Origin of the sequence: Pseudomonas sp. RA_105y_Pfl2_P56, assembly GCF_963970845.1 — a bacterium.
In the GTDB taxonomy this organism is placed as follows: Bacteria; Pseudomonadota; Gammaproteobacteria; order Pseudomonadales; family Pseudomonadaceae; genus Aquipseudomonas; species Aquipseudomonas baetica_A.
On sequence record NZ_CAXAPL010000016.1, the window covers coordinates 56,735 to 112,253 of the forward strand.

Here is a 55,519-nt window from a genome sequence, read left to right on the forward strand (position 1 = left end):
GGAAGCCGTGTTGTTCGTGACCCAGTTGGCCATCGACTACCGCATGCAGTTCAAGCGTGACGTAGTGATCGATCTGGTCTGCTACCGTCGTCGCGGCCACAACGAGGCCGACGAGCCAAGCGGCACCCAGCCTCTGATGTATCAGCAGATCACCAAACAGCGTACCACTCGTGAGCTGTACGCCGATCGTCTGACTCAGGACGGTACTCTTGATGCAGAGCGTGTTCAGGCGAAGGTCGACGAATACCGCAACGCGCTGGACAACGGTCTGCACGTAGTGAAATCGCTGGTCAAAGAGCCGAACAAAGAGTTGTTCGTGGACTGGCGTCCGTATCTGGGCCACGCCTGGACTGCACGTCACGACACCCGTTTCGATCTGAAAACCCTGCAGGAACTGTCCGCCAAGCTGCTGGAAATTCCGGAAGGCTTCGTGGTTCAGCGTCAGGTTGCGAAGATCTACGAAGACCGTCAGAAGATGCAAGCCGGCGGCCTGCCAATCAACTGGGGTTACGCCGAAACCATGGCGTACGCGACCCTGGCGTTTGAAGGTCACCCGATTCGCATGACCGGTCAGGACATCGGCCGCGGTACGTTCTCGCACCGTCACGCTGTTCTGCACAATCAGAAAGACGCGGGCACCTACATTCCGCTGCAGAACCTGTACGACGGTCAGCCACGCTTTGACCTGTACGACTCTTTCCTGTCGGAAGAAGCGGTGCTGGCCTTCGAATACGGTTACTCGACCACCACGCCAAACGCGCTGGTGATCTGGGAAGCCCAGTTCGGCGACTTCGCCAACGGTGCGCAGGTTGTTATCGACCAGTTCATCACCAGCGGCGAGCACAAGTGGGGCCGTCTCTGCGGTCTGACCATGTTGCTGCCACACGGTTATGAAGGTCAGGGCCCTGAGCACAGTTCGGCACGTCTTGAGCGTTACCTGCAGCTATGCGCCGAGCACAACATTCAGGTGTGCGTACCGACCACTCCGGCGCAGATCTACCACTTGCTGCGTCGTCAGGTGATCCGCCCGCTGCGCAAACCACTGGTAGTTTTGACTCCGAAGTCGCTGCTGCGCCACAAGCTGGCCATCTCGACGCTGGAAGACCTGGCCGAAGGTTCGTTCCAGACCGTGATCCCGGAAATCGATGCTCAAGATCCGAAAAAGGTCGAGCGCATTGTTCTGTGTAGCGGCAAGGTCTACTACGACCTGCTGGAAAAACGCCGTGCCGAAGGCCGTGACGATATCGCCGTCGTGCGTATCGAGCAGCTGTACCCATTCCCTGAGGACGACTTGAACGAAGTTCTGGCTCCGTACACCAACCTCAAACATATCGTTTGGTGTCAGGAAGAGCCGATGAACCAGGGTGCCTGGTACTGCAGCCAGCACCACATGCGCCGCATCGTTAGCAATCACAACAAGTCTCTCGTACTTGAGTACGCGGGCCGTGATGCTTCTGCTGCACCTGCTTGTGGTTATGCATCGATGCACGCCGAGCAGCAGGAAAAACTGCTGCAAGACGCGTTTACCGTTTAACGCCTTCGCGCACCTGAAACCGAATTTAAGGAACTACAGATAATGGCTATCGAGATCAAAGCCCCCACTTTCCCGGAATCGGTTGCCGATGGCACCGTTGCCACCTGGCACAAACAACCGGGCGACGCTGTCAAGCGCGACGACCTGATCGTTGACATCGAAACCGACAAAGTCGTACTGGAAGTGCTGGCTACTGCTGATGGCGTGCTGGGCGCAATCGTCAAGAACGAAGGCGACACCGTTCTGTCCGACGAAGTCCTGGGCTCCATCGAAGCGGGCGGCGCTGCGGCCGCTGCTCCAGCCGCCGCTGCTGCTCCGGCCGCTGCTGCCGTTGCCCCGGCTGCCGCCGAAGGCGAAGACGATCCTGTTGCTGCTCCGGCTGCTCGCAAGCTGGCTGAAGAAAACGGCATCAACATCGCTTCCGTTGCCGGCACCGGCAAGGGCGGTCGTGTGACCAAGGAAGACGTGGTTGCTGCTGTTGCTGCCAAGAAAGCCGCTCCGGCTGCCGCGCCTGCCAAGGCTGCTGCTCCTTCGGCCGCCGCTCCTGTGTTCGCCGCTGGCGACCGCATCGAGAAGCGCGTACCGATGACCCGCGTTCGCGCCACTGTGGCCAAGCGTCTGGTTGAAGCTCAATCGAACATGGCAATGCTGACCACTTTCAACGAAGTCGACATGACCGAAGTCATGGCGCTGCGTTCCAAGTACAAGGATCTGTTCGAGAAGTCCCACAACGGCGTACGCCTGGGCTTCATGTCTTTCTTCGTGAAGGCGGCCACCGAAGCACTGAAGCGCTTCCCGGCTGTGAACGCGTCGATCGACGGCGGCGACATCGTTTATCACGGCTACGCTGACATCGGCGTTGCCGTTTCCAGCGACCGCGGCCTGGTTGTACCGGTCCTGCGTAACGCCGAGCTGATGAGCCTGGCTGAAATCGAAGGTGGTATCGCCACTTTCGGCAAGAAGGCCCGTGACGGCAAACTGTCGATGGACGAGATGACCGGTGGTACCTTCACCATCACCAACGGTGGTACCTTCGGCTCGATGATGTCGACTCCGATCGTCAACCCGCCGCAGGCAGCTATTCTGGGCATGCACAACATCATCCAGCGTCCTATGGCCATCAATGGTCAGGTCGTTATCCGTCCGATGATGTACCTGGCATTGTCCTACGATCACCGTCTGATCGATGGCAAAGAAGCTGTGACCTTCCTGGTGACCATCAAGAACCTGCTGGAAGATCCGGCTCGTCTGTTGCTGGATATCTGATAGAAGCAGCTGCAAGCTTCGAGCAGCAAGCCGCAAGAAAGGGCGGCTTGGCTTGAAGCTTGTGGCTTGAAGCTTTTCGCTAAAGAGGATTTTTTGAATGTCGCAGAAATTTGACGTAGTAGTGATTGGTGCTGGCCCTGGTGGCTATGTGGCTGCCATCAAGGCCGCACAACTGGGTCTGAGCACTGCCTGCATCGAGAAGTACACCGACGCCGAAGGCAAGCAAGCCCTGGGCGGTACCTGCCTGAACGTCGGCTGCATTCCTTCCAAGGCGCTGCTGGACAGCTCCTGGAAATACAAGGAAGCGAAAGAAAGCTTCAACGTTCACGGTATCTCGACCGGCGAAGTCAAAATGGACGTCGCTGCGATGGTTGGCCGCAAGGCTGGCATCGTCAAGAACCTGACCGGCGGCGTTGCCACTCTGTTCAAGGCCAATGGCGTTACTTCGATCCAGGGCCACGGCAAGCTGTTGGCTGGCAAGAAAGTCGAAGTCACCAAGCCGGACGGTTCGGTTGAAGTCATCGAAGCTGAAAACGTCATTCTGGCGCCAGGTTCGCGTCCGATCGACATTCCACCGGCTCCGGTTGATCAGAACGTCATCGTCGATTCGACAGGTGCGCTGGAATTCCAATCCGTGCCTAAGCGTCTGGGCGTGATCGGCGCTGGCGTGATCGGTCTGGAACTGGGTTCGGTATGGTCGCGTCTGGGTGCAGAAGTGACTGTCCTGGAAGCCCTGGACACCTTCCTGATGGCAGCGGACACCGCGGTTTCCAAGGAAGCGCTGAAAACCCTGACCAAGCAGGGTCTGGACATCAAACTGGGTGCTCGCGTGACCGGTTCGAAAGTGAACGGCGACGAAGTCGTTGTTAACTACACCGATGCCAACGGCGAACAGACCATCACTTTCGACAAGCTGATCGTAGCCGTTGGTCGCCGTCCGGTGACCACTGATCTGCTGGCTGCCGACAGCGGCGTGACCCTGGACGAGCGCGGTTTCGTGCACGTTGATGATCAATGTGCGACCACCGTACCGGGCGTTTTCGCCATCGGCGACGTGGTTCGCGGCATGATGCTGGCTCACAAAGCCTCGGAAGAGGGCATCATGGTTGTCGAGCGCATCAAAGGTCACAAGGCTCAGATCAACTATGACCTGATCCCTTCGGTTATTTATACTCACCCGGAAATCGCGTGGGTTGGCAAAACCGAGCAGGCATTGAAAGCTGAAGGCGTTGAAGTTAACGTTGGCACCTTCCCGTTCGCCGCTTCCGGCCGTGCCATGGCCGCCAACGATACCGGTGGTTTCGTCAAGGTCATCGCCGATGCCAAGACTGACCGCGTATTGGGCGTGCACGTGATTGGCCCGAGCGCTGCAGAGCTGGTTCAGCAGGGCGCGATCGGTATGGAGTTCGGCACCAGTGCTGAAGACCTGGGCATGATGGTTTTCTCCCATCCGACCCTGTCTGAAGCCTTGCACGAAGCTGCTCTGGCTGTGAATGGCGGCGCCATCCACATTGCCAACCGCAAGAAGCGTTAACAGACAATAAGAAACCACGGCGGTAACGGCCCGTCGTGAGCCTTGCGAGCAAGTCTCACCGCGGAATGTCCGCTGGACGCAGTCTTGCGTAGCTCAGCTACGCAAGCAGCAGTCACAGGTGGCGCGGCACTCATCAAGAGCGCAGCGCCGAATGCGCAGTACCTAACGAAGACGGTAAAAAGCATGAATCTTCACGAGTATCAGGGTAAGCAGCTGTTCGCTGAATACGGCCTGCCAGTTTCCACTGGTTACGCAGTAGACACCCCGGAAGCAGCAGCAGAAGCTTGCGACAAAATCGGCGGCAACGAGTGGGTTGTCAAAGCCCAGGTTCACGCCGGTGGTCGCGGTAAAGCGGGCGGCGTTAAGCTGGTTCGCAGCAAAGAAGACGCCAAAGCCTTCGCACAGCAGTGGCTGGGCAAGCGTCTGGTGACTTACCAGACTGACGCCAATGGCCAGCCAGTCACCAAGATCCTGGTTGAATCGTGCACTGATATCGCTAAAGAGCTGTACCTGGGCGCTGTCGTTGACCGTTCGAGCCGTCGCATCGTGTTCATGGCTTCCACCGAAGGTGGCGTGGACATCGAGAAAATCGCTCACGACACTCCAGAAAAAATTCTGAAAGCCACTATCGATCCACTGGTTGGCGCTCAGCCATTCCAGGGGCGCGAGCTGGCATTCCAGTTGGGTCTGGAAGGCAAGCAGGTTGCTCAGTTCGCCAAGATCTTCGTAGGTCTGGCCAAACTGTTCAAGGATCACGACCTGGCTCTGCTGGAAGTGAACCCGCTGGTGATCAAGGCTGACGGCGATCTGCACTGCCTGGACGCCAAGATCAACATCGACGCCAACGCCATGTACCGTCAGCCTAAGCTGAAGACTTTCCACGATCCGTCGCAAGACGATCCGCGCGAAGCGCACGCCGCCAAGTTCGAACTGAACTACGTAGCACTGGAAGGCAACATCGGCTGCATGGTCAACGGTGCCGGTCTGGCCATGGGTACCATGGACATCGTCAACCTGCATGGCGGCAAGCCAGCCAACTTCCTCGACGTAGGTGGTGGCGCTACCAAAGAACGCGTGACCGAAGCGTTCAAGATCATCCTGTCCGACACTAACGTCGCTGCAGTGCTGGTCAACATCTTCGGCGGCATCGTTCGCTGCGACATGATTGCCGAAGGCATCATCGGCGCTGTGAAAGAAGTCGGCGTGAAAATCCCGGTTGTTGTTCGCCTTGAAGGCAACAACGCTGAGCTGGGCGCTAAAGTACTGGCAGAAAGCGGTTTGAACATCATCGCTGCTACCAGCCTGACCGACGCTGCTCAACAAGTTGTCAAAGCTGCGGAGGGCAAATAATGAGCGTCCTGATCAATAAAGACACCAAAGTTATCTGCCAGGGTATTACCGGTTCGCAAGGTAGTTTCCACACCCAGCAAGCCATCGAATACGGCACCAAGATGGTTGGTGGCGTAACTCCGGGCAAAGGCGGCACCGAGCACCTGGGTCTGCCAGTGTTCAACACCGTTAAAGACGCCGTAGCTGCCACTGGCGCTACCGCCAGCGTGATCTACGTTCCGGCTCCTTTCTGCAAAGATTCGATCCTGGAAGCTGCTTTCGGCGGTATCAAGCTGATCGTCTGCATCACCGAAGGCATTCCTACCCTGGACATGCTGGACGCTAAAGTTAAGTGCGACGAACTGGGCGTAGTCCTGATCGGCCCTAACTGCCCAGGCGTGATCACCCCAGGCGAATGCAAGATCGGCATCATGCCAGGTCACATTCACTTGCCAGGCAAGGTCGGTATCGTTTCCCGTTCCGGCACCCTGACCTACGAAGCTGTGAAGCAGACCACTGACGCCGGTTTCGGTCAGTCGACTTGCGTCGGCATCGGTGGTGACCCGATCCCGGGTTCGAACTTCATCGACATCCTGAAGCTGTTCCAGGAAGACCCGAAGACCGAAGCGATCGTGATGATCGGTGAGATCGGCGGTTCGGCTGAAGAAGAAGCGGCTGCCTACATCAAGGCACACGTGACCAAGCCGGTTGTTTCCTACATCGCTGGTGTGACTGCTCCTCCGGGCAAGCGCATGGGCCATGCTGGCGCAATCATCTCTGGCGGCAAAGGCACTGCAGACGAGAAATTCGCTGCTCTGCAAGACGCAGGCGTTAAAACCGTGCGTTCGCTGGCAGACATCGGCAAGGCCCTGGCCGAGCTGACTGGTTGGGCTGTCAAGTAAGCCTCGCGCTTAGCTGACGCTTCACCAAACAAAGGCCACCTCCGGGTGGCCTTTGTCGATTCTGGCATTTGAGTCGATGGTGGCTATTTATAGGCATCCACCCAATTACATGCAAAAACGCGACGCGGAAACGTCGCGTATCGGATAGTTCGCCCTCAAACAGTGCGTTTGTAAGCCAAATTCGTTAGGCTAGCCGCCATTTTTGCGTCTGCCGCCCACAAGGCATGCAACGCGCTATACGGGTCAGTCCCATACGGATCGACAGCATTTCCCTAATCCCACAGGGCAATCCCCCTCTAAATTCCGATTCAGTAGTGTGGTATTTCCTTAATGAAAGTTTTGAAAGGTCAGGACATCCTGGCACTTGGTTTTATGACATTTGCCCTGTTCGTTGGGGCTGGCAATATCATTTTTCCGCCGATCGTCGGCTTGCAGGCCGGACCTCACGTCTGGATGGCGGCACTGGGCTTCCTGATCACGGCGGTCGGTTTGCCGGTGGTCACCGTCATTGCGCTGGCCAAGGTCGGCGGCGCAATGGACACGTTGAGCAGCCCGATCGGCAAGATTGCCGGCGGTGTGCTGGCGGCCGCTTGCTACCTGGCGGTCGGTCCATTGTTCGCCACACCGCGGACCGCGACCGTGTCGTTCGAAGTGGGTCTGGCGCCACTGACTGGCGAGAGCCCGCTGGCGCTGTTCCTCTACAGTTCCGTGTACTTCCTGCTGGTGTTCTTCATCTCGCTGTATCCGGGCCGTCTGCTCGACACCGTAGGTCGCTTCCTCGCGCCGTTGAAGATCATTGCACTGGCGGTACTGGGCATCGCTGCATTCGCCTTGCCCGCGGGAGATATCGGTAGCGGTACTCCGGAATATGTGGCTGCACCGTTCTCCCAGGGTTTCATCAATGGTTACCTGACCATGGATACCCTCGGTGCGCTGGTGTTCGGCATCGTCATCGTTAACGCGATCCGCTCCCGTGGTGTCGAGTCGCCTGCGCTGATCACCCGTTATGCGATCATCGCCGGACTCATTGCCGGTGTCGGTCTGGCGCTGGTGTATATCAGCCTGTTCCGTCTTGGTTCCGGCAGCCACGAAGTAGCCGTTGGTGCCACCAATGGCGCTGCGGTACTGCACGCTTATGTGCAACACACCTTTGGCTCCCTGGGCAGCGGTTTCCTTGCGGTGCTGATCTCGTTGGCGTGTCTGGTGACGGCCGTGGGCCTGACCTGCGCGTGTGCCGAATACTTCAGCCGAGTGCTGCCACTGTCCTACAAGACGCTGGTGATCATTCTGGCGGCGTTCTCGCTGCTGGTGTCCAACCTGGGCCTGACCAAATTGATCGCCTTCTCCATTCCGGTGCTGACCGCGATCTACCCGCCATGCATCGTTTTGGTAGCGCTGAGCTTCTGCAAAGATTTCTGGCATGAGCACGGCCGTATCATCGGCCCAGTGATGCTGGTGTCCTTCGTGTTTGGCTGCATCGACGCTCTGAAAGGCGCCGGTCTGGCCGACTGGCTGCCATCGCAACTGTCGCATCTGCCACTGAGTGAACAGGGCCTGGCGTGGCTGGTGCCGTGTGTGATGACCCTGGTGGTTGCAGTGATCTGCGATCGCGTGCTGGGCAAGCGTAGTGAAGCCATTGCCTGACGTTTCCTGACCCGCCACAAGCGGGTCTTGGGCGATTAAACAGAAATGCCCCGTATCAATCGATACGGGGCATTTTTTATGAACATCAGGCAGTGTCTTTTTTCCTGAGCTAACGTCGAACGATTACATCGATTCTGGTGGGAGCGAGCAAACCCGCTCCCCCCGATAAAGTGCTCATATTTGACAAGGAATTGCATGTCGTTCATCCAAGCTAACCTGATCCATTTGCTCGCCGCACTCTGGTTTGTCATCTGCTGGGGCGGTTACACCCGATACGCCAGTTGGAAGGCTCGCGACACCGCTTGCCTGGCCAGCGTGCTGCACCTGTATCGTGAAGACTGGATGCGCCGCATGTTGCTGCGCGACAACCGCATCGCGGACGCTAGCGTGATCGGCAATCTGGAGCGCAACGCCTCGTTCTTCGCCTCCAGTACCCTGATTATTCTCGCCGGTATTCTCACCGTGCTTGGTGCTTCCGAGCGGGCGGTGTCGTTGCTGGCGGATATTCCGATGGTGCAGCAGGCGTCGCAAGGCATGTCAGAGATCAAGTTGCTGTGTCTGGCCCTGGTGTTCGTCTATGCGTTCTTCACGTTCAGTTGGTGCATGCGTCAGTACAACTTTGCGGCGATTCTGGTGGGCTCGGCGCCCATGATCGGTGAGCGACAAGTCTCGGAGCAGGAGCGCAAGGCCTTCGCTTTGCGGGCGGCGCGGGTGATTTCGATGGCGGCCAACCAGTTCAACTTTGGCCTGCGCTCCTATTACTTCGGCATGAGCATGCTGGCGTGGTTCGTCAGCCCCTGGCTGTTCATGATGATGAGCGCCGGGGTCGTGGTGGTGTTATACCGCCGCGAATTTCATTCCGACGTCCTCGATGTAATGGTGTATACCCCTACAGAGGCGCCCATCCCCGAGGCGAACAAGGAAGCTGCTTGATGAGTATTCCATTCTGGTGTGTGTTTATCAGTGCGCTGTTGATTTACATCGCGCGTATGCCGGTGGCCAAGGCCATGAAAGAGCAGGGTGGTTACAACAATCACCTGCCGCGCCAACAGCAGGCGCAGCTCACCGGTTACGGCGCCAGGGCGCTGGCGGCTCACCAGAACAGTATTGAAGCGTTCATGTTGTTTTCGGTAGGCGTGCTGATGGCGCATACCACGCAAACGGCGGGGTGGTTGATCGATACATTGGCAATCATTTTTGTAATAGCCCGGATCATCTACCTGTGGTTTTACCTGGCTGACCTGCCGCGACTGCGCAGCCTGGTCTGGGGAATCGGTTTATTGTGTTCGTTGTTATTGATGATTAGTCCGACTTTTAGAACGGTGTTGCTTTAACAGCGCATTACCGAAAAGTAACAGGCAAAAGAAAACCCGCACTTGGCGGGTTTTCTTTTTCTGCATCAAGAGGCGATTTATTGCGTCTTGGCAGCTTCGTCTTTCGCAGCTTCGTTCGATTCCGCCTGATCTTTGGCGGCTTCGGCGTTTTCTTTTGCTGCGTCGTTCACTTTATCCTGAGCTTTGCTCATGTCTTGTTGAGCTTGTTCAGCATGTTCTTTGGCATCTTGAGCTTTGTCCTCGGATTTTTTATCGCAGGCAGCGAGACCGAGGGACGCGGTCAACATCAAGGCAATAGCTAAAGTCTTACGCATGGGGTGTTTCTCCTTATGGAAAATAACTACTGGCCTTAAGAGCTCACGCCTGAGGGTTAAGTTCCTCATTTGTTTCAGATATATAAGTTTGTTTTGCTGCGGAACTTTTGCTGTGTTTCCTACTACTGGCAAATGGATTTAACGAGAGTAATTATCAAATGGCTGACCACCCCGTTTTTGAGCGTGCGACACGATTTCTGTCGGCGTTGCGTCACTGTCAGGTTCTTGGTTTGCAGGTGCACAGCGCCTCTACCGAAGGGCTCACGGTTATCCTGCCGTACAGCCCGAAAATCGTGGGCAATCCGCAAACCGGGGTGATTCATGGCGGGGCAATCACCTCGTTGATGGACACGGCCTGCGGGATGTCCACTTTGTGTGTACTACCGGAGTTCGAGGTTTGCCCGACTCTTGATCTGCGCATCGACTACATGCACGCCGCTGAACCCGGCAAAGATGTTTATGGCTTCGCTCAGTGCTACCGGGTAACGACCGATGTGATCTTCGCTCGCGGCTTTGCTTATCAGGATGATCCCGGACAGCCGATCGCCCATGTCGTTGGCACGTTCATGCGTATGGGGAAGGGGCTCAGGGGCACCAAAGGTTTCGGCGGTGCGATCAAGGGGGAAGGTCAATGAGTGATGAATTGAAGGATCAACTGCAACAGGCCCACGAACAGGGTGACTACGCGCCGCTGCTGAAGTTGATCCCCTACGCCGGGCTGATCGGCATCGAATGCTCACGGGTCGGTGATGAGTTGCTTTTCAAGCTCCCGGCGAACAAGGACAACATTGGTAACCCTTTATTGCCGGCGATCCACGGCGGCGTTATTGCCGGGTTCATGGAGCTGGCCGCTGCCCTGCATTTATTGATTTTTACCGGTGCGCCGGGCGTGCCGAAGATCATCGACTTTTCCCTCGATTACCTGCGAGCCGGGCAATTTCGCGACACTTGGGCCAAGTGCGAGGTCTGCCGGCAGGGGCGGCGAGTCGCTAATGTCGCGGTCACAGCATGGCAAAGCACCGAAAATGAACCGATTGCCACTGCCCGTGCGCACTTCAAAATCGATGACCCCTTGAAATCCTGAACACTGCCCCAAACTCTGATGACAACCCGCCGCAGACCATTCGGGTCGCGGCCAATGCCATCTGATTGGAGTTTGATGACCATGAGTGTGGAAACTCAAAAGGAAACCCTGGGCTTCCAGACCGAGGTGAAGCAACTGCTGCACCTCATGATCCATTCGCTGTATTCCAACAAGGAAATCTTCCTTCGCGAATTGATCTCGAACGCCTCTGACGCTGTAGACAAGCTACGCTTCGAAGCCTTGGCCAAGCCTGAGTTGCTCGAAGGTGGCGCAGACCTGAAAATCCGTGTGAGCTTCGACAAAGACGCCAAAACCGTCACCCTCGAAGACAACGGTATCGGCATGAACCGTGACGATGTGATCACCCACCTGGGCACCATCGCCAAGTCGGGCACTGCCGATTTCATGAAAAACCTCTCGGGCGATCAGAAGAAGGATTCTCACCTGATCGGTCAGTTCGGCGTCGGTTTCTACTCGGCCTTCATCGTTGCAGACCAGGTTGACGTGTACAGCCGTCGCGCCGGCACACCTGCCAGCGAAGGCGTGCACTGGTCGTCGAAAGGCGAGGGTGAGTTCGAAGTTGCCACGATCGAAAAACCTGAGCGCGGCACTCGCATTGTCCTGCACCTGAAAGCGGCGGAAGACGAGTTCGCCGATGGTTGGCGTCTGCGCAACATCATCAAGAAGTACTCCGATCACATTGCCCTGCCGATCGAACTGCCGAAAGAAGTCACCGCAGCCGAAGGCGAAGAGCCGCCAGCCGTTGAGTGGGAAACCGTCAACCGCGCCAGTGCCCTGTGGACCCGTCCTCGCACCGAAGTGAAGGATGAGGAATACCAGGAGTTCTACAAGCACATCGCCCATGACTTTGAAAACCCGTTGGCCTGGAGCCACAACAAAGTCGAAGGCAAGCTCGAATACAGCTCGCTGCTGTACGTGCCGGCCCGCGCACCGTTCGACCTGTACCAGCGTGAGGCGCCGAAAGGCCTGAAGCTGTACGTGCAGCGTGTGTTCGTGATGGATCAGGCCGAGTCGTTCCTGCCGTTGTACCTGCGCTTCATCAAGGGTGTGGTCGACTCCAACGATCTGTCGCTGAACGTGTCGCGGGAAATCCTGCAGAAAGACCCGATCATCGACTCGATGAAGTCGGCGCTGACCAAGCGCGTACTCGACATGCTGGAAAAACTGGCGAAGAACGAGCCTGAGCAATACAAAGGCTTCTGGAAAAACTTCGGTCAGGTCATGAAAGAAGGCCCGGCCGAGGATTTCGCCAACAAGGAAAAAATCGCCGGGCTGCTGCGTTTCGCATCGACCCATGACGAAGACGGCGAGCAAGTTGTCGGTCTGGCTGACTACCTGGCGCGCGCCAAGGAAGGTCAGGACAAGATCTATTACCTCACCGGCGAAACCTACGCGCAGGTCAAGAACAGCCCGCACCTGGAAGTCTTCCGCAAGAAAGGCATCGAAGTGCTGCTGCTGACCGACCGTATCGACGAGTGGCTGATGAGCTACCTCAGCGATTTCGACGGCAAGACGTTTGTCGACGTGGCACGCGGTGATCTCGATCTGGGCAACCTGGACTCGGAAGAGGACAAGAAGGCCGCAGAAGAAGTCGCCAAGTCCAAAGAAGGTCTGGTCGAGCGTCTGAAAACCGCGCTGGGCGATTCCGTTGCCGAGGTTCGCGTGTCTCATCGTCTGACCGATTCGCCAGCCATTCTGGCCATCGGTGAACAGGACCTGGGCTTGCAAATGCGCCAGATCCTCGAAGCCAGCGGGCAGAAAGTGCCGGAATCAAAGCCGATCTTCGAATTCAACCCGAGCCACCCGCTGATCGAGAAACTCGACGGCGAGCAGAACGAAGGACGTTTTGGCGACCTGTCGCACATCCTCTTCGATCAGGCCGCTTTGGCGGCTGGCGAAAGCTTGAAAGACCCGGCCGCGTACGTGACCCGTCTGAACAAGCTGCTGGTTGAACTGTCGGTTTAATCACGTTGCAAAAAAAACCCGCTTCGGCGGGTTTTTTCATTCTGGTGTTTAACAAATCAGGAGTCAGAAATGAGCCAAGTCACTGTACGTTCCGTGGTCTATCAGATTGATGGCCAGCCTTTTGAAGGCCGGTTAGCCTTCGATGCCGATCATAAGGGCGCGCGTCCGGGTCTGTTGATGGCGCCGAACTGGATGGGCGTCAGTGCCGGCGCCGAAGAGGTCGCCAAATCGGTCGCAGCCAAAGGCTACGTGGTGTTGATCGCTGACGTTTACGGTCAGGCGGTGCGTCCGCAGAACGCCGATCAGGCTGGTGCGGCGATGATGCCGCTGAAAAATGATCGGGCCTTGCTGCGCAAGCGCATGCAAGCGGCGTTCGAGCAGTTGCACACGCAGGGTGAAGCCGCGGTCGATATTTCCAGGCTGGCGGTGTTCGGCTTCTGTTTTGGCGGTTGTTGTGCGCTGGATCTGGCGCGTACCGGTGCGCCGGTGAAGGCAGTGGTGTCGTTCCACGGTACGCTGGATTCGCCAAACCCGGCGGAGGCGAAGAACATCAAGGGCTCGGTGCTGGTGTTGCATGGTGCTTCCGACCCCTTGGTGCCGAAAGAGCAATTGCCGGCTTTCGAAGATGAGATGAACGCGGCGAGCGTGGACTGGCAATTGCTGAGCTACGGCGGTGCAGTGCACTCGTTTACCGATCCGCACGCCAATGTGCCGGGCAAGATGATGTACGACGCGAAGACCGCTGCGCGCGCCTTCAAGTCGATGCATGACTTATTGGATGAAGTGTTCAGGGGCTGATTCAGGCGGCGCCTGTTCTGGCCTCTTTTCCCGCATTGGAACGCGTTCCAGTGCGGGAACAGGCTTGCTCGCGAAGAGGGTTAATCAGCGACACAAGATTCAGGGCAATTCAATCCGCTCACTTTCCCCGGGCACTGTCGGCCAATCCCCGGCCGCCCATTTGCGCCGTGCCTCATCAATGGCTGCCGGATCGCTCGCGACAAAATTCCAGTTGATCCGCCGAGGTCCGTCCAGCGGGGCGCCGCCGAACACCACAGCATGACAATCAGTCTCGGCAAACAAGCTCATCTCTTCCCCGGGCGGGAGCACGACCAATAGATGGGGGTCGATCGTTTCGCCATTCAATTGCGCATCACCACTCAACACATACACCGCCCGTTCTTGATGCTCGGTCGGGATCAGCAGTGTGGTTGCCGTTTGCATTTTCACTTCGGCGTACAGCGTAGGAGAAAGCACCGGTACCGGCGATTCAAGACAAAAGCCTGACCCGGCAATCATCCGAATCTGCACGCCGAGGTTATCGCTGACGGGGAGCGTCGCCGCCGGGTGATGGCTGTAATGCCCAGGGCCTTGCTCATGATCCTTGGGCGAGGCCAGCCAGATCTGCAAACCGTGCATGGTGAAGCTTTGCTTCCACAACGGCTCAGGTGTGCGCTCGACGTGAGCGATGGCGCTGCCAGCGGTCATCCAGCTGACATCGCCAGCGCTGACCACCTGATCGGAGCCGAGGCTGTCCTTGTGCTGGATTTGCCCTTCAAACAGATAGGTCAGGGTCGACAGGCCGATGTGCGGATGCTGTCGGATGTTCATGCCTTTGCCCGTCGGATAAATCGTCTCGAGCATGTGATCAAAAAACACGAAAGGCCCGACGCTGCGGCATTTGGCTGACGGCAGTGGGCGCAGAATCGGCTGGCCTTCGACGTCTTCGGCGCGCGCGCGGATGATCAGAGGTTGCGTGTCCATGGTGCATTCCAGGCTGAGCGGGTGATGTGCAGAGCATAACCCGCCGCAGCGCGCGTGTTGATTATTGGCTGTCGAAGCCTTGTGGCGCGTGGGTTTCGATCGTCACGTCGGTGGTGGTCATCAGCTTGTGGATTGGGCAGCGGTCGGCAACGCGCAGCAGTTCTTCACGCTGGGCGTCAGTCAATACGCCTTTGAGGGTGAGTGTGACGTGCAAGACGTATTTGCCTTTTTGTTCTTCGCTGTTGTCGCGTTTGACGTCGACACCTACGCCCGTCAGCGGGATGTCTTTCTTCTTTGCGTACATCTTCAGGGTTATTGCCTTGCAGGCCCCCAGAGCCGCGTCAAAGTAATCATGCGGCTCGGGGGCCGAGCCTTCGCCACCGGCAGATTTCGGTGCGTCGGCAAACAGTTCGTGGTCATCGATCCTTGCGGTGTGACGAAAGCCTTCAGCGGAGACGGTATTGACGGTAACGGTCATGGGAACCTCACTGGCAGTAGGAAAAGTCGTTCGATCAAAAAAGACCTTGCAGTTATAGAGCATTCCTACCGGCACGCGTTCCACTTTCCTGCGGGATGAACCCTTGTCGTCAGGACGGGGTCTAGGTTATGCCTACTTGTTGGAGATTAATTGTGTCCCTGTATCGTTTGAGTCTTGCCTGCCTTCTGGCCTTTGCCAGTTCGGCCAGTGCCCGCGAATACACCTACAGCGACGCGCACCTGCACTACGTGGATTTTTTCCAGGAAACGGCTGGCATGTCGAAACTGCTGACAGCCATGAAGGACAACTTCGTCGAGCATGTGATGATTTCCGGTATTCCCGTGGCCAAAAAGTGGCACGAAGACGAACCCAAACGCCCGCGTTATTACGCCGGCGATGATGCCGATGCGTATTGGTACAGCGCCACCGACGTGATCGTTGCAGATGCGGTGCAAAAACTAACGCCTGAACAACGCCCCTTTTTCCATCCCTTTCTTTCAGGTTTCAACCCCAACGACAAAAACTCTGCTGCGCACATCCAGCGCATGCTCGATCTGTACCCGGGGCTATGGCAGGGCATCGGCGAGGTGTTCACCCGCCATGACGATCTGACGGCGCTGACGTCTGGTGACACGCCACGCGCCAATAACGAAGCGATGACCAGGATCTATCATCTGGCGGCGGAAAACGATCTGCCGGTGATGCTGCACTCCAACATCACCTCCAAACGTGAGAAAAATCCGCTTTATCTGAGGGAAATCGAAGAGCCGCTGCGTAATCATCCGCACACCCGATTTATCTGGGCGCACGCGGGGACAAGCGCCGAGATTCATCGGCATCAGACACAGTTGAAATTCCTGCTTGCGACCCTGACGCGGATGCTTGAGGCCTATCCGAATCTCTACATCGATCTGTCCTGGACCATGCTCACTCCGTATCTGCTGGATGCGCAGGGGAAGCCTCGCCCGGTATGGCTGGCACTGGTAGAGCGTTATCCGGAGCGCTTCATGCTCGGTTCGGACGTGGTCGGGCGATTCAACAGGCTCGGTCAGGAAATGCACAGCTTCAAACCGTTTCTCGATGCGCTACCGGAAGACGTCGCCCATAAAGTCGCAAAGGACAACTTCCTGGCGATCTTGCCACGAACGGAGCTCAAATCCGCTAAAACCACGCTGAATCGATAATGCCGCGTGTTCGGAGTATTAAGGCGTTTTGATATCACGTTTTGGTCTTACGCAAATTTCCGCCCGGCCGATACCTTCTAGAGCAACCAGCTGCAGGGTTGATGCAGCGCTTTTGGAAGGAACCAGAGCAATGAGTATCCGTAGTCTCAATATTGCCCCGCGCGCCGGATTGGGTTTTGGCCTGTTGGCCCTCATGGTGTTTGCCCTGGGGGCGTTCGCCTTGCTGCAAATGTCCAACATGCGTGCCCAGTCTGATGAGGTCGATAAAAACTGGTTGCCGAGCGTGATGGTCGTCGGCGAGATGAGTCAGGACATGCTTCGCCTGCGGGCGTTGACCATGCGCCTGTTGATCGACCGTGATCGGCAGGCGCTTGAGCAGAATGTAGCCAAACTCAATGAGTTGCGCGGCGTGCTCAGTGAAGCTCAGCAACGATATGACGTGCTGATCGTGCTGCCCCAGGAGCGTCAGTTGTTTGATCGTTTCAAAGTTGCCGAGCACAAGTACCTGGAGTTTCAGGCGCAGGTGATGCAGTTGTCCGCACAGAGTCGGGTAGAGGAAGCGGCGGCGATTCTCAACACTCAGATGAGCCCGTTGGCCGATGACATCACGGTCACCCTGCGTGAACTGGTCGAACTGAACAAGCACAACGCCAATCTTGCTACCGAAGCTGCACGGTTAGTGTTCATCAATTCGCGGGTGTGGGTCGGTGTGATGATCGCCGTCACGGCGTTGATCACCATAGGCCTGGCGTTGTTACTGACCCGCAGCATCGTGATGCCGTTGGCGCAGTCGTTGGGCGTGGCGCAAGTGGTGGCCGGAGGTGATCTGACTGGAGAGATCGACATTGCAGGCAAGGACGAGCCGGCGCGACTCCTGCAAGCGCTGCAAAGCATGCAGCACAATCTGCGTGACACGATTCGGCATATCTCCGAGTCATCCACCCAGTTGGCTTCGGCGTCGGAAGAACTCAGTTGTGTCACGGAAGACGCAACGCGCGGACTGCATCAGCAGAGTCTCGAAATCGAGCAGGCGGCCACGGCGGTCAATCAGATGACGGCAGCGGTGGAGGAGGTGGCCAGCAACGCGGTGGCGACGTCCGAAGCCTCGCGCGAATCCGATCGTATTGCCCAGCATGGTCGTGAACAGGTGCGCCAGACCGTGACGTCGATTGAGTGTCTCGCCCAGGACGTTACCAATAATGCGAGTCAGGTAGAGGATTTGGCGCAGAAGGTTCATGGCATCAGCAAGGTACTGGATGTCATTCGTTCAATTGCCGAGCAGACCAATCTACTGGCCCTTAACGCTGCGATAGAGGCGGCGCGGGCCGGCGATGCCGGGCGTGGGTTTGCAGTGGTGGCCGATGAAGTGCGGGCGTTGGCCCATCGTACCCAGCAGTCGACGCAGGAAATCGAGCAGATGATTGGCGGTATTCAGCAGGGCACCGATTCGGCGGTCAATTCGATGCAGCAGAGCAATGGGCGAGCGGGTTCAACACTGGAGTTGGCCAAAGCTGCGGGAGTGGCGTTGGAGGAAATTGCGTCGGCGTTTACGCTGATCAACGAGCGCAATCTGGTGATCGCCAGCGCTTCGGAAGAGCAGGCCGCGGTAGCGCGGGAGGTGGATCGCAATCTGATGAACATCCGCGATCTGGCGATGCAGTCGTCGGCGGGGGCTAATCAAACCAGTGCAGCGAGTCAGGAGTTATCGCGGTTGGCGGTGGATCTGAACACCATGGTGGCCAAATTCTCGGTATGACTCGATAGCCGATCGCAACGGTGAACCCGCTCACAGTGGTTGTGTGTTGTTGCGCAAATTGCAGGCATGAAAAAGCCCCGCTTTGCGGGGCTCCTCAATATCGCGCTGGATCAGCTGCCTTTGACAACCTTGCCGTTGACCGTGCCGTCCTGGAGCATGATGTTGTACTCCTTGCCGTCGGTTTCAACCTGTTGCAGGCGAACCAGCAGATAGTCCCAATCCTTGGCGAACCACAGGACGGTGATGCGCTTGCTTTGTGTCGGGTCGCGCACGCGCTCGACTTTGATCGAATCGATCTTGCCAGCCTTGGTGTCGACCTTTTCCGATCCCAGCACGCGGAAGTCATAGGTGTCGACTTCGCCATCATCGACCACTTGGTAGCTCATGGTCTTTTTGCCGGCAGCTACGTCATGTTGCAGCGCCAGCTGATAAGTGGATTTGTCGACCATGCCACGGTTGAGCGGGATCTTCACCGCGTCGCCACGGTCAGTGCCGGTAACCATTTTGCTGTTCCAGTCGAAATCCAGGTCAGCCTTCTTGGCTTTGCCCAGGCCGCCCCGTTCGAAGTGGTAGGACTGCGGCAGCAAGGTGTCCTTGTCCAGGGTCAGGGTGCTTTTTTCACTCAGGCTGGCAATCATCATCGATGCCTTGAAGCTGAGCGTCCAGACGCCGTTGGCATCCTTGGTCAGGCTGCGTTCGGCGGTGCCGCTCATGGGCAACTGTTTCCAGTCGGCGGTATAGCTGGCGGAGAACGGTTGAAGGTCTGCTGCCTGCGCGAAAGGCAGGGCGAGCAGAGCGCAAGCGAAGAGCAGGGCGCGACGCATAATATCTCCTAGTTTCGAATCAAGTGGCCGCTGGCCGCGAGTAGCTGGCTATCCAGTAAAGCACCTTGTTCTCCGAGCGTCAGCCTGCCTTCGGCAAACCAGCGTACCGCCATCGGATAGATCAGGTGCTCCTGAACGTGAACCCGTTGCGCCAGACTCTGCGGCGTGTCGTGCAACTCTACCGGTAATACTGCCTGTACGACCAGTGGTCCGCCATCGAGTTCCTCGGTGACGAAGTGTACGGAGCAGCCGTGCTCGGTGTCGCCGGCTTCCAGCGCGCGCTGATGAGTGTGTAACCCTTTGTATTTGGGCAGCAGCGACGGATGGATATTGAGCAGGCGACCCTGATAGTGGCGAACGAAATCAGCGCTGAGAATGCGCATGAAACCGGCCAGTACCACGAGTTTGGGATTGAATTCGTCAATCAGTTTGATCAGGGCAGCATCGAAGGCCTCGCGACCTTCGAATGCCTTGTGATCCAGCGAGCGGGTGGCGATACCCGCGTCACTGGCGCGTTGCAGGCCGTAAGCGTCGGCGCGGTTTGAAATCACCGCAGCGATGCGAACCGGGCTGTCGCCGGTCCGCGAGCTGTCGATCAAGGCCTGCAAGTTACTGCCGGTGCCGGACAACAGCACCACGACATCACAGGTTGCGGACATTAATGAGCCTTAAGGTTCTTCAGATCAACCTGAGCTGCGCCTTCGGCGGCGGCAGCGATCTGACCGATGACCCAAGGCTGCTCACCCGCTTCACGCAGGGTGTTCAGGGCCACTTCAACGTGCTCCTGAGCCACGCAGATGACCATGCCTACGCCGCAGTTCAGTACGCGGTGCATCTCGGTTTCGTCAACGTTGCCTTTTTCTTGCAGCCAGTCGAAGACGGCCGGGCGAGTCCAGCTGGCCACGTCAACAACGGCCTGGGCGCCTTTTGGCAGAACGCGCGGGATGTTGTCGAGCAGGCCGCCGCCGGTGATGTGGGCCATGGCTTTGACGGCGCCGGTGTCTTTGATCAGCTTGAGCAGCGGCTTGACGTAGATGCGGGTTGGCGCCATCAGCAGGTCGGTCAGCGGTTTGCCGTCGAGCTGGATGTTTTCGATGTCGGCGCCGGACACTTCGATGATCTTGCGGATCAGCGAGTAGCCGTTGGAGTGCGGGCCGGACGATGGCAGGGCGATCAGGGCGTCACCGGTGGCGACTTTCGAGCCGTCGATGATTTCGGCTTTTTCCACGACACCGACGCAGAAACCGGCCAGGTCGTAGTCTTCGCCTTCATACATGCCAGGCATTTCTGCGGTTTCGCCGCCCACCAGCGAGCAACCGGACAGTTCGCAGCCAGCGCCGATGCCGGTAACGACCTGGGTTGCAGTTTCGACGTTGAGTTTGCCGGTGGCGTAGTAGTCGAGGAAGAACAGTGGCTCGGCGCCGCACACCACCAGATCGTTCACGCACATGGCAACGAGGTCGATGCCGATGCTGTCGTGCTTGTTCAGGTTCAGTGCCAGACGCAACTTGGTGCCGACGCCGTCAGTGCCGGAGACCAGCACAGGCTGCTTGTAGCCGGCCGGGATTTCGCAGAGGGCGCCGAAACCGCCCAGGCCGCCCATGACTTCCGGGCGCGCAGTGCGCTTGGCGACGCTCTTGATGCGTTCGACCAATGCTTCACCGGCGTCGATGTCTACACCGGCGTCCTTGTAGCTCAGGGAGGGTTGCTTGCTCATGATCCAGGCCTTTAGGGGGGATTCAGGGGTAACGACCGAGTTCAGCGGGAACGCCGAAGTCGATGGGGCGATTGCCTCACGCGAGTTTCGAGGTGCCCGGCTGTTGCCGGTCTGCGAAGGCGCGCGATTTTATCAGGCTTGAGGGGCAGCGGCCATCCTCGCACCGACGGGCAGGGGCATATCGGCCGAAATTTTTTGCAATTGAGCCGTCCGGGTGCCTGTATAAGGTGTTGCAATTAACCGTCTATCGTTATCACTGTGCAAAAACTTACCGCCGCTGTGTGAATGTTTTGCAACGGCCGGTGGTCACAGCCTTGCTCAATCGGTTCACGCGGCCTGTTCCAGCCGCTCCTGTCGACGGGAATTTTCCATGCGTTTTTGTAAATTGTTGTTTGTGTCCTGTTTGTCTGTGGTCAGCCTGGCGAGTCATGCCGATAACCTCAAAGGCCTTTATCAAGTGCGTGAGCCGGTCAGCGGCCAAGCGCCGCAAGAGCGTGATCGCGCGACCCAGGCCGCGCTGGACACCCTGGTGTTGCGCCTGACCGGTGATCCTAAAGCCCCGCAAAATCCCGGGTTGGCGCCGATCAGGAAAGATCCGCAGCAGATCATCACCCGGTTCGGCTTTGATGCCGGTCCACCTGAGGTGCTGAAAGTCGATTTCGACCCCAATACCACCGAGCAGGCCTTGCGCCGCGCCGGGTTATCCCTGTGGGGGGCCAGTCGGCCGTCGATTCTGGGTTGGTGGCTGAGTGACTCGACCGAGGGTTCGAGTCTGGTCGGTGATGGTCAGGCCGCTGCTGCGCCGCTGCGTGCAGCCGCTCAGCATCGCGGTTTGCCATTGCGTTTGCCGCTGGCGGACCTCAGCGAACAATTGGTTGCTAGCGCGCCAGTACTGGATGGCTCTGATCCGGCGCCATTGCAGGACGCTTCGGAACGCTACAATGCTGACGCCTTGCTGGCAGTACATGCCCGTGAAGAGGGCGGGCAGTGGCAGGCCAAATGGCACTTGTGGATGGCCGATCAAAAAGACGCGGGGAGCGTGCAGGGTGCCGATCAGGCCGCCGTGGCCGATGCCGTGATGCTGGCGGTTGCCGAGCGACTGGCGCCGCGTTATGTGGTCAAGCCCGGCACTTCAGGTCAGCAGACGCTGGAGGTGCAGGGCATGAATCTGGAGCGCTATGCGACGTTGTTGCGGGTGCTCGAGCCGTATGGGGTGCGTCTGCAGAGTGTTGATGGCGATCGTATCGTCTATCGGGTCAATGGCAGTGTCGATCAGTTGCGTGCTCAGTTGTCGCTGGCGAAGTTGCAGGAGTTGCCGGCCGAAGCGCCGGTGCCTGTGGCTGCGCCGCAAGCGTCGGTCCAGGGTGCAGCGCCGGTTGCTGCTCCGGCCCCGACACCTGCGGCGCCGTCTCTGCGGTTTCGCTGGTAAGTCTTTCCTTATATAGAAGAAGCAGGAGTGGTAAATGGCCGATACGCGGCGTTGGTTCTGGCTCGGTGGGGTGGTCCTGCTTTGCGCGTTTGTGTGGTTGCTGCACCCGATCCTCACGCCGTTTCTGGTGGCGCTGCTGCTCGCTTATCTGTTCGATCCGCTGGTGGATCGACTGGAAAAGCTCGGGCTGTCCCGAACCTGGGGCGTAATCACCGTGTTTGCCTTGTTCTCGCTCATCGTGACGGCGCTGTTGTTGGTGTTGGTGCCGATGCTGGCCAAACAGATGCTGCGATTGTATGAGTTGACCCCCCAAATGCTGGACTGGTTGCAGCACACGGCGGTGCCATGGGCGCAGTCGAAGCTGGGGTTGGCGGATGGCTTCTGGAAATTCGACAAGGTCAAGGCGGCCATCAGCGAGCACATGGGCCAGACCAGTGACATTGTCGGTGTGGTGCTCAGTCAGGCGACGGCTTCGGGGCTCGCGCTGATTGGGTGGTTGGCCAATCTGGTGCTGATCCCGGTGGTGGGTTTCTATCTGCTGCGAGACTGGGACTTGATGATGGCCAAGATTCGCAGCCTGCTGCCGCGTGATCGTGAGGAGCGCGTGGTAACGCTGGCTGGCGAATGCCATGAGGTGCTAGGGGCATTCATGCGCGGTCAGTTGCTGGTGATGCTGGCGCTGGGCGTGATTTACGCGGCTGGGCTGATGATCGTCGGTCTGGAGTTGGGGCTGTTGATCGGTCTGATTGCGGGTCTGGCGGCGATCGTGCCGTACATGGGTTTCGTGATTGGCATTGGTGCGGCGCTGATTGCCGGGTTGTTCCAGTTCGGAGGGGATCTGTACCCGATGGTCGGGATCGTCGCGGTATTCATGATTGGTCAGGCGCTGGAAGGCATGGTGCTGACGCCGCTGCTGGTGGGCGACCGGATCGGATTGCACCCGGTGGCAGTGATCTTTGCGATTCTGGCCGGCGGCGAGTTGTTTGGTTTCACCGGGGTACTGCTGGCGTTGCCGGTAGCGGCCGTGATCATGGTGCTGGTGCGACATGTGCACGATCTGTACAAGGATTCCGACATTTATAGTGGCGTGGACGAACTCGAGCTGTGATCGAGACGGGCGACCCGGCAGATCGCCGGGTTGGCTCGTGTCTTGCGGGTGATACGGGTCTGACCGCGTCAGAGAATCTGTCATAAAACCAATGCGTTAACGCAAACCTTTGATTTTGCTTGGACTCTGTCGCATTGTGCGCTCAGCTTCACGGGTATAAACTTCGCAAACTTTACACAGAGGCCACTAACGGTTCCTTGAGAACTGTTCAGTCAGCATGAAACCGATTCAGCTGCCCCTAGGTGTGCGTCTGCGCGACGACGCCACCTTCATCAACTACTACCCAGGCGCCAATGCCGCTGCACTCGGCTATGTCGAGCGCCTATGCGAAGCCGACGCCGGCTGGACAGAAAGCCTGATCTACCTGTGGGGTAAACACGGCGTAGGGCGTACGCATCTGTTGCAGGCCGCTTGCTTGCGATTCGAGCAGATGGGTGAACCTGCGGTGTACCTGCCGTTGGCCGAGTTGATGGATCGTGGCGTCGAAATCCTCGACAACCTTGAGCAGTACGAACTGGTCTGCCTGGATGACTTGCAGGTCATTGCCGGCAAGGCTGACTGGGAAGAGGCGATGTTTCATCTGTTCAACCGTCTGCGTGACAGCGGTCGGCGCTTGCTGATTGCCGCTTCAACCTCTCCGCGTGAGCTGCCAGTGAAACTGGCTGACTTGAAATCACGCCTGACCCTGGCGCTGATTTTCCAGATGCGTCCTCTCTCCGATGAAGACAAGTTGCGTGCGCTGCAATTGCGTGCGTCGCGTCGCGGTCTGCACCTGACGGATGAGGTCGGACATTTTATTTTGACTCGCGGCACTCGCAGCATGAGCGCGCTGTTTGATCTGCTCGAGCAACTCGATCAGGCCTCATTGCAGGCTCAACGCAAGCTGACCATTCCTTTCCTCAAGGAAACCTTGGGCTGGTAAAGCCTTGGGTTTCATTGGGTCTCGGCATATTTCAGGCGCCAGAAAATCCGCTTTCCTGCAGGCTGTGCAGGCCGCGTTTCGTTTCAAATGGGCTTAAGCGCTTAGATGTAAACGAGAAACCGGGAAGTCACAAAAAGATCGATTGAATTTGCAAATGAAGTCGATAGCGGGCATAGTCTCGGCTTCTTTACAACTACCAGCCACGGTCGTGCCCATGCTAAAGCGCTTCGCACCCCTCGTGCCTCTCGCACTCGTCACCCTGTTGTACGGTTGCGCTGCTCATTCTCCAGTTCAAGAGCAGTCACAACAGGTTAAAAATTCTGCTACTGCCCAGTCTTCCGTTATTTACCAGGAAGAGCTGGATACCGAAAAAGAACTCTCTGACTTCAACAAGAAGCCCTATGAGTTGCCAGTTCTGGCCGACAGCATCCTTGAGCGCGGCATGTCCCTGATCGGTACCCGTTACCGTTTTGGCGGTACATCGGAGGCTGGTTTCGACTGCAGTGGTTTCATCGGTTATCTGTTTCGCGAAGAAGCTGGCATGAATCTGCCTCGCTCCACCCGCGAAATGATCAACGTTGATGCACCGCTGGTATCGCGCAGCAACCTCGAACCAGGTGATCTGCTGTTCTTCGCCACCAGTGGTCGTCGCGGTCGTGTCAGTCACGCCGGGATCTACCTGGGTGACAACCAGTTCATTCATTCCAGCAGTCGTCGTAGCGGCGGTGTTCGTATCGATAACCTAGGTGACAGCTACTGGAGCAAGACCTTCATCGAGGCCAAGCGCGCGCTCGCGATGGCACCGACCGTGGTCACCGCTCGCAAGTAATACCGCCCTTTGTCGCTGCATTCGCGGCGACAATCTGCCATCGGCAACGCAGTAGACCTAAACTTTACAAGGTGAAGTTAAAGTCTTACTTGAAGTTTGTCGTGTAGCCGCTAGAATCTGATCCTATATTGATGGCAAACCGCCTGCGTGTTCACGCAGGCGGTTTTGTTTTCTGTCCATCCGGCAGAGAAAGCCGCAGCCAGATCAGGATGTTCTGCTTATGACCATGTCGGCCCGCCTTGCAATGATGTTTTTCGCAGCGCTGCTCAGCGCCTGCGCCAGTCGCACGCCACCACCTGCGCCGGTTGTTCGCGCTCCGGTAGCGTTCGGCCCTTCTCAGTCTTATTCACCTGCTGCCGACGACGTGTTGTTCCGCGCGCTTGGCCTGGTCGGCACGCCTTATCGCTGGGGCGGCAATACCCCGGATTCGGGGTTTGATTGCAGTGGCTTGATCGGTTTTGTTTATCGTGATGCCGCGGGTATTTCTCTGCCGCGCTCTACCCGCGAACTGATCGTCATGCAGGCGCCGAATGTCAGTAAAGAAGGCTTGCAGACAGGCGATCTGATTTTCTTCGCCACCAATGGCGGCTCGCAGGTCAGTCATGCGGGGATTTATGTCGGGGAAGGGCGTTTCGTGCATGCGCCGGCTACCGGCGGTACGGTGAAGCTCGATAGCCTGTCGAAAGCGTATTGGCAGAAGGCGTACCTGAGTGCCAAGCGGGTGTTGCAGCCTGAGCATCTGGCGCATAACCCGTAGCGCTGGGAAAAGAGATGTGGAAGCGGGCAAGCCCGCTCCCACATTTGTTATGTGTCGGCCCCTGATTTATTGAGCGGAAGACACCCGCCAAACTTTGTTTCCCACATCATCGGCCACCAGCAAGCCACCTTGCTGGTCGATCACCACGCCTACCGGGCGACCCAGAGCGTTTTCGTCCTTGTCGAGGAAACCGGTCAGCACATCCACCGGTTTGCCATTCGGCTTGCCGCCGGTAAACGGTACGAAAATCACTTTGTAACCACTGTGCGGCTTGCGGTTCCAAGAGCCGTGCTGGCCGATGAACGCCCCTTCCTTGAATTGCGCGGGCAGTGTGTTGCCTTCGGCGAAAGTCAGGCCCAGTGAGGCGGTGTGCGGGCCGACGGCGTAATCCGGGACGATGGCCTTGGCCACCAGGTCGAGATTCTGCGGGCTGACGCGCACATCGACATGCTGCCCGTAATAGCTGAACGGCCAGCCATAAAAACCGCCATCCTTGACCGAGGTGATGTAGTCCGGCACCAGGTCGCTGCCAATCTCGTCGCGCTCATTGACTGCGGTCCACAATGCGCCGGTGCTTGGCTCCCAAGCCAGGCCGTTGGGATTGCGGATGCCTGAAGCGAAGATCCGGTGATCGCCGGTGGCCCGATCCACTTCCCAGATCGCTGCGCGACCTTCTTCTCTATCCAGTCCGTTCTCGCCGACGTTGCTGTTCGAACCGACAGTGACATACAGCTTGCTGCCGTCCTTGCTGGCAATGACGTTTTTGGTCCAGTGATGATTCAGCGTGCCGCCCGGCAGGTCGGTGACCTTGATCGGCTGCGTTTTGATTTCTGTTGCGCCAGTTTCGTAGTGCAAGCGCAGCAGGCGATCGGTGTCCGCGATGTACAGGTCATTGCCGACCAGGGTCATGCCGAACGGTGAGTTGAGATTTTGCACAAACACCGTACGCGTCTCAGCCACGCCATCGTGATCGGCATCACGTAGCAGGGTGATGCGATTTGCGCTCGGTACGCCGGCGCCAGCCTTGCCCATGACTTTCTTCATGATCCAGCCACGAATGCCGCTGCTGTCGTCAGGTTTGGGCGGAGCATTGGTTTCCGCCACCAGCACGTCGCCGTTGGGCAGCACGTAAAGCCAGCGCGGATGGTCTAGACCTTCGGCGAATGCCGCCACTTGCGTGCCTGCCGCGGCAGTCGGTTTTGCGCCATCTGGCCAGCCGACCGCCGGGGCGATATTCACGGTTGGGATCAGGGTTTTGTTGGGTTCGGGTAGTTTCGGTGACGGGCCGGTGCCGTCGGAGACTTGAAGGCTTGAGGATTCACCACAGGCGGCGAGCCCCCCGGCGAGCGCGATAACGAGAGCGAGCTGGGTCTTGCGCATTGCTGATCTTCCCTATGAATGCATTCGTAATCATAGAGGCACGCGCAAGCCCGATGGTTCAACCGCTTAGCCGCGGGCCTCCTTGAAGAGCACGGCAATGCCCGGGTGATAGTTGCCAGCATCGCTGCGCAATTTGCGATAGGCGTAAGGGAAATACCAGGCCGCGGCGCAGGTGTGTTCTTTTTGCAGGTCGTCGACCATGTCCTGCAGTTCTTCGGGGGTGGCGCTGTGCTGGGCTTTTTGCGGGGCGACAAACAGGCAGCCGAGCTTGAGGTCGCTGGCGAAACTGATGCGTTTGGCGTCGCTGGTGATCTCCAGCAGGGCTTGGGTCAGGTTGAGGTTGTTCACGCGTGGCCAGCGCTGGGTGGCTTGAATGAACGCGCGATCTTCGGCGCCGGCCAGGAACAGGTCGGCGCGGGCATTGCGCTCGCCATCCTCGTTTTGCTTGCGGGTAGCGGTCTGCTCTAGCGTCACCAGTTCGGCCATCCAGGCCGCAGCGGAAAGCAATCCGAGATTGGCTTTCTCGTCATGCCAGTAGGGTGTGTCGCTGTCGCCGCGCACGGCGTTGTAGCGGTCGATACAGTCAAACCAGCGTTCCAGTACCGGGCGCAGAAATTCCAGGCGCGGGTTGCTGATGATCATGCCTTGCATGTGGCTCACCTTATTCTTGTGTGATGTGAGATTGTGGCTCTTTGATATCACTCTTGAGAGTGTGGCACAAGATTGGCGTCAGATAATTGATCGACGGCAGTTATTCGCCCGACAGCCTCCTCTTTAATTGACGCTCCACCCCCAACCCTCTAACCTTCGCGGCTTGTTTCAGGTGCTCTGTGACCCCTGTCGACAGAGTGAAACAGGGAAGCCGGTGAGGGTCGTCTTCAAACGAAGAGCAACCACGATCCCGGCGCTGCCCCCGCAACGGTAAATGAGTGAAAACTGCGTCGAATGCCACTGCTCAAAGCGGGAAGGCGCGCAGCCAGGCGATTCGCCGCTCATGAGCCCGGAGACCGGCCTGATTCATCCAACGGCATCACGGTGGGCGATGCCAGGCTTTTTTGCCTTCTATTCTTGTGCCTGCCCGCCGTTATCCAGCCTCAACGGAGAGCTCCCCCATGACTGATTCCCCTGAGCGTGACGAACGCCATCTGGCGCGTATGCAGCGCAAAAAAGCCGTGATCGATGAACGTATCGCCAATTCGCCTGATGAGTGCGGCCTGGTGCTGGTGCTCACCGGCAATGGCAAAGGCAAAAGCAGTTCGGCGTTCGGCATGCTCGCCCGCGCCATGGGGCACGGCATGCGCTGCGGCGTGGTGCAATTCATCAAGGGGCGCAACAGCACCGGCGAAGAGCTGTTTTTTCGGCGTTTCCCCGAGCAGGTGCGCTTTCATGTGATGGGCGAGGGCTTCACCTGGGAAACCCAGGACCGTCAGCGCGATATCGCCGCCGCCGAAGCCGCTTGGGAAGTGTCCCGCGAGCTTTTGCGCGATCCGTCGATTGGCCTGGTGGTGCTGGATGAGCTGAATATCGCCCTCAAGCACGGCTACCTCGATCTCGATCAGGTGCTCAGCGACTTGCAGGCGCGTGCGCCGATGCAGCATGTGATTGTCACAGGGCGCGGCGCCAAGCCGGAAATGGTCGAGATGGGCGACACCGTCACTGAAATGGGCATGATCAAACACGCCTTCCAGGCCGGTATCAAAGCGCAGAAAGGCGTCGAACTTTGAATCAGTCACGTCATTGCCCGGCGGTACTGATTGCCGCGCCGGCTTCCGGTCAGGGCAAGACCACCGTCACGGCCGCGCTGGCCCGTTTGCACCGCAATCAAGGGCGCAAGGTGCGCGTGTTCAAGTGCGGCCCGGACTTTCTCGATCCGATGATTCTCGAGCGCGCCAGCGGTGCGCCGGTCTATCAATTGGACATGTGGATGGTCGGTGAGCAGGAAAGCCGTCGTCTGCTGTGGGAGGCCGCAGCCGAGGCCGATCTGATTCTGATCGAAGGCGTGATGGGGTTGTTTGACGGCACGCCGTCGAGCGCTGATCTGGCTCGGCATTTCGGCGTGCCGGTGCTGGGTGTGATTGATGGAACGGCGATGGCGCAGACCTTTGGTGCGTTGGCGCTGGGCTTGGCGAAATATCAGCCGGATCTGCCGTTCGCTGGCGTGCTGGCCAACCGGGTCGGTACGTTGCGTCACGCACAATTGCTCGAAGGCAGCCTGACCGAAGGCTTGCGCTGGTATGGCGCATTGTCCCGCGAGACCGGCATCGAATTGCCGAGCCGTCATCTTGGTCTGGTTCAGGCCGGTGAGCTCAATGACCTCGATGTGCGCCTGGACGCCGCTGCACAAGCGCTTGCCAGCAGTTGCGAGGTAGCGCTGCCACCGGCCGTGGAATTTGCCGCGCCTGAAGTCATCAATGTAGAGCCCTTGTTAAAAGGTGTGCGAATCGCCGTCGCCCACGATGAAGCGTTTGCCTTCACCTATGGCGCCAGCCTCGACCTGTTGCGGGCGATGGGCGCTGTGTTGAGTTTCTTCTCGCCGATCCGCGATACGCAGTTGCCAGAGGCCGACAGCCTCTATCTGCCCGGCGGTTACCCGGAACTGCACCACGTTGCGTTATCGCAGAACAGCGCAATGCTCGATGCCATCCGCGCCCATCATGCGGCAGGAAAACCGTTGCTCGCTGAATGTGGCGGCATGCTGTATCTGCTCGACTCGTTGACTGACGTTGAGGGCAGTCGCGCCGAACTGGTCGGCTTGCTCGCAGGCGATGCGGTGATGCAGAAACGCCTGGCGGCATTGGCGCTGCAAGCGGTTGATCTGCCGGAAGGCACGTTGCGCGGCCACACCTATCACCATTCCCTGACGACGACTGAATTGACGCCGATTGCCCGAGGCCTGAGCCCGAATGGCGGGCGTGGTGCGGAGGCGGTTTATCGGGACGGGCGGATGACGGCGTCGTATGTGCATTTTTACTTCCCGTCGAATCCTGCGGCTATTGCTGCACTATTGCTGCCTGACCGCGAGGCCGCCTTCGCGAGCAAGCTCGCGCCCAAAGGGGATCGCGTTTCTTGAGCAAGCACCCCGACCCATGTGGGAGCGAGCTTGCTCGCGAAGAGGCCGTGACGGACAACGCATTTTCCGAAGCCGAACGCGCAGCGGTCTACAAAGCCATCGCCGAACGCCGCGACATGCGCCACTTCACTGGCGGCACCGTCGAGCCCCAGTTGCTGCGCCGTTTATTGGACGCCGCACATCAAGCACCAAGTGTCGGCTTGATGCAGCCTTGGCGTTTCATCCGCGTCAGCGACCGTGCTCTGCGCGGGCAGATCCGCAATCTCGTAGAAGAAGAACGCATCCGCACCGCCGAGGCCCTCGGTGAGCGCAGTGACGAGTTCATGAAGCTCAAGGTCGAAGGCATCAACGACTGCGCCGAAGTGCTGGTCGCGGCGCTGATGGATGATCGCGAGAAACACATTTTCGGGCGCCGCACGCTGCCGGAAATGGACATGGCTTCGTTGTCCTGTGCGATTCAGAATCTGTGGCTGGCGTCCCGTGCCGAAGGATTGGGCATGGGCTGGGTCTCGTTGTTCGAGCCGCAAGCGCTCGCCGATCTGCTGAAACTGCCGGCCGGGGCCAAGCCTTTGGCCGTTTTGTGTCTGGGCCCGGTTAAGGAATTCTATCCGGCGCCGATGCTGGTACTCGAAGGGTGGGCGCAGGCGCGTCCGCTCAATGAGTTGCTGTATGAAAATTATTGGGGAGTGAGTCAATGAGTGTGGCGTTGTTGAGTGTCGCCGCGGTCGCGCTGGATGCGCTGCTGGGTGAACCGAAACGCTGGCATCCGCTGGTAGCGTTCGGCAATTTTGCCGGGCGCATCGAGCAACGGTTCAACGCCGGTGGCCGGGGCTGGCGAAGCCACGGCGTGACCGCGTGGGTGATCGCGGTGCTGCCGCTGACCTTGCTGGCCACTGCATTGTCCTGGGCGCCGTATGTGGGCTGGGTTGTCGAGATCCTTGCGTTGTATTGCGCCCTTGGCATGCGCAGCCTCGGCGAACACGTCGAGCCGGTGGCCCAGGCGTTGCGCGCCGATGATCTGGAAGAGGCGCGTAAGCGTGTCGGTTATCTGGTCAGCCGCCAGACCCATGAACTGGACAGCACCGCCGTCGCCCGCGCGGCCACCGAGTCAGTACTGGAGAACGGCAGCGATGCGGTGTTCGCCGCGCTGTTCTGGTTTGCTGTGGCGGGTGCGCCGGGCGTTGTCCTCTACCGTTTGAGTAATACGCTCGATGCGATGTGGGGCTATCGCAACGAACGTTTCGAGCGTTTTGGCTGGTGCGCGGCCAAAATCGACGACGTACTCAACTACGTTCCTGCACGCCTGGTGGCGTTGACCTACGCACTGCTCGGTAAAACCCGGCTGGCGTTGAAATGCTGGCGCACCCAGGCGCCGAAATGGGACAGCCCCAACGCCGGCCCGGTGATGGCGGCGGGAGCCGGTGCGCTCGGCGTGGAACTGGGTGGTCCGGCGATTTACCACGGCGAACTGCATGAGCGTCCGCAACTGGGCGAAGGCGTTCAGGCCGATGCCGATTCCATCGACCGTGGCTGGCAATTGGTTCAGCGCGGCGTATGGTTATGGCTGCTGATTCTCTGCGTGGGGGCTGAATTCTATGCTTGAGCACGGTGGCCGGCTGCGCAAGGCTGCTCTCGATTACGGTATTGCCGAAGCCGACTGGCTCGACCTGTCCAGTGGTCTGGCGCCGTGGCCGTTTCCGATCCCCGACATACCGCTGCGAGCCTGGGCGCGATTGCCGGAGACCGACGACGGTCTGGAACAAGCCGCGTGCGATTATTACGGCGCTTCGCAGGTGTTGCCGGTGGCCGGTTCGCAGATGGCCATCCAGTTGCTGCCGCGCTTGCGTCGGGCTGGCAAAGTCGGTGTGTTGTCGCCGTGTTATGCCGAGCACGCCGAAGCCTGGCGCCGCAGCGGCTACATCGTGCGTGAAATGCTCGAACAGGAAGTCGACTTCTTTATCGACAACCTTGACGTGCTGGTGGTGGTCAATCCGAACAACCCCACCGGCCTGAGTCTGAGCCCGGCGCGGCTGCTCGACTGGCATGCACGGCTGGCCCAGCGCGGTGGTTGGCTGGTGGTCGACGAAGCGTTCATGGACAACACCCCGCAGTTGAGCCTGGCTGCACATACCCATCAGGTCGGTTTGATTGTGTTGCGTTCATTCGGCAAGTTTTTTGGTCTGGCCGGGGTGCGACTGGGTTTTGTCCTGGCCGAGCGCAAGTTGCTTAAATTGCTCGCCGAGCAAGTCGGGCCGTGGGCTGTAAGCGGGCCGACGCGGGTGTTGGGTCGGGCCTGTCTGCGCGACACTGAAGGTCACACCCGGCAACGCATTCGCAGTGACGAGGCGAGTGAAAGGCTTGCCCTTGTGCTGGAGCGTTACGGCTTCAAACCCCACGGCGGTTGCGCCTTGTTCCAGTGGCTGATCACTGAGCATGCCGCCGCGCTATACGAATTCATGGCCCGTCGCGGCATCCTTCTGCGCCTCTTCACCCACAACAGCAGCCTGCGTTTCGGCTTGCCTGCCGACGCGGCTGAGCAAGCGCGTCTCGAACAGGCGCTGCAGGCCTTTACCAAGGAATTGAAATGACAACCCTGATGGTGCAGGGCACCACCTCCGACGCGGGCAAAAGTACGTTGGTGACGGCGCTGTGCCGCTGGGCGACCCGTCAGGGTGTCGCCGTCGTGCCGTTCAAACCGCAGAACATGGCGCTCAACAGCGCGGTGACCGCTGACGGCGGCGAAATCGGCAGGGCGCAGGCTGTGCAGGCACAAGCGGCGTTTCTTGAGCCGCACACCGACATGAACCCGGTACTGCTCAAACCCAATAGCGACACCGGCGCCCAAGTGATCATTCATGGGCGCGCCGTCACCAGCATGAACGCCGTGGCCTATCACGACTACAAAGCCATCGCCATGAGGGCTGTGCTGGCCTCGCACGAACGATTGAGCGCGGCGTACCCGTTGGTTATGGTCGAGGGCGCAGGCTCGCCGGCGGAGATCAACCTGCGCGCTGGCGACATCGCCAACATGGGGTTCGCCGAGGCGGTTGATTGCCCGGTGCTGCTGATTGCCGACATCAATCGCGGTGGTGTTTTTGCTCATTTGGTTGGCACGTTGGAGTTGCTGTCGCCGAGAGAGCAGGCGCGGGTAAAAGGCTTCATCATCAACCGTTTTCGCGGTGACATCGCCTTGCTGCAGCCAGGCCTCGACTGGCTTGAGCAGCGCACCGGCAAGCCGGTGGTCGGCGTGTTGCCGTATGTGATGGATCTGCATCTGGAGGCGGAAGACGGCATCGACCAGCGCCAGACCGACAAGGCCGATCAAGTGCTCAAAGTGGTGGTGCCGGTGCTGCCGCGCATCAGCAACCACACCGATTTCGATCCGCTGCGTTTGCATCCACAGGTTGATCTGCAATTTGTGGGGCCGGGGCAGGCGATTCCGGCAGCGGACCTGATCATCTTGCCGGGCTCGAAAAGCGTGCGCAGTGATCTGGCCTATCTGCGCGCCAACGGCTGGGACACGGCGATCAACCGTCACTTGCGCTATGGCGGCAAGCTGCTGGGGATTTGCGGCGGCCTGCAAATGCTGGGCGAGCAGGTGCATGATCCGCTGGGGCTTGAAGGGGCGCCCGGTTCCAGTGCCGGGCTCGGTTTGCTGGCGTTTGCAACGCAGCTTGAAGCCGAGAAGCAACTGCGCAATGTGCGTGGGCGCTTGGCGTTGGAAGAAGCCGAAGTCAGCGGTTATGAGATTCATGCTGGCGTGACCACTGGCCCTGCACTGGAAAACGCAGCGGTGCGGCTCGATGACGGTCGTTGCGATGGTGCGCAGAGTGTTGATGGGCAGGTGTTCGGTACGTATCTGCATGGCGTGTTCGAATCGCCGGCGGCCAGTGCGGCGTTGCTGCGCTGGGCGGGGCTGAGCGATGTGCAGGACGTGGATTATCACGGGTTGCGCGAGCGCGATATCGAACGGTTGGCGGATCTGGTGGAGAGGCATCTGGATACCGATTTGTTGCGTCAGCTCTGTGGGGTCTAGGGTGTTTCGGCTGCCGCGGTCTCTGTGGGAGCGGGCTTGCTCGCGTAGAGGCCGGTGGCCTCAATGCATAATTTTCAGGATGTTCCCATGCTCCAATTGATCCTCGGCGGCGCCCGCTCCGGCAAAAGTCGCCTGGCGGAAACGCTCGCCACCGACAGCAACCTGTCAGTCACCTACATCGCCACCAGCCAGCCGCTGGACGGCGAAATGAATGACCGCGTCGCTCATCATCGCGCTCGTCGTCCTGCCCAATGGGCGCTCATCGAAGAACCGCTGGAACTGGCCCGTGTCCTGCGCGAAAACGCCAATGCCGAGCGTTGCCTGCTGGTCGATTGCCTGACCCTGTGGCTGACCAACCTGTTGATGCTCGATGACGTTGAGCGTCTCGTCGCTGAACGCGACGCCCTGCTCGAATGCCTGGCGTCCTTGCCGGGTGAAATCATTTTTGTCAGCAACGAGACCGGAATGGGTGTCGTGCCGCTGGGCGAATTGACTCGCCGCTACGTCGATGAAGCCGGTTGGCTGCATCAAGCTCTGGCTGAGCGCTGTCAGCGTGTCGTCCTGACCGTCGCCGGCCTGCCCCTGACCCTGAAAGGACCTGCCTTATGACCCAAGCCTGGTGGTTGAACCCGTGCAAACCGGTGAACGCCGATATCGTTGAACAAGCGGCAGCACGGCAACAGCAATTGACCAAACCAGCCGGCTCTCTGGGGCGGCTCGAGTCGGTGGCGGTGCAGTTGGCCGGTCTGCAAGGGCAGGTGAAGCCGACGCTTGAACAGGTCTGGATTGCAATTTTTGCCGGTGATCACGGTGTTGTGGCTGAAGGTGTGTCGGCATTTGCGCAGGAAGTGACCGGGCAGATGCTGCTCAACTTCGTCAGCGGCGGCGCGGCGATCAGCGTGCTGGCACGCACGCTCGGTGCACAACTGGAAGTGGTGGACCTGGGCACGGTAACGCCGACGCTGAATCTGCCGGGAGTGCGTCACTTGAATATCGGCGCAGGCACGGCGAATTTCGTTCAGGGTTCGGCGATGACTCAATCGCAAGGCGAGCTCGCGTTGCTGGCCGGTCGCGACAGCGTGTTGCGTGCCAAAGCGGCGGGTACGCAGTTGTTCATCGGTGGCGAAATGGGCATCGGTAATACCACCGCTGCCAGTGCGCTCGCCTGTGCTTTGCTCGATTGCCCGGTGGCGCACCTGACCGGCCCCGGCACCGGTTTGAATGCCGAAGGTGTCAGCCATAAAGCGCAAGTGATCGAGCGCGCATTGGCGTTGCACGCCGCGCAGCGTGGTGATGCGTTGCAGACACTGTTCAACCTTGGTGGTTTCGAGATTGCCGCGCTGGTCGGCGCGTATCTGGCCTGTGCGCAGGAAGGCGTAGCCGTGCTGGTCGACGGCTTTATCTGCACCGTCGCCGCGCTCGTCGCGGTGCGCTTGAATCCGGCCTGCCGCGAGTGGTTGCTGTTCGGACATCGCGGTGCCGAGCCGGGCCATCGCCATGTGCTGGAAACCCTGAGCGCCGAGCCGTTGCTGGAACTCGGCCTGCGCCTGGGCGAGGGCAGTGGCGCCGCGCTGGCGGTGCCACTGCTGCGTCTGGCCTGCGACCTGCATGCACAGATGGCGACGTTCGCTGAGGCGGCGGTGGCGGATCGTCCGGCATGACGTTGCGTCTGGATCTGCTGCGACACGGTGAGACCGAACTCGGTGGTGGCTTGCGCGGCAGTCTCGATGACGCGCTCACCGAAAAGGGCTGGGCGCAGATGCGTGCGGCTGTCGTCGCGGGCGGGCCGTGGGATCGTTTGGTCAGCTCGCCATTGCAGCGGTGCGCGCGGTTTGCCGCTGAACTCGGTGAACAACTGAATCTGCCGGTGCAACTGGACAAAGATCTGCAAGAACTGCATTTCGGCGCTTGGGAAGGGCAGAGCGCGGCGGCGCTGATGGAGACGGATGCCGAGGCGCTAGGGCTGTTCTGGGCTGACCCGTATGGGTTTACGCCACCGCAGGGCGAGCCGGTCAGTGATTTTTCTGCGCGGGTATTGGCGGCGGTGGCGCGGCTGCAAGCGGCGTATGCGGGTGAGCGGGTGCTGCTGATCAGCCATGGCGGCGTGATGCGCCTGTTGCTGGCGCAGGCGCGAGGATTGCCGCGTGAACAGTTGCTCAATGTTGAAGTCGGTCACGGCGCGCTCTTCTCGCTGACGGTCGAGGTTGACGGTTTGCTCAAGGAAGGTCACTGACATGCTGGCGCTGTGGATCGCCCTGCAATTTCTCAGCAGCCTGCCGATTCGTTTGCCGGGCATGCCTGAGCCGGAACAGCTTGGGCGTTCGCTGTTGTTTTATCCGCTGGTGGGGTTGCTGTTCGGCGTGATCCTTTGGGCGCTGAACCTGGCGCTGGCGGGTGCACCGTTGCTGCTGCACGCGGCGCTGTTGTTAACGGTTTGGGTGTTGCTCAGCGGTGCGTTGCACCTTGATGGTCTGGCCGACAGTGCCGATGCCTGGTTGGGTGGCTTTGGTGATCGCGAACGTACGTTAACGATCATGAAAGACCCGCGCAGCGGGCCGATCGCTGTGGTGACGCTGGTGCTGGTGTTGCTGCTGAAATTCGCGGCTTTGCTGGCGCTGATTGAGCAGCAGCAAGCGATGGCGTTGATCATCGCGCCGTTGCTTGGGCGGGCGGCGTTGCTCGGGCTGTTTCTGACCACCCCCTATGTGCGCGCCGGTGGCTTGGGGCAAGCGCTGGCCGATCATCTGCCGCGCAAGACGGGGTGGCGGGTGCTGGGGTTGAGCGCGGCGGCGTGTTTGCTGATCGCCGGATTCAAAGCGATGGTTGCTTTGGTTGTAGCGCTCGTTGTGTTTTTCTGGCTGCGGCAAGTGATGATGCGACGGCTGGGCGGGACGACCGGGGATACGGCGGGGGCGTTGCTTGAATTGCTGGAGATGGCGGTGTTGGTGGGGGTGGTCTTGGTCTGACGGATGGCTGGCTTATCACGCGCCACAAACCGTATTGATAAACTGATGTGTAACTTGATTTAACACAGTCACGGGTATATACACGCACCATGCTTCCTTCTCAGTGTTTGTGCACCAACCTGCGTCGCGCCGCGCGTGGCGTCAGCAGGCATTACGACGGCGCTCTCGACGGCTTCGGGATCAACGTTGCCCAGTATTCTTTGCTGTGCAATCTGCAGCGTCTGGAACAACCGAGCATCTCGGAACTGGCCGAAGCCATGGGCCTGGACCGCAGCACCCTGGGACGCAATGTGCGCGTGCTGGAGGGCGAGGGATTGGTCGCGCTGGCCGAAGGCGAGGACATGCGTAACCGCATCGTCCGGCTCACCGAGGCCGGTATACAGCGACTGGCAGCGGCATTGCCAGCCTGGGAAGCGGCGCAGCAGCGATTGATTGATCGTTTGGGCGCCGAGAAGCGTGAAACCTTGCTCAGATTGCTCGACGAACTGGCGTAGCGCCGGTTTTTTCGGGCTCAAGCGGGTATATACCCGCGAATGGAGAACAACAATGACATCGATGTGGCGTACGTGCGGTTGGGTGTTGCTGGGGAGTGCGCTGATCCTGGCGTTGTCATTGGGCATAAGACACGGTTTTGGCTTGTTCCTGTCGCCGATGAGTGCGCAGTTTGGCTGGGGGCGTGAGGTGTTCGCCTTTGCCATCGCCTTGCAGAACCTGATTTGGGGGCTCGCCCAGCCGTTCACCGGCGCACTGGCGGACCGCTTCGGCGCGGCGAAAGTGGTGCTGATCGGTGGCGTGCTCTACGCCGCGGGGCTGGTGTGCATGGCCCTGTCGGATTCGGCGTTGACGTTGTCCCTGAGTGCGGGCCTGTTGATTGGCATTGGCCTTTCTGGCACCTCGTTCTCGGTGATCCTGGGCGTCGTCGGTCGCGCGGTGCCCCCGCAGAAACGCAGCATGGGCATGGGCATTGCCAGCGCTGCCGGCTCCTTCGGCCAGTTCGCCATGTTGCCAGGCACGCTGGGTCTGATCGGCTGGCTCGGTTGGTCGGCTGCGCTGCTGGTGTTGGGTCTGTTGGTGGCGCTTATTGTGCCGCTGGTGAGCATGCTCAAAGACAACCCGCTCCCAGTACTCGGTCATGAACAGACGCTCTCGCAAGCCCTGCGTGAAGCCTGTTCGCACTCCGGATTCTGGCTGTTGGCCTTCGGCTTTTTCGTCTGTGGTTTTCAGGTGGTGTTTATCGGCGTGCATCTACCGGCCTATCTGGTTGATCAGCACTTGCCGGCCACGGTTGGCACCACGGTGCTGGCGCTGATCGGACTGTTCAATATCTTCGGCACCTACACCGCCGGTTGGCTCGGTGGCCGCATGTCCAAACCACGGTTGCTGACAGCGTTGTATTTGCTGCGAGCGGTGGTGATCGCGTTGTTCCTGTGGCTGCCGGTGACAACGACATCGGCGTATGTGTTTGGCATGGCCATGGGGTTTCTGTGGCTGTCGACGGTGCCGTTGACCAACGGTACGGTAGCGACCTTGTTCGGCGTGCGAAACCTGTCCATGCTTGGTGGCATCGTGTTTCTGTTCCATCAGCTTGGTGCGTTCCTCGGTGGCTGGCTGGGCGGGGTGGTGTATGACCGTACCGGGAGTTATGACTTGATCTGGCAAGTGGCGATACTTCTGAGCCTGTTGGCGGCGGCGTTGAACTGGCCGGTGCGCGAGCGTCCTGTCGCACGCCTGCAAACCAGTGCGGGCGCTGCATGAGTCGTTTGTGGTCACGAATTGCCCTCACCGCGCTCGGCGTCGCCTTGCTGGCGCTGGTGTGGTGGGGCTGGCATCAGGGCGGCCTGGCCTTGATGCAGTTGGGCACGAGTATTTGCTAGAAGCAGGCGTGGCGAGTAACGTCGACCTCTGACGACTGCTCAAGGAGGCTCGAAATGCTGATGCGCTGGTGTGCGGTTCCCGCGTTGCTGATGGCGTTGGCTGGCCTGGCCCAGGCCGCTGACTGTCCGGAATTGTTGCAAGGCTCATTGCCGAAATTGCGTGCCAAGGATTCCATTGATCTGTGCAAGCAGTACGCCGACAAACCGCTGGTGGTGATCAACACCGCCAGTTTCTGTGGTTTCGCGCCACAGTTCGAAGGCCTCGAGGCACTCAATCAGCGCTACAAGGCGCAAGGTCTGGAAATGCTCGGTGTGCCCTCCAACGACTTCAAACAGGAGTCCAGGGACAGCGCTGAGACTGCCAAGGTTTGCTATGCCAACTACGGCGTGACATTCGCCATGACCGAGCCGCAGAAGGTTCGGGGTGATGACGCCACGCATATGTTTCAGGTGTTGGCTGCGCAGAGCAGTGCGCCGAAGTGGAATTTCTACAAATACGTGGTGGATCGCCAGGGCAAAGTGATCGCCAATTTCTCCAGCCTGACCAAGCCGGATGATCCGGAGTTTCTCGCCGCGATCGAGAAAGCCATTGCCTCAAAGCCGCTGAAACCCTGATCTAAATGAAAAAGCCCCGCGCTCTTTACCGAGGCGGGGCTTTTTAGTGGGCGAGGGGTTAGCCTCGCCTGACAGCATCAGAAGCGGTAGGTTGCGCCGAGACCGAAACCGTTTGCCGAGTTTTCATACTTGGAGTTGTAGTTCTGGCCGCGATCGTTTTCGTTGCGGATCTTGACCGACTCTTCCTTCAGGTACGAATAAGCGACATCGATCGTCAGGTCTTCGGTCGGGCTCCAGCCAGCGCCGATGCTGAAGATCGTCCGGTCGCCGGTAGGAATGCGTGGCGAACGGTCGACGTTGTTGGTCGGCGACTGGTCGAACGTCAGGCCGGTACGCAGTACCCACTCCTTGTTCAACTGGTACGACGTGCCCACGGCGTAAGCCCAGGAGTCGTGCCAGTTCTGGTCTTCGGTGATTTCACCGAACTGACCGGCCAATGCAGGCTGTACGCCGGAGTTCTTGACGGTGATTTTTTCCAGTTGGCTCCAACGGGTCCAGGTGGAACCGGCATAGACGTTCCAGCGGTCGTTGATCGCTTGGGTGACCGAGAAGTCGATGGACTCAGGCGTGGTGATCTTCAGCGAAGCATCGTACTTCTGGCTGGCGCTAAGACCGGCCAGCGCCAGTGCGCCGTAGTTGACCTTGGTGTTGCCTTCAAGCTTGTAGTCGACTTTGGAGTGATACGTCAGACCCAGTCGGGTGGTGTCGGTGGCTTGTACCAGCACGCCGATGTTGTAGCCCAGTGCGGTGTCGTCGCCCTTGATCTTGACCTTGCCATCCGGCAGGGCCTGAGTGATCGACAGGTTGGATTCCAGTGTGCCGTCGATGCGGTTGATGGTCGGGCCGAAACCGATCGACACCTTGTCGTTGAAGGCGTAGCTGACAGTTGGCTGAAAGGTGATGACCTGTACTTCGGACTTGCTGCCGAAGTAACGACCGGCAAACCCTTTTTCATAGTCGGTAATCAGGCCGAACGGTACATAAACCCCCAGACCAAATGCCCAATGCTCATCGATCGGTTTGACGTAGAAGCCCATAGGTACGGAGGTGAAGGGCACCATGTCGCCTTTGTTGCTGCCGCCGTTAGGGCTGGAGCTACCGTCGCTGATATCGGTCTTGGCATCGAGGAATGCAACACCGCCAGTGACTTGTTCGCGCTTGAGGCGCGACATGCCGGCAGGGTTGCCATAAACAGTGCTTGCGTCGTCGGCAGAAGAAGATCGCCCGGCGTAACCCGTCCCCATCCCGCTAATGCTGTGTTCGTTGATGGCAAAGCCAGCGGCGAAAATCTGCGTGGATGCCATGGCAACGGCGAGGCTAAGGGTGGTTTTGAGCATTACTTTTTTCATTATTAGAACTCCTGGTGATCACCGGGGCGAAAATTACCAACATTTTCGTTCCGGCGCTATAGTCCGTATGCGTTGAGTTAGAGCGGTTTTGTAGGACAATCCGACCAGAATGACGACATGATGGGCGATCTTGAAAAACTGGTCAGTCAGCAAGCGACCTGATTCAGTGGTGAAACACAGGTTTGCCATGCATAAGTGAAGTCCCGCAGGCGACCCTGGGGCTGAAAAGTCTGACGCCAGATCCGCGCCATGCCGAGCAGATCATTGGGGGCGGGAAGGGTGGGGTTTTGTTCTTCCACCAGCAGCCAGGCGATGGCCGTGGCGTAACGCAGGTTGACGGTCAATTCCAGGTGCGGGCTGCTGAGAAAGGCATGCTGGCTGGCCAGTCCGCGAACCAGGCTGGCGCGTTCCGGATCGAGCGCCAGATAGTCATCCCAGAGTGCCTGATGGCGATGCTCGGCGATGCGGTAGAGGCCGTGGCCTCGGCGGTCATGCAGGGCGGACCCGAGGTCGGACTGGCTGGCTGCAATGCCCAGCAAAAGGGATTCGGCGGTTGCGCAATGGCGTCCCAGATAAATCAGCGTAGGACGGATCACGTAGCGACACAGTTCGCTGGCAGCGATACCCATAAAGCCCTCGGATCTTGTTATTGGGCGGCGATACCTGAAGGTGGCCTTGGCAGCGGTGGATCGACTCAGGCTCGCCGGAAGCGGATCACGCCGCTTGAGTTGAAGTGTAGTGTCATATTTGCGACGTAAAGGCCTGTTTTTAAAATATTTCCGGCAGTGAGTTATAACCGTTATATCCGATAGTGCTTAGGCGTCGAGGGTAAAAAATGAAACATCAGGCAATAAAAAGCCCTGCGTTTTAAGCAGGGCTTTTGCTTTTTGCAGCCTTTTCGGCTCTCAGGCAATCAGGGCCTGACGTGTACGATCGATCACGGCCTGCAGCGGTTCGGCGCTGGAGTATTGATCGGGGTACAGACGCTCGCTGTGGCGGGCGATCCCGTGTTCATTGACCACGGTGAAGCTGAAGCAGCCTTTGCGAGCGGCCATGATCAGGCAGTTCATTGGTGCAAAAGCGTTGGTTAGGGTGCGAATGGCATCCTGAGTATGAATTTGAGCAGACATAGTTATTAGGTGTTCCTACAAATGACACGGTTAAGAACCGTGCAACGTTAAAACGTTCCAGTAACGTCGACCACCATTGGTCGAACGAAGAACCCGACTGGAACAAAGCAGCCAGTTTGAAGCGCTATTAAGTTGGCGCGCTTGGGCTGGCAGGTAGGTACTTAGGAGGGCAGGCAACACATCAAGGACAAAGGTTCTGGGCCCGGGGTGAAGATCCTGATCAATTTGCAGGTTGGTTCGGTCAGAGTAAGTGGCCTTCGCAACACCCTTTGCATTCATTCAAAGGCTGTGTTGTCGCAAGATTTACCTGGAAACCATCGAGGCGTCGATCCCGCTTTTTTCGGTAGTGGCTTCTTGGAAGAAGGTTGACCGTGGGGATGTGTTCGACCGGAATTGACTTTCAGCTTGGTACTAACGCCGCGGATACTAACGGATCGAATTGGACAAAGCAAACCCTGCGTTGAAAAAGATTGCAGTAGCGAGCGGAGTTCGCGAAACGACCTCGCTGGGGCGCCCCGGATTGGCTCACATCTCGACCGTCGGTCGGCGAAGACATATCCGTGAAACGGCGCCTCAGAGGCCTTTATCGTTAGTCAGGGTGCCAAAACGAACCGAAAAAGCGCATTGATATAACCGGGTAACAGGCACTTGTGCACATTAGTTGCGCAAGCTGTAACGACGCTGTCACATCAATCCTGACTCCGGTGGCTGCCTGTATCGAAAGTTTAAGTCAATGAAAAACATCGCTTTTTTTTGTTGGTGAAAAAATCGTCAGTTTGACTGCGGGCCCCATTCCACAAGGCTTTGCGAGGGTTGGAGAGCGGTTGTCCACTGAGTTATCCACAGCTTCTGTGGATTGTCCCGAGCGCTTGCTCTAGCACGGGCGTGCCGGGTTGTTTTTCGACTTTACCTGTAAGAAAAAGAGAGTAAAGTGGCGCGCCTTCCGATCTGTCCCACAGTGCTTTATGAAGTTTCGCTCAGTACCAGACTCTGTTACGTCAGAACATCTCCGTGTTACCTCTCCCAAGCGATTTTCCGTGCGTGTGGCCGAATGGTTGCTCGACAGTCCGCGCCTGAGTGACAGCCATAACGCCAAACACTTGGCTGGCCGCCTGCTCAAGCAACCGGCGCGTGAAGGCGTGGTCGCCGCACAAAGTCGTCTCGGTCAGTTGATGTGCCGCGAGTGCGGTAATGCCCGGGACCGTCGCATTGGTCAGGATCTGCTGCGTCAGGCCGCCCGCGCCGGTGACCGTCGTGCGCAACAGGAACTTGGCCTCATCGAAGACTGAGCTGTCCAAGTTCTGACACCTTCGTTACCCTTCAGGCTTTATCGGATCGGCAGGAGTCGCTATGGCTATGGACTTGACCAGCGTATTGCTCGGTCTCGCAGGCGCTGGGCTGCCATTGTTGGCGTTGGCCTGGCAACTGCAACGCCGGGCGAGTACCGGACAAGCCGAGGTGGCCTTGCTCGAAGAGCGGCTGGCCATGGCGCAATTGGCGCAGGACGGGCTCAGCGCTCAGCTTGATGCCAGCCGCGACGAAGTCGCTGACCTCGGTCAGGCCAACGCGACCAAACAGGCCGATCTGGCGGCACTGCGCCGCGAAGTCGAACTGCTGCAAATCGAGCGCGATGACGCCCGTGACGCCTCCCATGCCTGGAACATCGAGCGTGCCAACAAAGAGGCTGAACTGCGCCGCCTCGACGCTCAGGCGGCTTCGCTGAATGCCGAACTGCGTGAGCAGCAGGAAAGCCATCAACAACGCCTCAACGACCTGCAAGGCTCGCGCGATGAGTTGCGTGCGCAGTTCGCCGAGCTGGCGGGCAAGATCTTCGATGAGCGTGAACAACGTTTCGCCGAAACCAGCCAGCAGCGTCTCGGCCAGTTGCTCGATCCGCTGAAGGAACGCATTCAATCCTTCGAAAAACGCGTGGAAGAAAGCTATCAGGCCGAGGCCCGTGAGCGTTTCTCGCTGGCCAAGGAGCTGGAGCGTCTGCAAGCGCTCAACCTGCGTTTGAGCGACGAGGCGACCAACCTGACCCGCGCCCTGAAAGGCCAGAAAACCCAAGGTAACTGGGGCGAGCTGATTCTTGAGCGCGTGCTGGAACACGCAGGTCTGGAAAAGGGCCGCGAATATCAGACCCAGGTCAATCTCAAAGGCCCGGACGGTGAGCGCTTCCAGCCCGACGTGATCATTTACCTGCCGGGCGACAAGCAAGTGGTGGTCGACTCCAAGGTCAGCCTCACGGCCTATCAACAATATGTGGCGGCGGATGACGACACGCTGGGGCAGGTGGCAATCAAGCAACATGTGCTGTCCCTGCGCAATCACGTCAAAGGCTTGGCCGGCAAGGATTACAAGCGCCTGGAGGGCTTGCACAGCCTGGATTTCGTCTTGCTGTTCGTGCCGATCGAAGCGGCGTTTTCCGCTGCATTGCAGGCTGAGCCCAGCCTGTTTCAAGACGCATTTGACCGCAATATCGTCATCGTCAGCCCGACCACGTTGCTGGCGACTCTGCGGGTGATCGACAGCCTGTGGAAGCAGGAACGCCAGAGCCAGAACGCCCGGGAAATCGCCGAGCGCGCCGGATGGCTGTACGACAAGTTCGTGCTGTTCATTCAGGATCTGGACGAAGTTGGCAATCGCCTGCAGCAATTGGACAAAGCCTACAGTTCGGCGCGTAACAAACTGACAGAAGGGCGCGGCAATCTGGTCAGTCGCAGTGAACAGCTCAAGCTGCTGGGCGCGCGGGCCAGCAAGAGCTTGCCGGCAGATTTGCTCGAGCGGGCGATGACGGATGTCGATGGGCTGGTCGAGCTACCCGAATAATCACCACAAGCCCGCGCCTGCAAGGGGCACCCCAACCCGGTGGGCGCGGGCTTGCTCGCGAAGGCATCAGTCGTTTCGCTGCAAACCCGAGATTTACAGCGGCAAATACCGACTCAGCAATGCCCGCAACGCCGCCGGCTTCACCGGTTTGGCCAGATAATCCAGGCCCGCCGCGTGTACCTGCGCGACCATCTCGGGGCGCCCATCGGCGCTGATCACCACGCCCGGTACCGGCTCGCCCAGAGTCGTGCGCAACCACGCCATCAGCTCCGTCCCGGTGTCGCCGTGATCAAGGTGATAGTCGACCAGCGCCAATTGCGGCCGCACCCCCTCGCTGAGCAGCGCGGCGCATTCCTCACGATTGCGCGCCGTCCACACTTGGCAGCCCCAGCGGCTCAACAAGCTGTTCATGCCGATCAGAATGCTGTCTTCGTTGTCGATGCACAGCACCTGCGCGCCGCTCGGCAACTTGCCATTGATCTCGGCAACGACGCCCACCGGTGTGGTTTGCGTGCGAGCCAACGGCACACTGACACTGAACACACTGCCGCGCCCCGGCCAAGAGCGCACCCGCAGCGTATGACCGAGCACGCGACACAAACCGTCGGCGATCGCCAACCCAAGGCCGAGGCCTTTTTCGGCGCGCGTCTGGTGGCTGTCAAGGCGTTTGAACTCCTCGAAAATAACGTGCTGCTTGTCTTCCGGAATACCAGGCCCGCGATCCCAGACCTCCAGACACAATTCCCCGACGCGTCGCCGCACACCCAGTAAAACCGGGCCTTTTGCGTAACGGTAAGCGTTGGTGAGGAAGTTCTGCAAAATTCGTCGCAGTAACTTGATGTCGCTGTCGATGCGCAACTGACTGCCGCGCACGCGGAACGTCAAACCTTGTTCCTGGGCCAGCGCCTTGAACTCCGCCCCCAGCGTGTCGAACAGTTCATTGACGGCAAACGGCTTGCGATCGGGATTGATCTTGCCGTTTTCCAGACGGGAAATGTCCAGCAGATCACTGATCAGGTCTTCAGCCGAGCGCAACGAACTGTCGAGGTGCTGCACCAGTTTCTGCGCCTCGCTGCTCAAGCCGTCGTCCTGATGGGAGAGGGCGGCAGAGAACAACCGTGCGGCGTTCAACGGCTGCATCAGGTCATGACTGACGGCGGCGAGGAAACGGGTTTTCGATTGGTTTGCCGCCTCGGCGGTGCCCTTTGCGTCGGTCAATGCGACGTTGAGTTGCGACAATTCCTGCGTCCGTTCGCTGACCCGTTGCTCCAATCCTTCATTGGCTTCGGTCAGAGCCTGCTCGGCTTCGCGGAATGCGGTGATGTCGGTGAAACTCATGACGAAACCGCCGCCGGGCATCGGGTTGCCGATCAACTCGATCACCCGACCATTGGGGAACAAGCGTTCAGAGGTGTGCGCTCGGCCCTGGCGCATCCAGTGCAGGCGTCGGGCAACATGCACTTGCGCTTCACCCGGGCCACACAAACCGCGCTCGGCGTTGTAGCGAATGATGTCGGCAATCGGCCGGCCGACGCTGATCAAGCCTTCCGGGTAGTTGAACAGTTCCAGATAACGACGGTTCCAGGCCACCAGTTTCAGTGACTGGTCGACCACGCTGATGCCTTGGGTGATGTTTTCAATCGCACCTTGCAGCAGCGCACGATTGAATTGCAGGACCTCGGAAGCTTCGTCAGCGATACGCACGACGTCCTCCAGTTGCATCTCCCGACCTTCGATAGCGGCTTTTACTACCGCGCGCGTCGAAGACGCGCCGAGTACGCCGGCCAGCAAGCGCTCGGTGTGGGCGATCCATTCGCCGTCAGCGTTCTGGTTCGGGTTGTAGCCTTTGCCCTGACGGTAAGCGAAACGAATGAAGCTCTGCCGTGCGCGTTCCTCCCCGACAAACCGCGCCGCCAGTTGCAGCAGGTCGTCAATTTGCACCGCCAGCATCGAGCGCGCACTCGGGCGGGCGCTGATTTCCTGGCCGATGAAACGCCCGGCCTGCCAGTGCTCCGACACCCGTGTGCGGGATAACACCGAGACCCACGCAAACAGGGTGAAGTTACCCGCCAGTGACAGCACTACGCCCTGAGTCAGGGGCGAGATCGGCAGGTTCAATGGGTTGCCGTGCAGCCACGCCAACCCCGGGAAACTGCTCAGCGACCAACCCAGGCTGTGGGCGGCAATGGGCAGAACCAGCGTGTAAAACCACAGGAACGTGCCGGCGGCGAGGCCGGCAAAGACGCCACGGCGGTTCGCCTGTTTCCAGTACAAGGCGCCGAGCATGGCCGGAGCGAGTTGGGTGACCGCGGCGAAAGCGATCTGGCCGATGGTCGCCAGGCTCGCCGTCGAGCCCAGCAAGCGATAGCTGACGTAAGCCAGCAGCAAGATCACCACGATGGTGACCCTGCGCACCGAGAGCATCCACTGACGGAACACTTCGAACGGGCGCTCGGCGTTTTTGCGCCGCAGCAACCACGGCAACAGCATGTCGTTGGAGACCATGGTCGACAGCGCCACACTGGCGACAATCACCATGCCGGTGGCTGCCGATGCGCCGCCGATAAATGCCAGTAACGCCAGTGCCGGATGGGCCTGCGCCAGTGGCAGGCTGATCACGAACGAGTCGGGCAGCACGTCGCTCGGTAGCAACATCTGACCGGCGAGGGCGATCGGGACGACAAACAGCGCGGCCAAGGCGAGGTACGCCGGGAAGACCCATTTGGCCAGGCGCAGATCCTGCGGATCAATGTTCTCGACCACCGTGACGTGGAACTGCCGGGGCAGGCAGATGATCGCCATCATCGCCACGCCGGTCTGCACCACCATCGAAGGCCAGTTAATGGTCTCTTTCCAGTATTGCTCAAGGCGCGGCGCGAGCATCGCCTGGTTGAACAGGTCGTCGAAACCGTCGTAGAGGCCGTAGGTCACGAAGGCACCGACAGCCAGAAACGCGAACAGCTTGACCAGCGATTCGAACGCAATGGCCAACACCATGCCACGGTGGTGTTCCGTGGCGTCGAGGTTGCGGGTGCCGAAGACGATAGTGAACAGCGCCAGCACCAGTGACACGATCAGCGCCGTGTCCTGGCCGCGAGTGCCCATGGCGTCGACGCCGGCGCCAATCAACAGGTTCACGCCCAGGACGATGCCTTTGAGTTGCAGGGCGATATAGGGCAGGACGCCAACCAGACAGATCAGCGCGACGACCACCGCCAGCGATTGTGATTTGCCGTAGCGCGCCGCGATGAAGTCAGCAATGGAGGTGATGTTCTCCTGTTTGCTGATCATTACCATTTTTTGCAGAACCCACGGTGCGCCCACTAACAGAAGGATCGGCCCCAGGTAAATCGGCAGGAATGCCCACAATTGTTCAGCGGCCTGGCCGACCGCGCCGAAGAATGTCCAGCTGGTGCAGTAAACCGCCAGCGACAGGCTGTACACCCAGGCCCGCATTCGCGGTGGCAACGGTGTGCTGCGACGGTCGCCGTAGAAGGCGATGGCGAACATGATGGCCATATAGGCCAGGGCAACGGCGGCGATCAGCCCGGTGGACAACGACATGCAACACTCCCGACAGAAGACTCCCCGGCACTCCTGCCCGGGCGGACAGTCTCGCATGAGTGTGGCGGTTAGTCAGTGTCGACCAAGGTCGTGGCGTGGCGGGGTGTCGCGGGGAGGGAACCGGGTGTTTTTCATGGTGACTGGGCTGGCTTCATCGCTGGCAAGCCAGCGACAGCATCAGTCCTGTTTCAGCGCAATATCGATCAACCGATGCAACTCTTCCACCTCAAGCGCCGACGCCGAAAACAGGATGCGAAACACCACGGGCGACACCACCAGATTGATCAGCCGATCAACGCTCGGTGCCGGCTCGTTAGGATGGCGCTCGATGATGGTCTGTAACTGCGCCCCGATAATCGTCACGCAATAGCCTGGCGTGGCGCTCGCCTGCACGTCGCGCATCATGTTGCGCCCAGGTTCGGAACTCATTTCATCGAGATACTGCTCGGCCCACGCGCGAATATCGCTGCGCAGGCTACCGGTTTCAGCCGGCGCGCTGTCGGGGCGCATGCGGGCGAGGGCAACGTCGGCCAGCAACGCTGCCAAATCCCCCCAGCGCCGATAAATCGTCGATGGCGTAACGCCGGCACGCGCCGCGATTTGCGGGACGGTCACGCTCGAGCGCTCCTGTTCTTGCAGGAGAGCGCGAACGGCCGAGTGAATCGACTCTTGCACCCGGGCGCTGCGACCGCCGGGGCGTAAACCTTCTTTAATAGCCATGCGGCAGACCTTAACACAAAGAATTTGCTTTAAGCGTTGAGCGGTAGCACACTCCGCAAAAGCAAAAAATTAGCTTTTGCGGAGTGTGCTCATGAATAGTCCTGTTTCCCATCGCTCGAACCTGTGGTTTCTGGCGATCACCTTACTCAGTTTTCTCGCCGCTTCCACTGCGCCGACACCGTTGTATCACCTGTATCAGGATCAGCTGCATTTCTCGGCCGCGGTGCTGACCCTGATTTTTGGTGTCTATGCCCTGAGTCTGCTGGCGGCGTTATTAACCGTCGGTTCGCTCTCCGATCACCTGGGGCGAAAACCAGTGATCTTCACGGCTGTGCTGCTCAATGCGTTGGCGATGTTGCTGTTCATTTATGCCGACAGCATCAGTGGGTTGATTGCAGCGCGGGTTCTGCAAGGCTTCGCCACTGGCATGGCCACCGCGGTTTTAAGCGCCACGTTGCTGGACACCGACCGCCAGCAAGGGCCGTTGATCAACAGCGTTGCACCGCTGCTCGGCATGGCATTGGGCGGCATGGGCTGTGGCTTGTTGGTCGAGTTCGCCCCAGAACCATTGCAACTGACGTATTGGCTGCTGTTCGCGCTGTTTGTGCTTCAGGCGCTGTATGTCTGGCGTCTGCCGGAAAGCGTAACGCCGCAAGCCGGGGCTTGGGCGTCATTGCGGCCAACCTTGCACGTCCCCGTTCAGGCACGTTCAACGTTATGGCGAGTATTGCCGCTGAACACTGCGACTTGGGCGCTCGGTGGTTTTTACGCATCCCTGGCACCGTCGCTGGTGCGCGCCGCCACCGGTTCCACTTCCAACCTGGTCGGCGGCGCCACCGTGGCGGCATTGACCGTGACCGGCGCACTGATGATCTTCACCCTGCGCAGTCGCAGCGCCAAACGAGCCTTGCAGTTGGGCGCGAGTCTGCTGCCGATGGGGCTGGTGCTGATTCTGCTTGGCGTTCACAGCGCCAGTCTGTCGCTGTTTTTCCTCGGCACGCTGGTGGCAGGCTGCGGCTTTGGCGCCGGGTTCCTCGGCGCCGTGCGCAGTCTGGTGCCACAGGCCTTGGCTCATGAGCGCGCCGGGTTGATGTCGGCGTACTACACGCTGAGTTATCTGGCGTTCTGCCTGCCAGCGTTGCTCGCCGGCTACCTGGCGCGCCGCTTTGGATTGCTCGCGACCACCGATGGCTACGGTGTGGTGCTGATCGTATTGGCGCTAGGCGCTTTGTTGCTCAGTCTGCGTGCTCAACCGGTCAAGGTGTGCAACGCTCCATAACCGCCGCGGTTTCGGTTAGCCTTGCCCGGCCATTCTTCTCACGGATCGACTCATGAAGATTATTCGCAGCAAAACCTTCACCGCCGACCGAGCCTGGGGGGCGCTGGACATCGCCAACATGAACGGCATCACCACACGCCTGCACTGGACCGATCAGCCCTATAAATGGCACGTCAACGATGGTGAGGAAGTGTTCGTGGTGCTCGATGGGCAAGTGGAGATGCGCTATCGCGAGCAGGGCGAAGAAAAACAGGTGCAACTCAACGTTGGCGACATCTTCTACGCCTCGGTTGGCACCGAACATGTCGCCCATCCGCAAGGCGCGGCGCGGATTCTGGTGATCGAGAGCGAAGGTAGCGTTTGACTGCTTATTTGTAAAATAGATAACAGTTATAGATATTACCCGTTATATAGATATTCGATTCGGTTCTACCATGGACTCAACCTCACCCGAGGACAGGAGTTCACGATGACTTGCCCCAACAGCACCAAACCCGGCATCAAGCCGTTCAATCAACTTCAGCATCCGCGTGAAGTGATCCGTCAATTCACCCCGAACTGGTTCGCCGCGACCATGGGCACCGGCGTGCTGGCGTTGGCGCTGGCGCAATTGCCGTTGACCCTTCCCGGGATGCACGCTGTGGCCGAAGGGTTGTGGTTGTTCAACATCCTGTTGTTCGCATTGTTTACCGCTGCTTACGCCGCCCGCTGGATGCTGTTTTTCGACGAGGCACGGCGGATTTTCGGCCATTCCACCGTGTCGATGTTCTTCGGCACCATTCCCATGGGGCTGGCGACGATCATCAACGGCTTCCTGGTGTTCGGTCTGCCGCGCTGGGGCGATGGGGTGATTCAGCTAGCTGAAGTGCTGTGGTGGGTTGATGTGGCGATGTCGCTGGCCTGCGGCGTGTTGATCCCGTACATGATGTTCACGCGCCAGGAACACAGCATTGATCAGATGACCGCCGTTTGGCTGTTGCCCGTCGTGGCTGCCGAAGTCGCGGCGGCCAGCGGTGGTTTGCTCGCCCCGCACCTGACCGATGCCCACTCGCAACTGGTGGTGTTGACCACAAGTTACGTGCTTTGGGCATTTTCCCTACCGGTAGCGTTCAGCATTCTGACCATCCTGCTGCTGCGTATGGCCCTGCACAAACTGCCTCACGAAAACATGGCAGCGTCGAGCTGGCTGGCACTCGGGCCTATCGGCACCGGGGCGTTGGGCATGTTGCTGCTGGGCGCTGATGCGCCGGCGATCTTCGCGGCCAACGGTCTGCCAGGCATCGGTGAAATCGCTGCGGGCCTGGGGCTGGTGGCGGGGATCACTTTGTGGGGCTTTGGCTTGTGGTGGATGTTGATGGCGTTGCTGATCACCGTTCGCTATCTGCGTGACGGCATCCCGTTCAACCTCGGCTGGTGGGGATTCACCTTCCCGTTGGGCGTGTATTCGCTGGCAACCTTGAAACTGGCGAGCACGCTCAACCTGACATTTTTCAGTATTTTCGGCACGGTGTTGGTTACTTTGCTGGCGGTGATGTGGCTGATTGTCGGCAAGCGAACCCTGCAAGGCGCCTGGCGCGGCGAGCTGTTTGTCTCGCCGTGCATTGCAGGTTTGAAGAAATAACCTGAAAAGTTTAGGTAAGGTGTGGCCTGGATCGCGGTTCGAGATTCCAATAAACAGTATCCAGGCCTCCCTCTACAAAAACAGGTACACACGGAAGATGAGCCACCCCTCACAGTTCAACCTGCTGCGCACCCGGCGCTTCTTGCCGTTTTTCATCACGCAGTCGCTCGGTGCGTTCAACGACAACGTGTTCAAGCAGTCGTTGATCCTCGCCATTCTTTATCGGCTGACCATCGAAGGTGACCGCTCCATCTGGGTCAACCTGTGCGCGCTGCTGTTTATCCTGCCGTTCTTCCTGTTCTCGGCGCTGGCCGGACAGTTCGGTGAGAAGTTCGCCAAGGACGCGCTGATCCGTCTGATCAAACTGGCGGAAATCGCCATCATGGCGGTGGGATCGGTCGGCTTCCTCTTCGATCACCTGTCACTGATGCTGGTCGCGCTGTTCGCCATGGGCACGCATTCGGCGTTGTTCGGGCCGGTGAAGTATTCGATCCTGCCGCAGGCGTTGCATGAGGATGAACTGGTGGGTGGCAACGGGCTGGTGGAGATGGGCACGTTCCTGGCCATCCTCGCCGGCACTATCGGTGCCGGGGTCATCATGTCTTCCACGCATTACGCGCCACTGGTGTCGATCGCCATCGTTGGCATCGCGGTGCTGGGCTATCTGGCCAGCCGCAACATTCCCCGTGCGGCGGCTGCATCGCCGCAAATGCGCTTGAACTGGAACATCTTCAGCCAGTCCTGGGCGACCTTGAAACTGGGTTTGGGTCAGACGCCAGCGGTGTCGCGTTCGATTGTCGGCAACTCGTGGTTCTGGTTCGTCGGGGCGATTTACCTGACGCAAATCCCGGCCTACGCCAAGGAGTGGATGCACGGCGATGAGACCGTGGTTACGCTGATTCTTACGGTGTTCTCGGTCGGTATCGCCCTCGGCTCGATGCTTTGTGAAAAGCTTTCCGGGCGTAAGGTCGAGATAGGTTTGGTACCGTTTGGCTCGTTCGGCCTGACTGTGTTTGGCCTGCTGCTGTGGTGGCATTCCGGCGGAATTCCACAGAGCGTCACCGGCCATAGCTGGACCGAAGTGCTCGGCTTCGCACACACCTGGGCAGTGTTGATCGACATTCTCGGCCTTGGCGTTTTCGGTGGTTTCTACATCGTGCCGCTGTACGCACTGATTCAGTCGCGCACCGCCGAGAACGAGCGGGCGCGGGTGATCGCGGCCAACAACATTCTCAACGCACTGTTTATGGTGGTCTCGGCGATTGTCTCGATCGTGTTGTTGAGCGTGGTCAAACTGTCGATACCGCAACTGTTCCTGGTGGTGTCGCTGCTGAATATCGGCGTCAACGCCTACATCTTCAAGATCGTTCCCGAGTTCAGCATGCGCTTCATGATCTGGCTGCTCAGCCATTCCATGTACCGCGTCGAGCATCGCCATCTGGAAGCGATCCCGGATGAGGGCGCGGCGCTGCTGGTGTGCAACCACGTTTCGTTTGTCGACGCCTTGCTGATTGGTGGCGCGGTGCGTCGGCCGATTCGCTTTGTCATGTACTACAAGATCTACAACTTGCCGGTGCTGAACTTTATCTTTCGCACGGCGGGGACAATTCCGATTGCCGGACGCAACGAAGACATTCAGATCTACGAAAAGGCCTTCAGCCGAATAGCCCAGTATCTGAAGGATGGTGAGCTGGTGTGTATCTTTCCGGAAGGCAAGTTGACGGCCGATGGCGAGATCAACGAGTTCAAGGGCGGGTTGACGCGGATTCTGGAGGAAACACCGGTGCCAGTGATTCCGCTGGCATTGCAGGGGTTGTGGGGGAGTTTCTTCAGCCGCGATCCGAACAAGGGCGTGTTCCGCCGGTTGTGGTCGCGGGTGACGTTGGTGGCCGGACCGGCGGTGGCTATGGAAGCCGCGCAGCCGGCGAAATTGCAGGAGTTGGTGGGGGCGTTGCGCGGGACAATCAGATAGTCGCTGAATTCAAGGGCCCCTTCGCGAGCAAGCCCGCTCCCTCAGTTGACCGTATTCCTCTGGCAGAACGCGGCTGAATATGGGAGCGGGCTTGCTCGCGAAAGCGGTAGTGGCCTAAGCGCTGACCTTGAGGCCAATCAATCCGGTAATGATCAATGCCACACTGGCCAACCGAATCAGCGCCATCGACTCGCCAAACAAAATGATCCCGGCAATCACCGTGCCCACGGCGCCAACGCCGGTCCAGATCGCATAAGCGGTGCCCAGCGGCAACTCCTTCATCGCAAGGCCCAGCAGGCCAAGGCTGATGGCCATGGCCGCAACGGTCAGTACGGTGGGGAGCGGGCGGGTGAAGCCGTCAGTGTATTTCAGGCCGACGGCCCAGCCGACTTCGAACAGGCCGGCGCAAAACAGAATGATCCAGGACATGAAAGACCTCCATCGATTGATGGGGTCGTCCCCGGATTAATGACTCGATCGAGCCGCAGGGTCGTCCCCGCGTTGCGAAATAGTCTGACGAGCATTAACCCCGGGATCAAGTTTTGAAATCAGTCCGCTGTTTGTCGTGACAGCATTTGACGGTCTTCTTTCTCACTCATTCGCCGGAAGTATGTCGAAAGCAGTGCCCCGGAAATGTTGTGCCAAACGCTGAACAGTGCGCTCGGCACTGCCGCCAATGGCGAGAAATGTGCACTGGCCAGCGCGGCGCCCAAACCGGAGTTCTGCATCCCGACTTCCAGTGCCAGTGATTTGCGCTGGGCCAACGGCAACTTGAACAGGCGCCCGGTGAAGTAACCCAGCAAGTAGCCGAAGCTGTTGTGCAGCATCACCACGGCCATGATCAGCAGGCCGGATTCGGCAATCTTCGCCTGACTGGCCGCCACCACAGCGGTGACGATGATAACGATGCTGACCACCGACACCAGAGGCAATACATCGACCGCGTGGCGAACCTTATCGCCGAGCAAACGTTGAGCAACGACGCCGAGGATGATCGGCAGCAGCACCACTTGCAGGATCGACCAGAACAGCTCCATGAACGACACCGGCAACCACGCCGAGGCCAGCAGCCAGATCAGTGCCGGGGTCAGCAGCGGGGCGAGGAGGGTGGTGACGGCTGCGATGGCCACCGACAGCGCCAAGTCGCCGCGGGCCAGCCAGGTCATCACGTTGGAGGAGGTGCCGCTGGGGCAGCAGCCAACCAGAATCACACCGACAGCAATTTCTGGCGGTAGGTGAAACGCTTGGCACAACAACCACGCCACGCCCGGCATGATCACGAAATGCGCGACCACGCCCAGCGCCACACGCCATGGGTGGCGGGCAACGGCGGCGAAGTCGTCGAGTTTGAGGGTCAGGCCCATGCCGAACATCACCAGTCCGAGCAACGGCACGATGGCGCCTTTGAGGCCAAGGAACCAT

54 protein-coding genes and 1 riboswitch (2 of these 55 cut by a window edge) are annotated in these 55,519 nt (G+C 59.1%); of the genes, 39 read left to right on the top strand and 15 right to left on the bottom strand.

Features of this window, described 5'->3' with window-relative positions; all coding sequences use genetic code 11:
* The 8 genes from AACY11_RS13225 to AACY11_RS13260 form a co-directional block, all read left to right on the top strand.
* Positions 1 to 1,534 carry the 3' portion of a 2-oxoglutarate dehydrogenase E1 component gene (locus AACY11_RS13225; protein WP_339433635.1) on the top strand. The gene continues 1,298 nt to the left of window position 1, outside the view, so 1,534 of the gene's 2,832 nt are visible here — the last part of the coding sequence; the start codon falls outside the window, past its left edge; the stop codon is at positions 1,532 to 1,534.
* A 42-nt stretch (positions 1,535 to 1,576) separates the two neighbouring features.
* On the top strand, positions 1,577 to 2,800 hold the full coding sequence (odhB, locus tag AACY11_RS13230) for a 2-oxoglutarate dehydrogenase complex dihydrolipoyllysine-residue succinyltransferase (RefSeq protein WP_339433636.1): 1,224 nt from the start codon (positions 1,577 to 1,579) through the stop codon (positions 2,798 to 2,800).
* A 97-nt stretch (positions 2,801 to 2,897) separates the two neighbouring features.
* The gene (gene lpdA, locus AACY11_RS13235) at positions 2,898 to 4,334 is read left to right on the top strand and encodes a dihydrolipoyl dehydrogenase (RefSeq protein ID WP_339433637.1); all 1,437 of its coding nucleotides are present in this window, start codon (positions 2,898 to 2,900) and stop codon (positions 4,332 to 4,334) included.
* Positions 4,335 to 4,517: 183 nt separating this feature from the next.
* Complete coding sequence (gene sucC / locus AACY11_RS13240) at positions 4,518 to 5,684, top strand: ADP-forming succinate--CoA ligase subunit beta (protein ID WP_085732277.1); 1,167 nt, start codon at positions 4,518 to 4,520, stop codon at positions 5,682 to 5,684.
* The gene (sucD, locus tag AACY11_RS13245) at positions 5,684 to 6,565 is read left to right on the top strand and encodes a succinate--CoA ligase subunit alpha (protein ID WP_007919877.1); all 882 of its coding nucleotides are present in this window, start codon (positions 5,684 to 5,686) and stop codon (positions 6,563 to 6,565) included. The genes sucC and sucD overlap by 1 nt, the downstream gene beginning before the upstream one ends.
* A 330-nt stretch (positions 6,566 to 6,895) precedes the next feature.
* Positions 6,896 to 8,209 (top strand): branched-chain amino acid transport system II carrier protein, encoded by a 1,314-nt coding sequence (gene brnQ / locus AACY11_RS13250; protein ID WP_339433721.1) that lies wholly within the window; start codon positions 6,896 to 6,898, stop codon positions 8,207 to 8,209.
* Positions 8,210 to 8,404: 195 nt separating this feature from the next.
* Positions 8,405 to 9,142 carry a DUF599 domain-containing protein gene (locus tag AACY11_RS13255; RefSeq protein WP_221732175.1) on the top strand — a complete coding sequence of 246 codons (738 nt, stop codon included), beginning with the start codon at positions 8,405 to 8,407 and terminating at the stop codon, positions 9,140 to 9,142.
* Positions 9,142 to 9,543: an MAPEG family protein gene (locus tag AACY11_RS13260; protein ID WP_339433719.1), complete on the top strand. Its 402-nt coding sequence runs from the start codon at positions 9,142 to 9,144 to the stop codon at positions 9,541 to 9,543. Before AACY11_RS13255 ends, AACY11_RS13260 begins: the two co-directional genes overlap by 1 nt.
* Positions 9,544 to 9,620: 77 nt before the next feature.
* Here the strand turns inward: AACY11_RS13260 and AACY11_RS13265 are convergent, their stop codons facing one another.
* Positions 9,621 to 9,857: a hypothetical protein gene (locus AACY11_RS13265; protein WP_339433718.1), complete on the bottom strand. Its 237-nt coding sequence runs from the start codon at positions 9,855 to 9,857 to the stop codon at positions 9,621 to 9,623.
* A gap of 158 nt (positions 9,858 to 10,015) precedes the next feature.
* Between AACY11_RS13265 and AACY11_RS13270 the strand changes: the two genes are divergently transcribed.
* The 4 genes from AACY11_RS13270 (at position 10,016) to AACY11_RS13285 (ending at position 13,725) form a co-directional block, all read left to right on the top strand.
* Positions 10,016 to 10,492 carry a PaaI family thioesterase gene (locus tag AACY11_RS13270; protein WP_339433717.1) on the top strand — a complete coding sequence of 159 codons (477 nt, stop codon included), beginning with the start codon at positions 10,016 to 10,018 and terminating at the stop codon, positions 10,490 to 10,492.
* Positions 10,489 to 10,941, top strand: a complete 453-nt coding sequence (locus AACY11_RS13275; RefSeq protein ID WP_221732179.1) for a PaaI family thioesterase — start codon at positions 10,489 to 10,491, stop codon at positions 10,939 to 10,941. Before AACY11_RS13270 ends, AACY11_RS13275 begins: the two co-directional genes overlap by 4 nt.
* 81 nt (positions 10,942 to 11,022) lie before the next feature.
* Positions 11,023 to 12,927, top strand: a complete 1,905-nt coding sequence (gene htpG, locus AACY11_RS13280; RefSeq protein ID WP_339433715.1) for a molecular chaperone HtpG — start codon at positions 11,023 to 11,025, stop codon at positions 12,925 to 12,927.
* Positions 12,928 to 12,996: 69 nt separating this feature from the next.
* Positions 12,997 to 13,725: a dienelactone hydrolase family protein gene (locus AACY11_RS13285; protein ID WP_339494949.1), complete on the top strand. Its 729-nt coding sequence runs from the start codon at positions 12,997 to 12,999 to the stop codon at positions 13,723 to 13,725.
* Positions 13,726 to 13,824: 99 nt separating this feature from the next.
* Here AACY11_RS13285 and AACY11_RS13290 read toward each other — a convergent pair whose 3' ends face one another.
* Together AACY11_RS13290 and AACY11_RS13295 are read right to left on the bottom strand one after the other, a co-directional pair.
* Complete coding sequence (locus tag AACY11_RS13290; protein ID WP_339494950.1) at positions 13,825 to 14,688, bottom strand: pirin family protein; 864 nt, start codon at positions 14,686 to 14,688, stop codon at positions 13,825 to 13,827.
* Positions 14,689 to 14,749: 61 nt separating this feature from the next.
* On the bottom strand, positions 14,750 to 15,166 hold the full coding sequence (locus tag AACY11_RS13295) for an OsmC family protein (protein WP_339494951.1): 417 nt from the start codon (positions 15,164 to 15,166) through the stop codon (positions 14,750 to 14,752).
* Between the two features lie 128 nt (positions 15,167 to 15,294).
* Between AACY11_RS13295 and AACY11_RS13300 the strand changes: the two genes are divergently transcribed.
* A complete protein-coding gene (locus tag AACY11_RS13300) occupies positions 15,295 to 16,350 on the top strand; it encodes an amidohydrolase family protein (protein WP_401160266.1) in 1,056 nt (351 codons plus the stop codon).
* Between the two features lie 130 nt (positions 16,351 to 16,480).
* Positions 16,481 to 18,106 (top strand): methyl-accepting chemotaxis protein, encoded by a 1,626-nt coding sequence (locus AACY11_RS13305; protein WP_339494952.1) that lies wholly within the window; start codon positions 16,481 to 16,483, stop codon positions 18,104 to 18,106.
* Positions 18,107 to 18,216: 110 nt separating this feature from the next.
* Here the strand turns inward: AACY11_RS13305 and AACY11_RS13310 are convergent, their stop codons facing one another.
* From AACY11_RS13310 to purM, 3 genes are read right to left on the bottom strand one after another with little or no spacing between them, the layout of a single operon-like run.
* Complete coding sequence (locus AACY11_RS13310) at positions 18,217 to 18,930, bottom strand: DUF3108 domain-containing protein (RefSeq protein ID WP_339433709.1); 714 nt, start codon at positions 18,928 to 18,930, stop codon at positions 18,217 to 18,219.
* 8 nt (positions 18,931 to 18,938) lie between these two features.
* A complete protein-coding gene (gene purN, locus AACY11_RS13315; RefSeq protein WP_339433708.1) occupies positions 18,939 to 19,589 on the bottom strand; it encodes a phosphoribosylglycinamide formyltransferase in 651 nt (216 codons plus the stop codon).
* Positions 19,589 to 20,647, bottom strand: a complete 1,059-nt coding sequence (purM, locus tag AACY11_RS13320; protein WP_221732188.1) for a phosphoribosylformylglycinamidine cyclo-ligase — start codon at positions 20,645 to 20,647, stop codon at positions 19,589 to 19,591. Before purM ends, purN begins: the two co-directional genes overlap by 1 nt.
* A 370-nt stretch (positions 20,648 to 21,017) precedes the next feature.
* Here purM and AACY11_RS13325 point away from each other — a divergent pair, with 370 nt between their 5' ends.
* The 5 genes from AACY11_RS13325 (at position 21,018) to AACY11_RS13345 (ending at position 25,692) form a co-directional block, all read left to right on the top strand.
* Complete coding sequence (locus AACY11_RS13325) at positions 21,018 to 22,076, top strand: DUF2066 domain-containing protein (RefSeq protein WP_339494954.1); 1,059 nt, start codon at positions 21,018 to 21,020, stop codon at positions 22,074 to 22,076.
* A gap of 34 nt (positions 22,077 to 22,110) precedes the next feature.
* A complete protein-coding gene (locus tag AACY11_RS13330) occupies positions 22,111 to 23,184 on the top strand; it encodes an AI-2E family transporter (protein ID WP_339433705.1) in 1,074 nt (357 codons plus the stop codon).
* Between the two features lie 217 nt (positions 23,185 to 23,401).
* Positions 23,402 to 24,106, top strand: a complete 705-nt coding sequence (hda, locus tag AACY11_RS13335; protein WP_007919828.1) for a DnaA regulatory inactivator Hda — start codon at positions 23,402 to 23,404, stop codon at positions 24,104 to 24,106.
* Positions 24,107 to 24,320: 214 nt separating this feature from the next.
* Positions 24,321 to 24,935: a C40 family peptidase gene (locus AACY11_RS13340; protein WP_339433704.1), complete on the top strand. Its 615-nt coding sequence runs from the start codon at positions 24,321 to 24,323 to the stop codon at positions 24,933 to 24,935.
* Positions 24,936 to 25,155: 220 nt separating this feature from the next.
* A complete protein-coding gene (locus AACY11_RS13345) occupies positions 25,156 to 25,692 on the top strand; it encodes a C40 family peptidase (protein WP_339433703.1) in 537 nt (178 codons plus the stop codon).
* A 66-nt stretch (positions 25,693 to 25,758) separates the two neighbouring features.
* Here the strand turns inward: AACY11_RS13345 and AACY11_RS13350 are convergent, their stop codons facing one another.
* On the bottom strand, positions 25,759 to 27,072 hold the full coding sequence (locus AACY11_RS13350) for a PQQ-dependent sugar dehydrogenase (RefSeq protein ID WP_339466661.1): 1,314 nt from the start codon (positions 27,070 to 27,072) through the stop codon (positions 25,759 to 25,761).
* A gap of 66 nt (positions 27,073 to 27,138) precedes the next feature.
* The gene (locus tag AACY11_RS13355) at positions 27,139 to 27,723 is read right to left on the bottom strand and encodes a hypothetical protein (protein WP_339433701.1); all 585 of its coding nucleotides are present in this window, start codon (positions 27,721 to 27,723) and stop codon (positions 27,139 to 27,141) included.
* A 153-nt stretch (positions 27,724 to 27,876) separates the two neighbouring features.
* Positions 27,877 to 28,102, top strand: a riboswitch (cobalamin riboswitch).
* 82 nt (positions 28,103 to 28,184) lie between these two features.
* Here AACY11_RS13355 and cobO point away from each other — a divergent pair.
* The 14 genes from cobO (at position 28,185) to AACY11_RS13425 (ending at position 39,633) form a co-directional block, all read left to right on the top strand.
* Complete coding sequence (cobO, locus tag AACY11_RS13360) at positions 28,185 to 28,796, top strand: cob(I)yrinic acid a,c-diamide adenosyltransferase (RefSeq protein WP_339433700.1); 612 nt, start codon at positions 28,185 to 28,187, stop codon at positions 28,794 to 28,796.
* Entirely contained in the window at positions 28,793 to 30,142 is a 1,350-nt protein-coding gene (locus tag AACY11_RS13365; protein ID WP_339433699.1) for a cobyrinate a,c-diamide synthase, read from the top strand. Before cobO ends, AACY11_RS13365 begins: the two co-directional genes overlap by 4 nt.
* A gap of 47 nt (positions 30,143 to 30,189) precedes the next feature.
* Positions 30,190 to 30,840: a 5,6-dimethylbenzimidazole synthase gene (bluB, locus tag AACY11_RS13370; RefSeq protein ID WP_339433698.1), complete on the top strand. Its 651-nt coding sequence runs from the start codon at positions 30,190 to 30,192 to the stop codon at positions 30,838 to 30,840.
* Entirely contained in the window at positions 30,837 to 31,745 is a 909-nt protein-coding gene (gene cbiB / locus AACY11_RS13375; RefSeq protein ID WP_339466656.1) for an adenosylcobinamide-phosphate synthase CbiB, read from the top strand. The genes bluB and cbiB overlap by 4 nt, the downstream gene beginning before the upstream one ends.
* Positions 31,738 to 32,730, top strand: coding sequence for a threonine-phosphate decarboxylase CobD (cobD, locus tag AACY11_RS13380; RefSeq protein ID WP_339433696.1), 993 nt, complete (start codon positions 31,738 to 31,740; stop codon positions 32,728 to 32,730). Before cbiB ends, cobD begins: the two co-directional genes overlap by 8 nt.
* Complete coding sequence (locus AACY11_RS13385) at positions 32,727 to 34,178, top strand: cobyric acid synthase (RefSeq protein WP_339494955.1); 1,452 nt, start codon at positions 32,727 to 32,729, stop codon at positions 34,176 to 34,178. The genes cobD and AACY11_RS13385 overlap by 4 nt, the downstream gene beginning before the upstream one ends.
* 87 nt (positions 34,179 to 34,265) lie before the next feature.
* Complete coding sequence (gene cobU / locus AACY11_RS13390; protein WP_339433694.1) at positions 34,266 to 34,787, top strand: bifunctional adenosylcobinamide kinase/adenosylcobinamide-phosphate guanylyltransferase; 522 nt, start codon at positions 34,266 to 34,268, stop codon at positions 34,785 to 34,787.
* Positions 34,784 to 35,839 (top strand): nicotinate-nucleotide--dimethylbenzimidazole phosphoribosyltransferase, encoded by a 1,056-nt coding sequence (cobT, locus tag AACY11_RS13395; RefSeq protein ID WP_339494956.1) that lies wholly within the window; start codon positions 34,784 to 34,786, stop codon positions 35,837 to 35,839. The genes cobU and cobT overlap by 4 nt, the downstream gene beginning before the upstream one ends.
* Entirely contained in the window at positions 35,836 to 36,411 is a 576-nt protein-coding gene (gene cobC, locus AACY11_RS13400; RefSeq protein ID WP_339466651.1) for an alpha-ribazole phosphatase family protein, read from the top strand. Before cobT ends, cobC begins: the two co-directional genes overlap by 4 nt.
* A 1-nt stretch (position 36,412) precedes the next feature.
* Positions 36,413 to 37,144 (top strand): adenosylcobinamide-GDP ribazoletransferase, encoded by a 732-nt coding sequence (locus AACY11_RS13405; protein WP_339433691.1) that lies wholly within the window; start codon positions 36,413 to 36,415, stop codon positions 37,142 to 37,144.
* An 89-nt stretch (positions 37,145 to 37,233) separates the two neighbouring features.
* Positions 37,234 to 37,638: a MarR family winged helix-turn-helix transcriptional regulator gene (locus tag AACY11_RS13410; RefSeq protein WP_339433690.1), complete on the top strand. Its 405-nt coding sequence runs from the start codon at positions 37,234 to 37,236 to the stop codon at positions 37,636 to 37,638.
* Positions 37,639 to 37,690: 52 nt separating this feature from the next.
* Positions 37,691 to 38,899, top strand: a complete 1,209-nt coding sequence (locus AACY11_RS13415; RefSeq protein ID WP_339433689.1) for an MFS transporter — start codon at positions 37,691 to 37,693, stop codon at positions 38,897 to 38,899.
* Positions 38,896 to 39,018 (top strand): hypothetical protein, encoded by a 123-nt coding sequence (locus AACY11_RS13420; protein WP_339433688.1) that lies wholly within the window; start codon positions 38,896 to 38,898, stop codon positions 39,016 to 39,018. The genes AACY11_RS13415 and AACY11_RS13420 overlap by 4 nt, the downstream gene beginning before the upstream one ends.
* Before the next feature lie 54 nt (positions 39,019 to 39,072).
* The gene (locus tag AACY11_RS13425; protein ID WP_339433687.1) at positions 39,073 to 39,633 is read left to right on the top strand and encodes a glutathione peroxidase; all 561 of its coding nucleotides are present in this window, start codon (positions 39,073 to 39,075) and stop codon (positions 39,631 to 39,633) included.
* Positions 39,634 to 39,710: 77 nt separating this feature from the next.
* On the opposite strand, the gene AACY11_RS13430 is transcribed toward AACY11_RS13425, so the two are convergent.
* From AACY11_RS13430 to AACY11_RS13440, 3 genes are all read right to left on the bottom strand, one after another.
* On the bottom strand, positions 39,711 to 40,982 hold the full coding sequence (locus tag AACY11_RS13430) for an OmpP1/FadL family transporter (protein WP_339494958.1): 1,272 nt from the start codon (positions 40,980 to 40,982) through the stop codon (positions 39,711 to 39,713).
* Between the two features lie 146 nt (positions 40,983 to 41,128).
* The gene (locus tag AACY11_RS13435) at positions 41,129 to 41,611 is read right to left on the bottom strand and encodes a hypothetical protein (protein ID WP_221732210.1); all 483 of its coding nucleotides are present in this window, start codon (positions 41,609 to 41,611) and stop codon (positions 41,129 to 41,131) included.
* A gap of 276 nt (positions 41,612 to 41,887) precedes the next feature.
* Positions 41,888 to 42,112, bottom strand: a complete 225-nt coding sequence (locus AACY11_RS13440; RefSeq protein ID WP_221732211.1) for a hypothetical protein — start codon at positions 42,110 to 42,112, stop codon at positions 41,888 to 41,890.
* A gap of 965 nt (positions 42,113 to 43,077) precedes the next feature.
* On the opposite strand from AACY11_RS13440, the gene AACY11_RS13445 reads away from it, so the two are divergent.
* Together AACY11_RS13445 and rmuC are read left to right on the top strand one after the other, a co-directional pair.
* On the top strand, positions 43,078 to 43,401 hold the full coding sequence (locus AACY11_RS13445) for a sel1 repeat family protein (protein WP_339494959.1): 324 nt from the start codon (positions 43,078 to 43,080) through the stop codon (positions 43,399 to 43,401).
* Between the two features lie 175 nt (positions 43,402 to 43,576).
* Positions 43,577 to 44,941, top strand: coding sequence for a DNA recombination protein RmuC (rmuC, locus tag AACY11_RS13450; protein WP_339433723.1), 1,365 nt, complete (start codon positions 43,577 to 43,579; stop codon positions 44,939 to 44,941).
* Positions 44,942 to 45,034: 93 nt separating this feature from the next.
* Here the strand turns inward: rmuC and AACY11_RS13455 are convergent, their stop codons facing one another.
* Both AACY11_RS13455 and AACY11_RS13460 read right to left on the bottom strand, forming a co-directional pair.
* The gene (locus tag AACY11_RS13455; protein ID WP_339466727.1) at positions 45,035 to 48,505 is read right to left on the bottom strand and encodes a hybrid sensor histidine kinase/response regulator; all 3,471 of its coding nucleotides are present in this window, start codon (positions 48,503 to 48,505) and stop codon (positions 45,035 to 45,037) included.
* Between the two features lie 177 nt (positions 48,506 to 48,682).
* Entirely contained in the window at positions 48,683 to 49,225 is a 543-nt protein-coding gene (locus AACY11_RS13460) for a TetR/AcrR family transcriptional regulator (protein WP_339494961.1), read from the bottom strand.
* Between the two features lie 91 nt (positions 49,226 to 49,316).
* Here AACY11_RS13460 and AACY11_RS13465 point away from each other — a divergent pair, with 91 nt between their 5' ends.
* The 4 genes from AACY11_RS13465 to AACY11_RS13480 all read left to right on the top strand — a co-directional run bounded on the left by AACY11_RS13465 (position 49,317) and on the right by AACY11_RS13480 (position 54,097).
* Positions 49,317 to 50,504: an MFS transporter gene (locus AACY11_RS13465; protein WP_339433682.1), complete on the top strand. Its 1,188-nt coding sequence runs from the start codon at positions 49,317 to 49,319 to the stop codon at positions 50,502 to 50,504.
* Positions 50,505 to 50,556: 52 nt separating this feature from the next.
* Complete coding sequence (locus tag AACY11_RS13470; protein ID WP_339433681.1) at positions 50,557 to 50,868, top strand: cupin domain-containing protein; 312 nt, start codon at positions 50,557 to 50,559, stop codon at positions 50,866 to 50,868.
* Between the two features lie 105 nt (positions 50,869 to 50,973).
* The gene (locus tag AACY11_RS13475) at positions 50,974 to 52,125 is read left to right on the top strand and encodes a TDT family transporter (RefSeq protein WP_339494963.1); all 1,152 of its coding nucleotides are present in this window, start codon (positions 50,974 to 50,976) and stop codon (positions 52,123 to 52,125) included.
* A gap of 97 nt (positions 52,126 to 52,222) precedes the next feature.
* Entirely contained in the window at positions 52,223 to 54,097 is a 1,875-nt protein-coding gene (locus AACY11_RS13480; RefSeq protein WP_339494964.1) for an MFS transporter, read from the top strand.
* 114 nt (positions 54,098 to 54,211) lie between these two features.
* Here AACY11_RS13480 and sugE read toward each other — a convergent pair whose 3' ends face one another.
* On the bottom strand, positions 54,212 to 54,526 hold the full coding sequence (sugE, locus tag AACY11_RS13485) for a quaternary ammonium compound efflux SMR transporter SugE (protein ID WP_126361504.1): 315 nt from the start codon (positions 54,524 to 54,526) through the stop codon (positions 54,212 to 54,214).
* Between the two features lie 119 nt (positions 54,527 to 54,645).
* Positions 54,646 to 55,519, bottom strand: the 3' portion of a protein-coding gene (locus tag AACY11_RS13490) for a bile acid:sodium symporter family protein (RefSeq protein ID WP_339466730.1). It continues 92 nt past the right edge of the window; only the last 874 of its 966 coding nucleotides appear in the window; its start codon lies off the right edge, out of view — the gene reads right to left on this strand; it ends in the stop codon at positions 54,646 to 54,648.

Bases quoted from the DNA above. Each gene is read 5' to 3' on its own strand.
- odhB (WP_339433636.1), top strand. From the start codon at position 1,577: ATGGCTATCGAGATCAAAGCCCCCACTTTCCCGGAATCGGTTGCCGAT.
- lpdA (WP_339433637.1), top strand. From the start codon at position 2,898: ATGTCGCAGAAATTTGACGTAGTAGTGATTGGTGCTGGCCCTGGTGGC.
- sucC (WP_085732277.1), top strand. From the start codon at position 4,518: ATGAATCTTCACGAGTATCAGGGTAAGCAGCTGTTCGCTGAATACGGC.
- sucD (WP_007919877.1), top strand. From the start codon at position 5,684: ATGAGCGTCCTGATCAATAAAGACACCAAAGTTATCTGCCAGGGTATT.
- brnQ (WP_339433721.1), top strand. From the start codon at position 6,896: ATGAAAGTTTTGAAAGGTCAGGACATCCTGGCACTTGGTTTTATGACA.
- AACY11_RS13255 (WP_221732175.1), top strand. From the start codon at position 8,405: ATGTCGTTCATCCAAGCTAACCTGATCCATTTGCTCGCCGCACTCTGG.
- AACY11_RS13260 (WP_339433719.1), top strand. From the start codon at position 9,142: ATGAGTATTCCATTCTGGTGTGTGTTTATCAGTGCGCTGTTGATTTAC.
- AACY11_RS13265 (WP_339433718.1), bottom strand. From the start codon at position 9,857: ATGCGTAAGACTTTAGCTATTGCCTTGATGTTGACCGCGTCCCTCGGT.
- AACY11_RS13270 (WP_339433717.1), top strand. From the start codon at position 10,016: ATGGCTGACCACCCCGTTTTTGAGCGTGCGACACGATTTCTGTCGGCG.
- AACY11_RS13275 (WP_221732179.1), top strand. From the start codon at position 10,489: ATGAGTGATGAATTGAAGGATCAACTGCAACAGGCCCACGAACAGGGT.
- htpG (WP_339433715.1), top strand. From the start codon at position 11,023: ATGAGTGTGGAAACTCAAAAGGAAACCCTGGGCTTCCAGACCGAGGTG.
- AACY11_RS13285 (WP_339494949.1), top strand. From the start codon at position 12,997: ATGAGCCAAGTCACTGTACGTTCCGTGGTCTATCAGATTGATGGCCAG.
- AACY11_RS13290 (WP_339494950.1), bottom strand. From the start codon at position 14,688: ATGGACACGCAACCTCTGATCATCCGCGCGCGCGCCGAAGACGTCGAA.
- AACY11_RS13295 (WP_339494951.1), bottom strand. From the start codon at position 15,166: ATGACCGTTACCGTCAATACCGTCTCCGCTGAAGGCTTTCGTCACACC.
- AACY11_RS13300 (WP_401160266.1), top strand. From the start codon at position 15,295: ATGCCTACTTGTTGGAGATTAATTGTGTCCCTGTATCGTTTGAGTCTT.
- AACY11_RS13305 (WP_339494952.1), top strand. From the start codon at position 16,481: ATGAGTATCCGTAGTCTCAATATTGCCCCGCGCGCCGGATTGGGTTTT.
- AACY11_RS13310 (WP_339433709.1), bottom strand. From the start codon at position 18,930: ATGCGTCGCGCCCTGCTCTTCGCTTGCGCTCTGCTCGCCCTGCCTTTC.
- purN (WP_339433708.1), bottom strand. From the start codon at position 19,589: ATGTCCGCAACCTGTGATGTCGTGGTGCTGTTGTCCGGCACCGGCAGT.
- purM (WP_221732188.1), bottom strand. From the start codon at position 20,647: ATGAGCAAGCAACCCTCCCTGAGCTACAAGGACGCCGGTGTAGACATC.
- AACY11_RS13325 (WP_339494954.1), top strand. From the start codon at position 21,018: ATGCGTTTTTGTAAATTGTTGTTTGTGTCCTGTTTGTCTGTGGTCAGC.
- AACY11_RS13330 (WP_339433705.1), top strand. From the start codon at position 22,111: ATGGCCGATACGCGGCGTTGGTTCTGGCTCGGTGGGGTGGTCCTGCTT.
- hda (WP_007919828.1), top strand. From the start codon at position 23,402: ATGAAACCGATTCAGCTGCCCCTAGGTGTGCGTCTGCGCGACGACGCC.
- AACY11_RS13340 (WP_339433704.1), top strand. From the start codon at position 24,321: ATGCTAAAGCGCTTCGCACCCCTCGTGCCTCTCGCACTCGTCACCCTG.
- AACY11_RS13345 (WP_339433703.1), top strand. From the start codon at position 25,156: ATGACCATGTCGGCCCGCCTTGCAATGATGTTTTTCGCAGCGCTGCTC.
- AACY11_RS13350 (WP_339466661.1), bottom strand. From the start codon at position 27,072: ATGCGCAAGACCCAGCTCGCTCTCGTTATCGCGCTCGCCGGGGGGCTC.
- AACY11_RS13355 (WP_339433701.1), bottom strand. From the start codon at position 27,723: ATGCAAGGCATGATCATCAGCAACCCGCGCCTGGAATTTCTGCGCCCG.
- cobO (WP_339433700.1), top strand. From the start codon at position 28,185: ATGACTGATTCCCCTGAGCGTGACGAACGCCATCTGGCGCGTATGCAG.
- cbiB (WP_339466656.1), top strand. From the start codon at position 30,837: ATGAGTGTGGCGTTGTTGAGTGTCGCCGCGGTCGCGCTGGATGCGCTG.
- cobD (WP_339433696.1), top strand. From the start codon at position 31,738: ATGCTTGAGCACGGTGGCCGGCTGCGCAAGGCTGCTCTCGATTACGGT.
- AACY11_RS13385 (WP_339494955.1), top strand. From the start codon at position 32,727: ATGACAACCCTGATGGTGCAGGGCACCACCTCCGACGCGGGCAAAAGT.
- cobU (WP_339433694.1), top strand. From the start codon at position 34,266: ATGCTCCAATTGATCCTCGGCGGCGCCCGCTCCGGCAAAAGTCGCCTG.
- cobT (WP_339494956.1), top strand. From the start codon at position 34,784: ATGACCCAAGCCTGGTGGTTGAACCCGTGCAAACCGGTGAACGCCGAT.
- cobC (WP_339466651.1), top strand. From the start codon at position 35,836: ATGACGTTGCGTCTGGATCTGCTGCGACACGGTGAGACCGAACTCGGT.
- AACY11_RS13405 (WP_339433691.1), top strand. From the start codon at position 36,413: ATGCTGGCGCTGTGGATCGCCCTGCAATTTCTCAGCAGCCTGCCGATT.
- AACY11_RS13410 (WP_339433690.1), top strand. From the start codon at position 37,234: ATGCTTCCTTCTCAGTGTTTGTGCACCAACCTGCGTCGCGCCGCGCGT.
- AACY11_RS13415 (WP_339433689.1), top strand. From the start codon at position 37,691: ATGACATCGATGTGGCGTACGTGCGGTTGGGTGTTGCTGGGGAGTGCG.
- AACY11_RS13420 (WP_339433688.1), top strand. From the start codon at position 38,896: ATGAGTCGTTTGTGGTCACGAATTGCCCTCACCGCGCTCGGCGTCGCC.
- AACY11_RS13425 (WP_339433687.1), top strand. From the start codon at position 39,073: ATGCTGATGCGCTGGTGTGCGGTTCCCGCGTTGCTGATGGCGTTGGCT.
- AACY11_RS13430 (WP_339494958.1), bottom strand. From the start codon at position 40,982: ATGAAAAAAGTAATGCTCAAAACCACCCTTAGCCTCGCCGTTGCCATG.
- AACY11_RS13435 (WP_221732210.1), bottom strand. From the start codon at position 41,611: ATGGGTATCGCTGCCAGCGAACTGTGTCGCTACGTGATCCGTCCTACG.
- AACY11_RS13440 (WP_221732211.1), bottom strand. From the start codon at position 42,112: ATGTCTGCTCAAATTCATACTCAGGATGCCATTCGCACCCTAACCAAC.
- AACY11_RS13445 (WP_339494959.1), top strand. From the start codon at position 43,078: ATGAAGTTTCGCTCAGTACCAGACTCTGTTACGTCAGAACATCTCCGT.
- AACY11_RS13455 (WP_339466727.1), bottom strand. From the start codon at position 48,505: ATGTCGTTGTCCACCGGGCTGATCGCCGCCGTTGCCCTGGCCTATATG.
- AACY11_RS13460 (WP_339494961.1), bottom strand. From the start codon at position 49,225: ATGGCTATTAAAGAAGGTTTACGCCCCGGCGGTCGCAGCGCCCGGGTG.
- AACY11_RS13465 (WP_339433682.1), top strand. From the start codon at position 49,317: ATGAATAGTCCTGTTTCCCATCGCTCGAACCTGTGGTTTCTGGCGATC.
- AACY11_RS13470 (WP_339433681.1), top strand. From the start codon at position 50,557: ATGAAGATTATTCGCAGCAAAACCTTCACCGCCGACCGAGCCTGGGGG.
- AACY11_RS13475 (WP_339494963.1), top strand. From the start codon at position 50,974: ATGACTTGCCCCAACAGCACCAAACCCGGCATCAAGCCGTTCAATCAA.
- AACY11_RS13480 (WP_339494964.1), top strand. From the start codon at position 52,223: ATGAGCCACCCCTCACAGTTCAACCTGCTGCGCACCCGGCGCTTCTTG.
- sugE (WP_126361504.1), bottom strand. From the start codon at position 54,526: ATGTCCTGGATCATTCTGTTTTGCGCCGGCCTGTTCGAAGTCGGCTGG.